This window comes from Roseibium sp. (assembly GCF_048260565.1).
In the GTDB taxonomy this organism is placed as follows: Bacteria; Pseudomonadota; Alphaproteobacteria; order Rhizobiales; family Stappiaceae; genus Roseibium.
Genome location: NZ_JBLXGP010000015.1, coordinates 114,003 through 170,198 on the forward strand (window position 1 = coordinate 114,003; position 56,196 = coordinate 170,198).

The 56,196-nt window shown below is 63.3% G+C and carries 55 protein-coding genes (2 of these 55 running past the window's edge); 32 read left to right on the forward strand and 23 right to left on the reverse strand.

Annotation, left to right across the window (positions count from 1 at the left end; all coding sequences use genetic code 11):
* Both ACN0SO_RS23695 and ACN0SO_RS23700 read left to right on the forward strand, forming a co-directional pair.
* Window positions 1-229 carry the 3' end of an alpha/beta fold hydrolase gene (locus tag ACN0SO_RS23695; RefSeq protein WP_417681761.1) on the forward strand. 626 nt of this gene lie to the left of the window's left edge, so the window shows 229 of its 855 coding nt (coding positions 627-855); its start codon lies beyond the left edge, outside the window; its stop codon occupies window positions 227-229.
* Window positions 226-1,203: an ornithine cyclodeaminase family protein gene (locus ACN0SO_RS23700; RefSeq protein ID WP_417681763.1), complete on the forward strand. Its 978-nt coding sequence runs from the start codon at window positions 226-228 to the stop codon at window positions 1,201-1,203. Before ACN0SO_RS23695 ends, ACN0SO_RS23700 begins: the two co-directional genes overlap by 4 nt.
* An 84-nt stretch (window positions 1,204-1,287) precedes the next feature.
* Here the strand turns inward: ACN0SO_RS23700 and ACN0SO_RS23705 are convergent, their stop codons facing one another.
* From ACN0SO_RS23705 to ACN0SO_RS23735, 7 genes are all read right to left on the reverse strand, one after another.
* Window positions 1,288-1,920, reverse strand: coding sequence for a hypothetical protein (locus ACN0SO_RS23705; RefSeq protein WP_417681765.1), 633 nt, complete (start codon window positions 1,918-1,920; stop codon window positions 1,288-1,290).
* On the reverse strand, window positions 1,917-3,884 hold the full coding sequence (locus ACN0SO_RS23710) for an ABC transporter ATP-binding protein (RefSeq protein WP_417681767.1): 1,968 nt from the start codon (window positions 3,882-3,884) through the stop codon (window positions 1,917-1,919). Before ACN0SO_RS23710 ends, ACN0SO_RS23705 begins: the two co-directional genes overlap by 4 nt.
* A 360-nt stretch (window positions 3,885-4,244) precedes the next feature.
* The gene (peaD, locus tag ACN0SO_RS23715) at window positions 4,245-5,333 is read right to left on the reverse strand and encodes a quinohemoprotein amine dehydrogenase subunit beta (protein WP_417681769.1); all 1,089 of its coding nucleotides are present in this window, start codon (window positions 5,331-5,333) and stop codon (window positions 4,245-4,247) included.
* Between the two features lie 32 nt (window positions 5,334-5,365).
* The gene (qhpC, locus tag ACN0SO_RS23720) at window positions 5,366-5,698 is read right to left on the reverse strand and encodes a quinohemoprotein amine dehydrogenase subunit gamma (protein ID WP_417681771.1); all 333 of its coding nucleotides are present in this window, start codon (window positions 5,696-5,698) and stop codon (window positions 5,366-5,368) included.
* On the reverse strand, window positions 5,695-7,131 hold the full coding sequence (gene peaB / locus ACN0SO_RS23725) for a quinohemoprotein amine dehydrogenase maturation protein (RefSeq protein ID WP_417681773.1): 1,437 nt from the start codon (window positions 7,129-7,131) through the stop codon (window positions 5,695-5,697). Before peaB ends, qhpC begins: the two co-directional genes overlap by 4 nt.
* 15 nt (window positions 7,132-7,146) lie before the next feature.
* Window positions 7,147-8,709: a quinohemoprotein amine dehydrogenase subunit alpha gene (gene peaA / locus ACN0SO_RS23730; RefSeq protein ID WP_417681775.1), complete on the reverse strand. Its 1,563-nt coding sequence runs from the start codon at window positions 8,707-8,709 to the stop codon at window positions 7,147-7,149.
* The gene (locus ACN0SO_RS23735) at window positions 8,709-10,028 is read right to left on the reverse strand and encodes an NAD(P)/FAD-dependent oxidoreductase (RefSeq protein WP_417681777.1); all 1,320 of its coding nucleotides are present in this window, start codon (window positions 10,026-10,028) and stop codon (window positions 8,709-8,711) included. The genes peaA and ACN0SO_RS23735 overlap by 1 nt, the downstream gene beginning before the upstream one ends.
* A gap of 289 nt (window positions 10,029-10,317) precedes the next feature.
* On the opposite strand from ACN0SO_RS23735, the gene ACN0SO_RS23740 reads away from it, so the two are divergent.
* Window positions 10,318-11,289 carry an AraC family transcriptional regulator gene (locus ACN0SO_RS23740; protein ID WP_417681779.1) on the forward strand — a complete coding sequence of 324 codons (972 nt, stop codon included), beginning with the start codon at window positions 10,318-10,320 and terminating at the stop codon, window positions 11,287-11,289.
* On the opposite strand, the gene ACN0SO_RS23745 is transcribed toward ACN0SO_RS23740, so the two are convergent.
* The gene (locus tag ACN0SO_RS23745; protein WP_417681781.1) at window positions 11,286-12,713 is read right to left on the reverse strand and encodes a PLP-dependent aminotransferase family protein; all 1,428 of its coding nucleotides are present in this window, start codon (window positions 12,711-12,713) and stop codon (window positions 11,286-11,288) included. The genes ACN0SO_RS23740 and ACN0SO_RS23745 overlap by 4 nt on opposite strands.
* A 76-nt stretch (window positions 12,714-12,789) precedes the next feature.
* On the opposite strand from ACN0SO_RS23745, the gene ACN0SO_RS23750 reads away from it, so the two are divergent.
* Window positions 12,790-13,449: a pyridoxamine 5'-phosphate oxidase family protein gene (locus tag ACN0SO_RS23750; protein WP_417681782.1), complete on the forward strand. Its 660-nt coding sequence runs from the start codon at window positions 12,790-12,792 to the stop codon at window positions 13,447-13,449.
* A gap of 31 nt (window positions 13,450-13,480) precedes the next feature.
* Here ACN0SO_RS23750 and ACN0SO_RS23755 read toward each other — a convergent pair whose 3' ends face one another.
* A complete protein-coding gene (locus ACN0SO_RS23755) occupies window positions 13,481-14,191 on the reverse strand; it encodes a TetR/AcrR family transcriptional regulator (RefSeq protein WP_417681784.1) in 711 nt (236 codons plus the stop codon).
* Window positions 14,192-14,275: 84 nt separating this feature from the next.
* Between ACN0SO_RS23755 and ACN0SO_RS23760 the strand changes: the two genes are divergently transcribed.
* From ACN0SO_RS23760 to ACN0SO_RS23845, 18 genes are all read left to right on the forward strand, one after another.
* On the forward strand, window positions 14,276-15,343 hold the full coding sequence (locus ACN0SO_RS23760) for a C4-dicarboxylate TRAP transporter substrate-binding protein (protein WP_417681786.1): 1,068 nt from the start codon (window positions 14,276-14,278) through the stop codon (window positions 15,341-15,343).
* Window positions 15,343-15,897, forward strand: a complete 555-nt coding sequence (locus tag ACN0SO_RS23765; RefSeq protein WP_417681788.1) for a TRAP transporter small permease subunit — start codon at window positions 15,343-15,345, stop codon at window positions 15,895-15,897. Before ACN0SO_RS23760 ends, ACN0SO_RS23765 begins: the two co-directional genes overlap by 1 nt.
* Window positions 15,897-17,204: a TRAP transporter large permease gene (locus tag ACN0SO_RS23770; RefSeq protein WP_417681790.1), complete on the forward strand. Its 1,308-nt coding sequence runs from the start codon at window positions 15,897-15,899 to the stop codon at window positions 17,202-17,204. The genes ACN0SO_RS23765 and ACN0SO_RS23770 overlap by 1 nt, the downstream gene beginning before the upstream one ends.
* A gap of 18 nt (window positions 17,205-17,222) precedes the next feature.
* Window positions 17,223-17,993 (forward strand): cyclase family protein, encoded by a 771-nt coding sequence (locus ACN0SO_RS23775; RefSeq protein ID WP_417681792.1) that lies wholly within the window; start codon window positions 17,223-17,225, stop codon window positions 17,991-17,993.
* Between the two features lie 10 nt (window positions 17,994-18,003).
* On the forward strand, window positions 18,004-18,936 hold the full coding sequence (locus tag ACN0SO_RS23780; protein ID WP_417681794.1) for a fumarylacetoacetate hydrolase family protein: 933 nt from the start codon (window positions 18,004-18,006) through the stop codon (window positions 18,934-18,936).
* 92 nt (window positions 18,937-19,028) lie between these two features.
* Window positions 19,029-19,364, forward strand: coding sequence for an ArsR/SmtB family transcription factor (locus ACN0SO_RS23785; protein WP_417681796.1), 336 nt, complete (start codon window positions 19,029-19,031; stop codon window positions 19,362-19,364).
* Window positions 19,361-19,774, forward strand: a complete 414-nt coding sequence (locus ACN0SO_RS23790; RefSeq protein WP_417681798.1) for an SRPBCC family protein — start codon at window positions 19,361-19,363, stop codon at window positions 19,772-19,774. The genes ACN0SO_RS23785 and ACN0SO_RS23790 overlap by 4 nt, the downstream gene beginning before the upstream one ends.
* A gap of 33 nt (window positions 19,775-19,807) precedes the next feature.
* Window positions 19,808-20,053, forward strand: a complete 246-nt coding sequence (locus tag ACN0SO_RS23795) for a hypothetical protein (RefSeq protein ID WP_417681800.1) — start codon at window positions 19,808-19,810, stop codon at window positions 20,051-20,053.
* 242 nt (window positions 20,054-20,295) lie between these two features.
* Window positions 20,296-20,604, forward strand: a complete 309-nt coding sequence (locus ACN0SO_RS23800) for a helix-turn-helix domain-containing protein (RefSeq protein ID WP_417681802.1) — start codon at window positions 20,296-20,298, stop codon at window positions 20,602-20,604.
* Complete coding sequence (gene hyfB, locus ACN0SO_RS23805) at window positions 20,591-22,612, forward strand: hydrogenase 4 subunit B (RefSeq protein WP_417681804.1); 2,022 nt, start codon at window positions 20,591-20,593, stop codon at window positions 22,610-22,612. Before ACN0SO_RS23800 ends, hyfB begins: the two co-directional genes overlap by 14 nt.
* On the forward strand, window positions 22,603-23,559 hold the full coding sequence (locus tag ACN0SO_RS23810; protein WP_417681806.1) for a respiratory chain complex I subunit 1 family protein: 957 nt from the start codon (window positions 22,603-22,605) through the stop codon (window positions 23,557-23,559). The genes hyfB and ACN0SO_RS23810 overlap by 10 nt, the downstream gene beginning before the upstream one ends.
* A 2-nt stretch (window positions 23,560-23,561) precedes the next feature.
* A complete protein-coding gene (locus ACN0SO_RS23815; protein WP_417681808.1) occupies window positions 23,562-24,224 on the forward strand; it encodes a hydrogenase-4 component E in 663 nt (220 codons plus the stop codon).
* Window positions 24,221-25,672, forward strand: coding sequence for a hydrogenase 4 subunit F (locus ACN0SO_RS23820; protein ID WP_417681810.1), 1,452 nt, complete (start codon window positions 24,221-24,223; stop codon window positions 25,670-25,672). The genes ACN0SO_RS23815 and ACN0SO_RS23820 overlap by 4 nt, the downstream gene beginning before the upstream one ends.
* A 19-nt stretch (window positions 25,673-25,691) precedes the next feature.
* A complete protein-coding gene (locus tag ACN0SO_RS23825) occupies window positions 25,692-27,206 on the forward strand; it encodes a nickel-dependent hydrogenase large subunit (RefSeq protein ID WP_417681812.1) in 1,515 nt (504 codons plus the stop codon).
* A gap of 7 nt (window positions 27,207-27,213) precedes the next feature.
* Window positions 27,214-27,738 carry an NADH-quinone oxidoreductase subunit B family protein gene (locus ACN0SO_RS23830; protein ID WP_417681814.1) on the forward strand — a complete coding sequence of 175 codons (525 nt, stop codon included), beginning with the start codon at window positions 27,214-27,216 and terminating at the stop codon, window positions 27,736-27,738.
* A gap of 209 nt (window positions 27,739-27,947) precedes the next feature.
* On the forward strand, window positions 27,948-29,594 hold the full coding sequence (locus tag ACN0SO_RS23835; protein ID WP_417681816.1) for a long-chain-fatty-acid--CoA ligase: 1,647 nt from the start codon (window positions 27,948-27,950) through the stop codon (window positions 29,592-29,594).
* A 107-nt stretch (window positions 29,595-29,701) separates the two neighbouring features.
* Window positions 29,702-31,321, forward strand: a complete 1,620-nt coding sequence (locus tag ACN0SO_RS23840) for an AMP-binding protein (RefSeq protein ID WP_417681817.1) — start codon at window positions 29,702-29,704, stop codon at window positions 31,319-31,321.
* A gap of 121 nt (window positions 31,322-31,442) precedes the next feature.
* The gene (locus tag ACN0SO_RS23845; RefSeq protein ID WP_417681819.1) at window positions 31,443-32,366 is read left to right on the forward strand and encodes an MBL fold metallo-hydrolase; all 924 of its coding nucleotides are present in this window, start codon (window positions 31,443-31,445) and stop codon (window positions 32,364-32,366) included.
* A gap of 12 nt (window positions 32,367-32,378) precedes the next feature.
* Here the strand turns inward: ACN0SO_RS23845 and ACN0SO_RS23850 are convergent, their stop codons facing one another.
* From ACN0SO_RS23850 to uxaC, 11 genes are all read right to left on the reverse strand, one after another.
* Window positions 32,379-33,314: a DMT family transporter gene (locus ACN0SO_RS23850; RefSeq protein WP_417681821.1), complete on the reverse strand. Its 936-nt coding sequence runs from the start codon at window positions 33,312-33,314 to the stop codon at window positions 32,379-32,381.
* Window positions 33,315-33,916: 602 nt separating this feature from the next.
* The gene (locus tag ACN0SO_RS23855) at window positions 33,917-35,446 is read right to left on the reverse strand and encodes a UxaA family hydrolase (RefSeq protein WP_417681823.1); all 1,530 of its coding nucleotides are present in this window, start codon (window positions 35,444-35,446) and stop codon (window positions 33,917-33,919) included.
* Window positions 35,446-36,627 carry a mannonate dehydratase gene (gene uxuA / locus ACN0SO_RS23860; protein WP_417681825.1) on the reverse strand — a complete coding sequence of 394 codons (1,182 nt, stop codon included), beginning with the start codon at window positions 36,625-36,627 and terminating at the stop codon, window positions 35,446-35,448. The genes ACN0SO_RS23855 and uxuA overlap by 1 nt, the downstream gene beginning before the upstream one ends.
* Window positions 36,624-38,099, reverse strand: a complete 1,476-nt coding sequence (locus ACN0SO_RS23865) for a mannitol dehydrogenase family protein (protein WP_417681827.1) — start codon at window positions 38,097-38,099, stop codon at window positions 36,624-36,626. Before ACN0SO_RS23865 ends, uxuA begins: the two co-directional genes overlap by 4 nt.
* Window positions 38,071-38,799: a 2-dehydro-3-deoxy-D-gluconate 5-dehydrogenase KduD gene (gene kduD, locus ACN0SO_RS23870; RefSeq protein WP_417681829.1), complete on the reverse strand. Its 729-nt coding sequence runs from the start codon at window positions 38,797-38,799 to the stop codon at window positions 38,071-38,073. Before kduD ends, ACN0SO_RS23865 begins: the two co-directional genes overlap by 29 nt.
* Entirely contained in the window at window positions 38,796-39,620 is an 825-nt protein-coding gene (gene kduI, locus ACN0SO_RS23875) for a 5-dehydro-4-deoxy-D-glucuronate isomerase (protein WP_417681831.1), read from the reverse strand. Before kduI ends, kduD begins: the two co-directional genes overlap by 4 nt.
* A gap of 24 nt (window positions 39,621-39,644) precedes the next feature.
* Window positions 39,645-39,974 (reverse strand): cupin domain-containing protein, encoded by a 330-nt coding sequence (locus tag ACN0SO_RS23880; RefSeq protein WP_417681833.1) that lies wholly within the window; start codon window positions 39,972-39,974, stop codon window positions 39,645-39,647.
* 9 nt (window positions 39,975-39,983) lie between these two features.
* Window positions 39,984-41,264, reverse strand: a complete 1,281-nt coding sequence (locus ACN0SO_RS23885; RefSeq protein WP_417681835.1) for a TRAP transporter large permease — start codon at window positions 41,262-41,264, stop codon at window positions 39,984-39,986.
* An 11-nt stretch (window positions 41,265-41,275) separates the two neighbouring features.
* On the reverse strand, window positions 41,276-41,788 hold the full coding sequence (locus tag ACN0SO_RS23890; protein WP_417681874.1) for a TRAP transporter small permease: 513 nt from the start codon (window positions 41,786-41,788) through the stop codon (window positions 41,276-41,278).
* Window positions 41,789-41,872: 84 nt separating this feature from the next.
* The gene (locus ACN0SO_RS23895; protein WP_417681837.1) at window positions 41,873-42,853 is read right to left on the reverse strand and encodes a TRAP transporter substrate-binding protein; all 981 of its coding nucleotides are present in this window, start codon (window positions 42,851-42,853) and stop codon (window positions 41,873-41,875) included.
* A 26-nt stretch (window positions 42,854-42,879) separates the two neighbouring features.
* Window positions 42,880-44,286: a glucuronate isomerase gene (gene uxaC / locus ACN0SO_RS23900; RefSeq protein WP_417681839.1), complete on the reverse strand. Its 1,407-nt coding sequence runs from the start codon at window positions 44,284-44,286 to the stop codon at window positions 42,880-42,882.
* A gap of 118 nt (window positions 44,287-44,404) precedes the next feature.
* On the opposite strand from uxaC, the gene ACN0SO_RS23905 reads away from it, so the two are divergent.
* From ACN0SO_RS23905 to paaZ, 10 genes are all read left to right on the forward strand, one after another.
* The gene (locus ACN0SO_RS23905; RefSeq protein WP_417681841.1) at window positions 44,405-45,115 is read left to right on the forward strand and encodes a GntR family transcriptional regulator; all 711 of its coding nucleotides are present in this window, start codon (window positions 44,405-44,407) and stop codon (window positions 45,113-45,115) included.
* Window positions 45,105-46,013, forward strand: coding sequence for a sugar kinase (locus tag ACN0SO_RS23910; protein ID WP_417681843.1), 909 nt, complete (start codon window positions 45,105-45,107; stop codon window positions 46,011-46,013). The genes ACN0SO_RS23905 and ACN0SO_RS23910 overlap by 11 nt, the downstream gene beginning before the upstream one ends.
* A 281-nt stretch (window positions 46,014-46,294) precedes the next feature.
* On the forward strand, window positions 46,295-47,200 hold the full coding sequence (locus tag ACN0SO_RS23915; RefSeq protein WP_417681845.1) for a PaaX family transcriptional regulator C-terminal domain-containing protein: 906 nt from the start codon (window positions 46,295-46,297) through the stop codon (window positions 47,198-47,200).
* Between the two features lie 193 nt (window positions 47,201-47,393).
* Window positions 47,394-48,398: a 1,2-phenylacetyl-CoA epoxidase subunit PaaA gene (gene paaA / locus ACN0SO_RS23920; RefSeq protein WP_417681847.1), complete on the forward strand. Its 1,005-nt coding sequence runs from the start codon at window positions 47,394-47,396 to the stop codon at window positions 48,396-48,398.
* A gap of 17 nt (window positions 48,399-48,415) precedes the next feature.
* On the forward strand, window positions 48,416-48,721 hold the full coding sequence (paaB, locus tag ACN0SO_RS23925) for a 1,2-phenylacetyl-CoA epoxidase subunit PaaB (RefSeq protein WP_417681849.1): 306 nt from the start codon (window positions 48,416-48,418) through the stop codon (window positions 48,719-48,721).
* Entirely contained in the window at window positions 48,721-49,488 is a 768-nt protein-coding gene (gene paaC, locus ACN0SO_RS23930) for a 1,2-phenylacetyl-CoA epoxidase subunit PaaC (protein ID WP_417681851.1), read from the forward strand. Before paaB ends, paaC begins: the two co-directional genes overlap by 1 nt.
* A 30-nt stretch (window positions 49,489-49,518) precedes the next feature.
* The gene (gene paaD, locus ACN0SO_RS23935) at window positions 49,519-49,980 is read left to right on the forward strand and encodes a 1,2-phenylacetyl-CoA epoxidase subunit PaaD (RefSeq protein WP_417681853.1); all 462 of its coding nucleotides are present in this window, start codon (window positions 49,519-49,521) and stop codon (window positions 49,978-49,980) included.
* Between the two features lie 11 nt (window positions 49,981-49,991).
* Window positions 49,992-51,068, forward strand: a complete 1,077-nt coding sequence (gene paaE / locus ACN0SO_RS23940) for a 1,2-phenylacetyl-CoA epoxidase subunit PaaE (RefSeq protein ID WP_417681855.1) — start codon at window positions 49,992-49,994, stop codon at window positions 51,066-51,068.
* Between the two features lie 37 nt (window positions 51,069-51,105).
* Window positions 51,106-51,849: a Phenylacetic acid catabolic protein gene (locus ACN0SO_RS23945; protein WP_417681876.1), complete on the forward strand. Its 744-nt coding sequence runs from the start codon at window positions 51,106-51,108 to the stop codon at window positions 51,847-51,849.
* 24 nt (window positions 51,850-51,873) lie between these two features.
* The gene (paaZ, locus tag ACN0SO_RS23950) at window positions 51,874-53,943 is read left to right on the forward strand and encodes a phenylacetic acid degradation bifunctional protein PaaZ (protein ID WP_417681857.1); all 2,070 of its coding nucleotides are present in this window, start codon (window positions 51,874-51,876) and stop codon (window positions 53,941-53,943) included.
* A 242-nt stretch (window positions 53,944-54,185) separates the two neighbouring features.
* Here paaZ and ACN0SO_RS23955 read toward each other — a convergent pair whose 3' ends face one another.
* The 3 genes in view from ACN0SO_RS23955 to paaI are tightly spaced (at most 50 nt apart) and all read right to left on the reverse strand, a layout consistent with a single transcriptional unit that may run on beyond the window.
* Window positions 54,186-54,785, reverse strand: a complete 600-nt coding sequence (locus ACN0SO_RS23955; protein WP_417681859.1) for a TetR/AcrR family transcriptional regulator — start codon at window positions 54,783-54,785, stop codon at window positions 54,186-54,188.
* 50 nt (window positions 54,786-54,835) lie between these two features.
* Window positions 54,836-56,146, reverse strand: coding sequence for a phenylacetate--CoA ligase PaaK (gene paaK, locus ACN0SO_RS23960; protein WP_417681861.1), 1,311 nt, complete (start codon window positions 56,144-56,146; stop codon window positions 54,836-54,838).
* 39 nt (window positions 56,147-56,185) lie between these two features.
* Window positions 56,186-56,196, reverse strand: the 3' end of a protein-coding gene (gene paaI, locus ACN0SO_RS23965; RefSeq protein ID WP_417681863.1) for a hydroxyphenylacetyl-CoA thioesterase PaaI. 421 nt of this gene lie beyond the right edge of the window; 11 of the gene's 432 nt are visible here — the last part of the coding sequence; its start codon lies off the right edge, out of view — the gene reads right to left on this strand; it ends in the stop codon at window positions 56,186-56,188.

Genomic DNA, 56,196 nt, shown 5'->3' on the forward strand with positions numbered 1-56,196 from the left:
TACGGACAGGATCGTCACCATCGAGGCCGACGACGATCCGCTGATTCCGCCGGAGATGCGGAGTGCCGTTCGGGACAGGTTAAACCCGGCAGTGGCTTACCGTTTTCTGTCGGGCGGGCATTTCCCCTATGTGGCGCGGCCGTCGGATTACACGGCCCTTCTGGAACAGGTGATGGGCCTGGAAGTGACAGGCCCCGATTGGGGTGAGGAAGCGGAGCGCAGCCGATGATCGTTCTGACACATGAGGACGTGGCCGATCTCCTGCCCATGGCAGAAGCGGTCGAAGTGATCGACCGGGTGATGCTCACCGTTTCGCGGGGCGGGGCGGAATTGCCGCTGCGCCATGTGGTGCCGGTCGGTGGCGGCAACATGATGGGCGTCATGTCCGGCGCCCTCGAGGCGCCGCACTGCTATGGCGTCAAGCTGGTCAGCCTGTTTCCGGGCAATCCGGAAAAGGGCCTGTCGTCGCATCGCGGCGCCGTGGTGCTGTTCGAGGCGGAAACGGGTGGAGCGGTTGCCATGATGGATGCGGGTCTTCTGACCGCGATCCGGACCGCCGCCGCAAGCGCGGTCGCGACCCGGGCTCTGGCGCGGGAAGATGCGGGATCGCTGGCGCTGATCGGCTACGGCGAGCAGGCCGAACATCATCTGGAGGCCATGATGGCGGTCCGCCAGATCACCCGGCTTCACGTTGTCGGACGCTCTGCTGATCGTGCCGAAGCCTTCGCGAAACAAGCCGCGGAACACTACCCGCAGCTGACTGCCGTTCATGGCACGGATGTTCGGGCTGCGGTCGAGGCGGCGGACATCATCTGCACAGTGACAGCATCGTCGACGCCGGTCCTGATGGGAGACTGGCTGCCGGAAGGCGCACATGTGAACATAGTCGGCGCGTCAGTGCCATCGAAACGCGAAGTGGATGACCGGCTGGTAGAGCGGGCGGACATCTGGGTGGACTACACGCCCTCGACCCTGGCCCAGGCCGGCGAAATCGTCGACATGATCAAGGCCGGACGGTTCAGCGAAGACAAGCTGAAAGGCGAAATCGGCGCCGTTCTTGAAGGCTCGGTGGAAGGTCGCACTACTCCCGGCCAGATCACCGCCTACCGCTCCCTCGGCATCACCGCCCAGGACCTTGCGGCAGCCGAGCACGTCTACCAGCGGGCTTCGGCGGCCGGCCGGGGGCAGGTGGTGACCCTGTAACGGCCGGATTTGCCAATCCTGACAGGCGGGCCCTAAATCGACTGTTTGGGGCCCGCTGTTTGTGCTTTTAAGGAGCCGGTATCCTCAACCTGTCCGTCGCTCGCGGCCATGGTAACGGATGGCAGTCTCAAGTGCGGCAAGCGTGTTGTCCGCCGTTCCCCGCCAGTGCTTCGCCAAAAGTCCCGCCATATGGGCGGCGGCGACACTGGCACCGCGGATATCGGGATTACAGGTCGCGGCTGGACAAGCGCCATAAGTAGCCTGGGGCAGATCGAGGCGGGACAGCTCTCCCGGCAGGCAACGCGCGTCGCCCTGGACGGAGACGACCCCGTCGATCGCGGCCGGATAGACCGGCTCGCCGCGGGCCGGCGCGGAGGCGACGATCAGGCTGCGTGCCTGCAGGAGCGCATGCGTCTTTGCGGTGAGTTCGACAGACGGTAGAGCCATGCCGAAGGAGCAGAGCACGATTTCCGGCGGATTTTCGACAAGCCAGTCGAGCGCGGCGCAAACGGTCGCAACCGAGGTCGCCAGACGCCCCGGAAACACCACCGCATTGACGAAGTGAACCTCGCCGGCCTGCGCCCGGATCGTATCAGCCATGGCTCCGGCGTGGTTTTCGGCGGCCGGGGAGCCGTCGGCTTCGCAAAGCCGTATTTGATCAAACAGATCCGCGCGTGCGTCCGGCAGAGCGCCGTCGATGAGGCCGATCCGGATCAAGACTTCTGTCCTCCAAAGGTCGCAAGGTCGATTTCTTCGTCAAAGGCTCCGTAGCGCTCGGTTTCGCCATGCGTAACGACGATCCTTGTGCGGTCGGCAAAGCGGGTGTCGATAGCTTTCATGATCCGGCTGATACGGTTGGCGTCGATTTCTGACAGGCTTTCGTCGAGGATCAGCACCCTGAACGGCTGCAACAGGGCGCGGGCCAGACACAGGCGCTGACGCTCGCCGCCGGAGAGATTCAGGCCGCCTTCGCCCAGCCAGGTATCGAGACCGGAGTCGGGTTCCTCGTGGCTGTATGAATGCGGGACCGGTGCCGCTTGCTCCCGTCTCCCCCCTTGAGGGGGAGATGTCGGCGCAGCCGACAGAGGGGGGGATGCGGTGCCTGCCCGGGGGTGTGGCCCACCCCCCTCTGTCACCTTTGGTGACATCTCCCCCTCAAGGGGGGAGACGGGTGTTTGCGGAGCTGCTGCGACGTTATATATCGGCGATCCGGTGTGGATACCGAGCCGCTCGTCCAGTTCGACGAGGCGCAGGATGTCCAGCATCTGTTTTTCATTCGCTTCGGGTGACCCGAGGCGCAGGTTGTCGGAAAGAGTGCCCGAAAAGACATGGCCCTTCTGCGGGACCAGAGCGACGGCGGTGCGGATATCGCTCAGGCTCAGACGGCGCAGATCGATGCCGTTGAGCAGGATTGCACCGGCGCCCGGATCGTCATGGCGTTGCAGCAGGCTCAGGAGGGACGACTTGCCGATCCCGGAAGGTCCGGACAGGCGGAGCTTGCTGCCGGCGGGGATGGTGAGGCTGACGTCCTCAAAAAGCGTTTCCTTGCCGGCAGGCGCATAGGAGACACCGGTCAATACCAATTCTCCGCCACCATCCGGCAGAGGCAGGGGCGAGGGCGGATCGCAGACGTCCGGATTGGCGCTCATGATCTCGTCGAGCCGGTCGAGGGCGGCCTTCATGCGTGCCTGGCCGTGCCAGAGTGAGATCAGCGATTGCATCGGCCCGATAAGAAAGCCGAGATAGGCTGTGAAGGCGATCAGCGAGCCGAGCTCCATGGTGCCGTCGATGACCGCAAGGCCGCCGACCAGAAACACCGTGCCGCGCAGGACCGCGGTCAGGACCATGGGAACGGCGCGGGTGACCTCGTTCCACACCTGTGCCGACAGGAGGGCCGCAATCAGTCCCTGTTGGCGCTGCTCGATCTTATCCGAAGCAACCTGCGTTGCGTTGAGGGCCCGCAGCGCGCCCAGGCCGGTGATGGTCTCCGCCAGACCTGAAGCAAGTTCGCCGCGGGCCTTGCGCACGTCGCGGGCCTTTTCGTGGGTGACCGGACGGGCCTTGGCGAAGAAGATCAGTTCCACCGGTGCCAGCACCAGGGCCAGAACGGCAAGCTTCGGTGCCAGAACGAACAGCATCACCAGTCCCCCGATCAGCCTCAGCAGGCTGCCGCCGCCGTTGACCAGAGCGGCGAAGGTGAATTGCTGCACCTCGCCGGCATCGCCGTCGAGCCGGCTCATAAGCTCGCCGATCTTCTGCCGTGCCTGCCAGCGCGGCGATTGCGCCAGGATGCGGGCCACAGCCGCCCGGCGCAGATCGGCCAGAAGCCTTGCGGAAAAGCGCAGGTGAAGCAGGGAATTGACGGCGCCGAGCGCCAGGGCCGCAAGCCCGACCACGAACAGGGCAATGGCAAAGGTGATCAGCGCCTGTTTATCGTGAGCCATCAGGCCCTGGTCGATGACGAGTTTGGTCAGCCACGGCGGGATCAGTGCAGTTCCGGCGGTAACCAGGGACAGGCCGAAGAGCGCTGCAAGTGGTCCGCGATAGGGCTGGACAAGCGGCGCAAGCCACAGAGCCTCGCGCACGCCGAACAGGCGTTCCAGCACGACATGCAGAAGCGGATGTGGGGGCGATGCTTTGGCTTTCGTTTCCGCAGGAGCTGCTGTCGCGGCTTGCCTCATTCAGTCTCCTTTTGTCTCCGGCAGGTGTGCTAGCGAATGCCGCTGCTTAAGCGACCTTCTCTCTTTGAGACGGTAACGGAACCTTGCGGCACAATTCCAAGTACCTCTCCCATGGGGAGAGGTCGGAGCGAAGCTCCGGGTGAGGGGGCGCAAACTTTCCGTATCCGAACCTCCTTCGTTCGGGATAAGTCTGACCTGTTACCCATCCTCCCGGATAGAACTGTTACCAATCATACCGGTTCGTACCTCACCCTAACCCTCTCCCCATGGGAGAGGGAACTCTTGGGCAGTGCCCGAACTCCGCCTGCTGTCCCTGACCTCACTTGCGTTGGCCGGAACAGCAGGCGGGGCAGTTACGCTTCAACTCCCCGTGCTGATCACGTGCATCGTGCCTGCGGCCATGTCGCCGCCCGACGGCAGGAGGATTTCGCCGATGCGTTCCAGCGTATCGGCATCGTAGACTCCGATGTCGTCGTTGGTGCCGCCCACATAAAGCTCCTTCCCGTCGGACGAGATGTTGATGCAGTAGTAGGTGTGCGGCAGGTCGACCCGCTTGACCAGTTCCTTGGTGGCAAGGTCATGCTTGGAAAGCTGGGTGTAGACCCCGTAGAGGTTGTTCTTGTCGTTGGGATCGCGAACGGCGGAGAACATGATCACCTCGAAGCTGGCGAAGTCCTCGATCTTGCTTTCGCCTGTGGTCAGGTCGACGGTCTCGTAGCCCCAGACGAAATCGGCCAGTTCGTTCTGGGTTTCGTCGGTGAATTTCGCCGCCGAATAGAGAAGCAGGAATTCGTCGGCCTGGGAGCCGATCGGCCAGAAGGCGAGCACGTCCGGCGGAGAATAGGTCGGGCGGTCCCACGAGGCATTGGGGATCTTGACCGTGGTTTCGCCGGTCTTCGGGTCGATGGCGTAAATCTCGTGACCGGCGGCATAGAGCGTACCTTTGCGGTCGGTCGCCATCACCGTCATCCGGCGCGGGACCGGGAAGGTGCGCGCCGGCTTGGCGTCCATGCCGGCGGAGGTGTCATAGACCGCCAGTTCCGGCTCCATGATCTCGTAGCGGTCCGCGAGGATTTTCACCGGGTTACGCACTGTGTAAAGTTCCTTGCCGTCCTTTGAGACGGCGAGCGAGGCAACGGTCTTGCGGCGGATGTCGCCTTCGGACTGATGGGCCGCGAACACCGTCTTACAGCTGGCAAGCTCGATGCCGTAGACGTTTTCCCAACGGTCGGCGAGCACATAAGCGATCGTGTTGTCCGGCGACATGACGATGACGCCGGGGATCAGGTTGAAATCGAGCTTGCAGTCGGTCTGGATCGACCGGGCCTTGGCGTCGATGACATAAAGCCGGTCGGGCTTGGCGACCGTGACGATGAGGTCCTTGGCGAGTGCGGGCAGGGCCGTCAGGCCCAGGCAAAGCGCCGCCGTGGTTGCGATCAGGTTTCGCATCAGAGTTCTCCGAAAATTCAGGCTCGCGCCAATCAGGTTTCGCTGTCGGACGGGAAGACCGTGCCGAGGTTGCGCCAGTCCTTGCCGGCGTTGTCGGCATCCGCGTTCCAGTCCTTGTAGGAGTTGATCGTGTCCGGCACCTGGGCCGGCCACCAGCACGGGTCGGAGCAGCCGTAAAGATCGGCCTCCATCGGCTGGCACAGGGCGGCGACGCCGCCGAACGGGTCGACCTCCCAGCCCGGATCGAGGGTCGAGGCGCAACCGGCAACGATGGTCTGCATCGCCCGGACCTCGTCCATGTTGTCGGTTTCGGCCGCCTTGACGACGCGTTCGGCTTTCTGGTTCAGGGGCTTCAAGTTCTTCATTTGCCGTATGCCCTCCGCGGCATGATATGATCTGTGAAATAGGCCGGCGCGCCGGCGATCAGGTCGCCGTAGACGCCGATGCCGAAGTCGACCCAGTCGCGCATCAAATCGCAGTAGTGGTAGGTCGGTTTCAGCGGATCGGAAAAGTGGGCGTAGCTCTCGTGGTAGCAGCCGCCCGCGCAGATGTTGCGGATGCGGCAGGTGGAGCAGCCCTTGTCGGTGCGGTCTGCCCGATCCTCGATGAAACGAGCGAGCTTCTGCTTTTCGATGCCGTCATCCACGGTGCCGTAGGTGTCCATGTCGGAGCCCGTGAAACGGTGGCAGAGATTGAGGCTGCCTTCGTGGTCGACGGCCAGCATGCCCACTCCCGCCCCGCAGGGCAGGGCCTTCGACCGGCCCTCGTAAAGGTCGGTCATGAGCTGGTGCATGTTGGAAAAGCCGATGTTGCGGCCCTTCAGTGCTTCGTCACGGTAATGCCGGCCGAGTTGTTTCATCTCGTCGAACACGGTCACCAGTTCGTCGCCGGTCAGGTTGAACGGCGCGACCGGACCCGAGGTCACCGGCGAGAAGCCGACTTCATGGAAGCCGATCTCGTTTTTCAGGTGATCCCAGATCTCGTAGACCTGCGTGACGCCACGGGTCAGCGTTACCCGTCCACCCACGGGGCGGGAGGTGTAGCGTTCCAGAAGCATCCTTGTCTTGGCAGCGACCACCTCATAGGTGCCCTTGCCGCCGACGGTCTTGCGGTTGAGATCGTGCAACGCCTTCGGGCCGTCCATGGAGACCGTGAGGCCGAAACGGTGCGCGTTCAGCCAGTCGACGATTTCCTCGGTGAGCAGCGTCGCGTTGGTGGTCAGCGTGAAGTCGACCCGCTTGCCAAGCGCGCCGAAACGCTCCTCGGCATAGGCGACCACATCGCGGATCAGCGCGATATTGCTCAACGGCTCGCCGCCGAAGAACACCACGTTGTAGCTGTCCCGGTCGGGGCTTTCGGTCAGCAGAAGCTCGATGGAGCGTTTCGCCGTCTCCAACCCCATGCGCCGGCCCTTGGACGGCGTGTCCAGATCCTCCTTGTAGCAGTAGGTGCAGGACAGGTTGCAGCCCGTGTTGACGTTCAAAACGATCGTCGTCAGCGGGAAGTTTTCGATGTGGACCGGCGGCCGTTCCGCCCGGGGCGGGCGGCCGTCGGTGACGATGTCGAGGTCGAGCAGGGAACGGATGCGCTCCGTCACGAGATCCGGATCGGCCCGGCCCTCGAAACGTTCGCGCACATCCGCCTCGCTCACCCTTGTGCGGTCGGCGAAGAGGTCGATCACATCATTGTCGAGACGGTCGATCTCGAACAGCGAGGTGGTCGGAATGTGGAACAGCAGGTGCCGTCCGTCGACCTCGACACGGTGCGCGTTCTGCGGCTGGTAGAAAAGATAACCCATGGTGCAGTCCCTCCCTTATCGGATCGGCGGATCGTTCCAGCGCTGGACCGTGACGATGAGCTGTCCTTCGCCGGACGCCTCACCGCTCTTGGCCAGAACCTTCAGATTGCCGGCGTTGTTGGTGGAGAAGGGACGTTTCGGATTGGGACCGGCGACGGCCGGCATGAAGATGCCGAGGCTTTCGTCCATCTCTCCCGCGAATTCCACGTCCTTCAGGGTTTCGGCTTCCTCGTTGAAAGGAGCGACCGACCAGGAGGCGGGAACCACGCCGATGCGCACGTCGTCGTCCGTGCCCGGCTGGCCGTCCGCACCGTTCCAGTAGCCGACGGCATCGAAACGGGCCGGAACCTTGCCGGCGGAGCCGCCGCCACCGCCGACACGGGCAAGCGCGAAGGCCGGTTCGACCTTGAGGCTGTCGATGTGGCTGTAGACGGCAAGGGCATCGTCCGCCTTGGCGTCGCCGGAGGCAACGGACACCGCGCCGTCGGTGCCCGCTGCCGGGCTTACGTCGATGGCGGCGCCATAGGCATTGGTCGTGCCGCCGGAGGCATCGAGCGCGCCGGAAAGGGCTACGCCGTCGAGCCCGGTGCCGACCACCTGGACCGTACCGCTACCGCCTGCCGGAAGCGTGGAGGGGACCACGCCGGCAATTGCCGGTTTGCCGCCGGCCTTCACCGCCTTGAAGGTGCCGCCCAGGCTGTCTTCAGCATGCAGGAACTGGCGGCCGGAGAGGCTCGCACCGTCTTCGGACATCGCGAGTACCTGACGGTAGGCGGTGTCGCCGATTGTCAGATTGGCACGCCATTCGTAGCCGGTATAGACGTTGAGCTTGCCGGAAACGGACAGTTCCTCGCCGCTTGCGGTCATCAGTGTGCCGGAGACCGAATAGGGCTGGGCGTCGCCGGAAACCTCTAGCGTGCCATAGGCCTCGCCCTTGGCGGGCAGGCGCGTTGTGAAAACCCAGGAACCGGTCGCGGACGGCTTGTCCGCCTTTTCCCAGGCGGTCCAGGCATCCGTTTCAAACGGATATTTTTCCGCCAGCAAGGGCACGACTTCCTCGCGGGCGATCTTCAGCCATTCGCGGTCGCGGGCAAGCGCCTGGTATTCCAGTGTCGGCCACTGGCCGACATGGAAGTCGATGTGCATGTCCCATTCGTCTTTCGTGCGCCGCTGCAGGCCGACGCGGGCGGCCGAATGGCAGCGGGCGCACATTTCGGCGAGCGGTGCTTCGGTCACTTCCACAGCATTCGGCTGACGCTCGAGTATATAGCGGAAGTCCTCTGCCTCGGACGGAGCGAGGCCTTGGGTGTCGGCGAGATAATGGACCAGCTCGCTCTGCACTTGCGGATCGATTTCCATGCCATGGAACAGCCGCATGCGCACAATGGTCATCAGCCAGCCTTCCGGCGTCTTGCGCTGGCCGTCGATGCGGCTCAGGGCCCCGCTGTCGTCGGCCGCGTGGCAGCCGCTGCAATTTTCCTCCAGCAGTTTGGCGCCGTCCTGCGCCTGTGCCGGGACCGACATCAGAAGCAGCACCCCGGCCAGGCCGGCGAGATGCCCCTTTCGCAGTCGTTTCATCATGCTGTTTCCCTCATTCTGGTTTGGTTTTCAGTTGCTTTTTGTGGTTGGTCCGGCAGGCCGGACGGAAGACCGCGGCTTTCAAGCCAGCGAAGGGCCTCGGCCGGGGCTGACCCGGTCCGCGAAAGGTCGAGAAGGTCGGAAACGGGCAGGCCGCAGACGAAGGCGACGCCTTCCGGATCCTGCGGCGTGATCAGCACCTCGCGTTCCCGTAGACGGTTGCCGTCCACGATCACGCGCTGCACCAGGCGTATGTCGCCGGCTGTTGCGTGGGCGGGTTCGTTGTCAGGCCATGCGGCGCGGGCGGCCCAGAAGGGATGGACGGCGAGATCCGTCTCCAGCCGGTAGAAGTCCCGGCCGATTCTCGCCTGACGCCAGAACGTGCCGACCACCCGGTGACGGTAGAACCGGGTGGCGAGATCCGGATCTCCACCCTCGAGAAGCGTCGTTACGCTGGGAACGGCGGCAAGCGCGGAGGAGATCGCCCAGAACAGGCCGTGCCCGGAAAGCGGATCGATGGCAACGGCGGCGTCGCCGATGGGAAGGACGGGCAGGGGCAGTTCGGGCGCCGACAGGACAAGACCGGCGGGACGGGCGAGCAGGTCCCCTTCGAAACCACAGGCGTCAAAGCGGTTGTCGAACTGCGTTTGGGCAAGGAAAGCCCGCATGCGTTCTGCAAGGGCGGCCTGACCGGCGCCGGACAGATCGTCAGCGTCGATGCAGATCTGCAGCCAGGGACCGAAATCCGGTTCAGCCGCAGACCAGGTCCACCCTTGCGGTGTTGCTTCCACATGGGTTCCGGAATGCGGCACGGGTCCGGACAGGCGACCGGCGATGGCAAGTGTTTTCGGGCCTTTTTGACGATTAGCCGAAGGAGCCTGCCGGCCGCGCGCATCGATCAACAGCCGGGCGGTGATCGTCTCGCCGTCGGCAAGGCTCAGGGCGACGCCGGTTTCAAGATCGGCTTGCTCAATCCGGCGCAGGCGCGTCGTGCGGACTGCTACGCCTGCTTCAAGTGCCGCCTTGCGCAGGGCTGCGTCGAAGTCGTGGCGGCGCACCAGGCGTTCGCCGTTGGCCGTTTCGTTCAGCCCCGCCCATCGGACAGACCGGCGCATGGGCGCGCTCGCGGCCTGCAAGGCGTCTTCAAGTTCTTTTTGTCTCAGGATATGGGCGACCCGTTCGCCCAGGCCCTCAAGGCGCGGACGGGTGGTGGCCGGATCGATCAGGATGGTCCTGATCCCGGCACGCGCCAGTTCACGCGCTGCGAACGCGCCGGCAGGTCCTCCGCCGGCAACTGCCACATCGAAGCAGGCTGCCAAATTTTTCCCCTCGTCCAGGTGCCCGCGTTTTCACGGTGTCATCCCGGATCTCTCTGCCCTGTCATTAAGAGGGGGTGTTTCGGACCGTTCTCGACAATTTCGGCCAAATTTCAGTGTCACCCCCAAATGAAGGCTTGGCCGATTGCGCGCATCAAGAAGATTTGATCTACTTAATCTTTAGGCATGAACTTTTCTTCGGCAGGCCGGAGAAGTCGGGATTTCGGAGTGGACGAAAGCCTTGTCTACGGATGCGACCATTATATCAGGAGCCCTCCGTGGGCTTCAGAACATGCTGGTGGAAAAAGGGCTGGAACCGGCCGTTTTAGGCCACCAGTACGGCGTTCCGGCGGGTGCCTGGAAGAGCCCCCAGGTTGAAATTCCGCTCACAGCCTTCGTCCGGATTTATGAACAGGGCGCTTCGGCGCTGGGCGTGCCCGGCATCGGCTGGCAGTCCGGGCCGCTTCTGGATCTGACGGATCTGGGCGAACTGGGCAATGCGCTCCTGTCGGCGCCGACGGTCGGAAGCGCCCTGCGTACTTTCGAACGGTTCCTGAGGGTGATCCAAAGCGAGACCGACTTGCGTCTGACGGTTGAAGACGGGGTCGTGACGCTGACCTACCGCATCCTCAATCCTGATATCTGGCCGCGCCGCCAGGACGCGGAATTCACCCTGTCGGTGCTGACCCAGCTTATCCGCAGGGGCGCGGGAGAGGACTGGAGCCCGGACCTGATCTGCTTCGAGCATGAGCCCGCGCGCAGCCTGTCCAGTTGGGGCGAGGTGACGGGGAGTGCCTGCCAGTTCGATTGCGAAACCAATGCGCTGAGTTTTCCGGAAGCCGTCCTGAACCTGCCGATGCCGCGTGACGACGCCTCGCGTCACAGGCGGGCGCTGGATACCCTGACCCGGTGGCTGGCGGAAGCCTATCGGTCCAATTCCCTGGTCGACCGGACCCGGACCGCCATTTACACAGGACTGGAAACCGGCATCGTCGATCAGGAAGCGATTGCCCGGGATCTCGGCCTGTCCCGGCGCAGCCTGCACCGGCATTTGAGCGAGGAAGGCGTGCGTTTCTCTGCCCTCCTGGACGATTGTCGTTTTCGGGTCGCGCGCCACGCACTCGCCGACACGTCGCATCCGCTGGCCCAGATCGCTTTTGAGCTCAGCTACTCCGACCAGACCGCCTTCGAGCGCGCCTTCAAACGCCGCACCGGCATGACGCCGAGGCAATACCGGCAGGCGTTTCAGGTGAGGGGACGTTAGCCCATCGCCTCGTCAAGCACCTCGGCGAAGCGGGCGATGCGGTCCGGGGTGGCATCCGCGAAGCCGACAATCAGACCATTGAGCGGTTCGCCAAGGCAATAGGCGGACAGGCGGGCCGGGCGGAAACCGGCTTCGGCAAGCGCGGTGAGGGCCAAGACCTCGTCACGGTCGTCGTGGAACCGGACCGTCAGCTGCACGCCGCCGTCAGGCGGATGGACCTCAATCCCTTCAATCGGACCGAGCGTGGCGGCAAGCGCGTTGCCCCGAGCCTCGTAGGCGCGAGCGATGCGGCGCAAATGGGCGCGGTAACGGCCGGAGCGCATCATCTCCGAAAGGGCGATCTGGGCATGGAGATTGGCCATCAGACCGAGATTGCGTTGAGCGGCGCGCATGGGCCCGATCAGGGCCTCCGGCACCACCATCCATCCGATTCTGAGGGCGGGCATCAGCACCTTGGCCGCCGTGCCCAGATAGACGACCCCGCCACCCTCGCTGTGGGCGGCAAGAGCCGCGATCTCCCGGCCGCGCCACAGGAACTCGCTGTCATAGTCATCCTCGATCACCAGCGCATCCTGTGCCTGCGCGTGCTCCAGAAGCTCCAGCCGCCGGGGCAGGGACAGACGGTAGCCGAGCGGATACTGGTTGGACGGGGTGACGTAGATCAGGCGCGCATCGGTCGGCACATGTCCGGGTTGGAGACCGTGTTCGTCCAAGGGAACCGGGGCGATCTCAAGTCCGGCGCCGAGGAAGGCGGCGCGCGCGCCCATGAAGCCGGGGTCTTCCATGGCGACCGTCTCGCCCGGATCGGTCATCACCTGGGCGACCAGCGCCAGCGATGCTTGCGTGCCGGTGGTGATCAGGATCTGGTCCGGATCGATCCACAGCCCGCGGTCGGTTGCCAGCCGCTCGGCCAGAACCTGCCGCAAAGCGGGCAGGCCGAAGGGGGCGTTGTAATTGGCAAGGTCGCCATGGCGCTGCCGGGCGGCACGGCGCAAGGCCTGTGCCCATTCGTCGGCAGGAAACAGGCTTTCCGCCGGGGCTCCGGGATGCATCACGCCACGCTCGGCGATGTAGCTCGCTGCACGCGGGTCGGTGGACAGGTTCCGGCCGCGTTCCGACAGGGCCGGCGGAGCTGCCTGTTTCGGACGGGCGCTGAGCACCTGCGGAGCGATCACCTCCGGGGCGGCACCCGGTCGGATCGTGAGTACGCCTTCGGATCGCAACAGGTCGTAGGCCGTGTTCACTGTGGCGCGCGATACTCCAAGGCCTTGCGCAGCAATCCGGCTCGACGGCAGGCGCACGCCCTCCGGCAGCCGCCCGTCGCGGATCGCGGCGAGCAGGTCGCGGTGGATCTGCACCGGCATGGGATCGGGCTTGGCCGGATCGGGAGAGGTGAGGGCGGCGAGCGTAACTGGTCTGGTCATTTTTTGATAAACTGGATATCGGAGCGGACCAGTAAGCCGGTTATCAGGGGCGAAAGTCAACCCGATGGAGTTCTCCGTGCCGCCTGAAACCGAGACCAGGACATTACCCGCCTACGTCCGCGCCCGACAGCCGAAACGCGCCCGCTACGATGAGGAGACGATCCACGGCATCCTCGATACCGGGCTTGTCGGCCATGTGGGTTTTGTCGCCGACGGCCGTCCCATGGTGATTCCGATGGCCTATGCAAGGGTGGGCCGCACGCTCTACCTGCACGGCGCATCCAAGACCCGGGTCGCGCGGCTCGACGCGGTGCCGATGTGTATGACCGTCACGCAACTGACCGGCATTGTCGCGGCGCGGTCCGGGATGCATCATTCGGTCAACTACCGTTCCGCCGTGGTCCATGGCACCGCGCGTCATGTGGAAGGGGAGGAATACGATGCGGCACTGGAGGCGATCACCGACCACCTGCTGCCGGGCCGTACCGCCGAAATCCGCCCGATGAACGCTCAGGAACGCAAGGCGACCGGGGTCGTGGCGCTCGATATCGACCATGCCAGTGCGAAGGTGCGTACAGGCCCGCCGGTGGATGACGAAGAAGACCACGCGCTTGGCCTGTGGGCCGGGGTCGTGCCGGTCACGACGGCGCTCGGTACCGGCGTCCAGGACGCCTACACACCGGAAAGCGCTGCGGAACCCGCATCGATTGCCGCCGCACGCCGGAAATTTGCCTGACCGGGGACAGCGATTTATTCGGTGAAGCGGTTTATCCGCCGGCCAACGCCCGCTCGATCCCGCCGGCGCAGAAATCGACCAGCACGGTACGGTAATCGAGCGGCGTCGACGGGATCGCTTCGTGGGAGAGGCCGCTGATGCGTTCGCGGCTGGCGACGATGGAGAGCAGACTGGAGACGGTCAGGGTCAGGAGTGTCGCCAGGTCTTTCTTTGCGGCGTTCGGGTAGAGCGTTTCGAAGGCTTCCATGTATTCCAGGGCGACCGGATCGTAGAGGTCGCGCACCTCCCGGTAGTAGCGGTCGTCGGAGACAATGCGAGCAATCAGCGCCGCATAGGCGCGCCATTGCGGATCGCCGCCGGAGGCATATTCCAGGTAGGGGGTGAGGTAGGCGTCCACCAGGCCATGGACGGTCAGGCCTTCTTTGGATGCCATCAGGGCGGCGAGCCGTTCGCGCCGGGCGATGTTCAATGGCTCCACCCGGCGTGCCAGCACCGTTCGGAACAATTCCCGCTTCGATTTGCTGTGGAAACCGACGACGCCAAGGGTCACTTCCGCCTCGGCCGCAATCTGGCGGATGGAGACCGCATCGAAACCGTCGGCGGCGAAACAGCGCTCGGCGGCGTCCAGCACCCGGTCGCGCGTTGCCTCTCCGCGCAGGATGCGCTTGTCCGTGACGGCGCGGTCCGTTCCATCGCTTTCGATGGGGGGCGCTGAATTTGACGGAGGCGGCACTCTTGACATTTTATACGAACGTCCAAATAGTTTCCTTGTGGCTTGGAGGAGCCTGCCGGAAGTTTGCCTTCCGCGCAATGGAGGAGTTTAAAAATGAATTTGAAAACCATGCTGCGCGGCGGTCTTGCCGCGCTGGTCCTGTCCGCATTGCCGCTCAGCGCACGCGCCGAGACCATCGACGTAACTGCCGTGGCCGGCCACCCGCCGGTATTCCTGTGGGTGAAGACCCTGTCGGAAAGCTATATTCCGGCGGTCAACAAGGCGCTGGAAGGCACCGATTACAAGATCGACTGGACGGAAGCCTATGGCGGCACGCTCGCCAAGGTGGGCGGAGAGGCGGAAGCCCTCGAGGACGGCCTTGCCCAGATCGGCATCGTGGCAAGCCTGTTCGAGCCGTCGTTGCTTTCGCTGCAGAACATCACCTATGTCACGCCCTTCGGGTCGGACAATGTGGATCTTGTGCTCACCACGGTCGACCGGATGCACGAGGACATCCCGGCGATGCGCAAGCTCTGGGAGGATCTGGATCTTGAATATCTCGGCGGAGGCTTCGGTCTGGAAGATTATCTGCTGATGACCACGTTCCCGGTCAACAGCCTCGCCGATCTGAAGGGCCGCAAGATCAATGCACCCGGACCGGCCGTGAACTGGCTGGAAAACACCGGTGCCGTCGGTGTCGCCGGTAACCTGACCACTTATTACAACGACATTCAGACCGGCGTTGCCGAAGGGGTGATCGTGTTCCCGACGGCTGCGGCTGCGGCCAAGCTGCAGGAAGTGGCGCCCTATGTCACCCGCACCCATTTCGGGGCGCAATATGCCGGAGGCCTGGTGGCGAAGAAGAGCTGGTTCGAAGACCAGCCTAGGCAAGTCCAGGACGCGCTGAAGGCAGGCGTGCAGGCTTTTGCCACCGCCTATCGCAGCGGTCTGGAACAGCGTGTCGCGGGCGCCTTCAAGAAGATGGAAGAGGGCGGGGCGAAAATATCCGAACTGCCGGAAGCCGAACGGGATGCCTGGGCCAAGGCGCTGCCGCCGATCGCGGCAAACTGGGCAAAGGATCTGGACGCCAAAGGCCTTCCGGGCACCGAGGTGGTCAAGACCTACATGACCCGGCTGCATGAGGCCGGCGTGAAGCTGCCGCGCGACTGGGCCGCCGAGTAATGGCCGGAAGGGTCCCAATTGAAGATACGGCCGGGCGGGACAAGCCCGGCCGGCTGACCCGGCTTGCGGACGGGGTGATGGCGGCGGCGAATGTCACCGCCACCGCCTGGATCCTCGTGATCATGGTGCTGATCCTTGGCGATGTGCTCGGCCGTAACCTGTTCCTGCACCCGATTGCCGGTGTGCCCGAGATGGTGAAATTTTCCATCGTCGGCATCGTCTTTCTGCAGATTTCCCATACCCATCGGCGCGGCGAGATGATCCGTTCCGACGGCATTCTCGGCCTGGTCTCCGAACGCCGCCCGCGTCTCGGGGCGGCCATGGACCTCGGTGCCCAGCTGTGCGGCGTCGCCATGAGCCTGGCGCTGGCCTGGGCGGTCTGGCCGAAGGCCACCCGCGCATTCCGGCGCGATGAAATGGAAGGCATTGCCGGGCATTTCCAGATGCCGGTCTGGCCCTTCCTGGTGATTGTCACCTTCGGGTCGCTGCTGCTGGCGCTTTCCTTCGCGCTGGAAGCGGCAAGAGCCGCGAAACGCATGCAGCGGGGGCAATGATGGATCCGATCTATGTCGGGCTTTTGTCTCTGGTCGGGATTGCCGTCACCATCTACAGCGGCGTTCATGTCGCCATCGCCCTTGCCGGGATTTCGCTGCTCGGTGTCTGGGCGATTACCGGCAAGCTGGTGCTCGCCTTCAATTTCGTGGCGCTCGCCGCCACCGACAGCATCGCCGATTACACGTTCGGTGTCGTGCCGCTGTTCGTGCTGATGGGGCTGGCCGTCGCCGAGGCAGGCCTTGGACGGGACACGTTCACCATCGTGGCGCGCGGGCTTCGCCGCTGGCGGGGCGGGCTGGGTGTCGCCACGGTGATCTCCAACGCGATCTTTGCCGCGATCACCGGGATTTCGATTGCATCGGCCGCCGTCTTCAGCCGGGTGGCGGTGCCCGAAATGGTGCGGGCCGGAACCAACCGGTCCGTGGCCGTCGGTGTCGTCGCCGGGTCGTCGGTGCTCGGCATGCTGATCCCGCCATCGCTGCTTCTGATCCTGTTCGCCATCCTGACCGACAGTTCCGTCGGCGATCTGTTCCTCGGTGGCATCGGTCCGGGCCTGCTTCTGACGCTTGTCTATATCGTCTATCTGTCGGTTCTCGGCTGGATTCGCCCGGATCTGTTCGGTTCGCAGCAGGTGGAGGAGAACCGGGAAGAGAAACACACGCCCACCTGGCTGATCCTTCCGGTGGCAGCGCTCGCCTTCGTCGTTCTGGCCGGCATCTACATGGGCGTGTTCACGCCCACCGAGGCTGGCGCTGTCGGGGCTGCCGCAGCCCTCGTCATCGGCATGGGCATGCGCCGGATCGGGGTGAGGTCCGGGTGGAAGATTGCTCAGCAGACGGGCCATGTGACGGCCGCCGTCTGCTTCCTCATCATCGGCGCCTCGATCTACGGGCGCATGCTCGGCTTTTCCGGTCTGCCGGCGGCCATCACCAACTGGGCGGTTTCCACCGGTGTCGGCCCGACCGGCTTCCTGTTCGCCTTCGCCGTGCTGCTGACGGCCATGGGAACGGTGCTCGACAGCTCGTCGATCATGCTGATCACCGTGCCGCTCGCCTATCCGATCACCCAGCAGCTCGGCATCGACCCGGTGCATTTCGGTCTGGTCACCGTGATCTCGGTGGAGATCGGGCTCCTGACCCCGCCGCTCGGCCTGTCGGTCTTCGTCGTGCAATCCACCCTGAGGGACACCGGCGTCACCTTGGCCGAAGTCTTCAAGGGGGCAGCCCCCTTCGCCGCCATCATGGCCACGGTCCTGACCCTGGTGATCCTGTTTCCCGAAATCGTGCTGGCCATTGTTGGCCGTTAATCTGAGAGGTTTAAAAAAATGCGGTTGATTGATCTCGCCCGTCCGCTTGAAAACACCACCTACGCCGACCCGCCGGGCCTGGCGCCGAGCATCGAATATTTCGGCCACAAGGATACGGCCGAGGAGATGCTGAAGTTCTTTCCCGGCGTGACGCCGGACCGGCTGCCGGGCGGCGAGGGCTGGGCCGTGGAGCGGGTCACCATCAGCACCCACAACGGCACCCACCTGGACGCGCCTTATCACTATCATTCCACCATGGACGGAGGAAAACGGGCGATCACCATCGACGAGGTGCCGCTGGAATGGTGCATGGGACCGGGGGTGAAGCTCGATTTCCGGAACCGGCCCGACGGCCATGTGGTCAGTGCCGAGGAAGTGGCTACCGAACTCGACCGGATCGGCCACGAATTGAAGCCCGGAGATATCGTCCTGGTCAATACGGCGGCGTCTGCTGTCTACGGCACGCCGGAGTATGTGCCGAGCGGCTGCGGCATGGGCCGGGAGGCGACGCTTTATCTGACCGAGCGTGGCGTGAGGGTGACCGGGACCGATGCCTGGAGCTGGGACGCGCCGTTCGTCTACACCGCCCAGAAGGTCGCCGAGACCGGCGATGCGGACCTCATCTGGGAAGGTCACCGGGCGGGCATGGTGCGCGGCTACTGCCATATCGAGAAGCTCGCCAACCTGGAGCAGCTTCCCGGAACCGGCTTCGAGGTCATGTGCTTTCCGGTGAAGATCAAGGCCGCGTCCGCAGGCTGGTGCCGCCCCGTGGCGCTTATTCGCGATTGAGGACATTGAGATGAAACTTGCGACATTCGACGCCGGCAACGGCCCGCGTCTTGGTGCGGTGACGCCTGGCTGCATGGTCGATCTCGCCGCCACCGGCGATCCGAGACTGGCCTCCATGCAGGCGCTGATCGAGGCGGGGGAGGCGGGGCTCGAAGCGGCCCGCGCCGCGGAACGGGCAGCGGCGGCGATGGCGCCGGATTCTGCGCGACTGCTGGCACCCCTGCCGTGCCCGGCACAGATCCGGGACGCCTCGACCTTTCCGCGCCATATCGCCAATGCTCCGAACGGTATGCAGCGCCTTTTGGCCGAACTGGCGGGTGAGCCCGATCCGGGGCAGGCGGAAGGGGAGGTCGCGGAGATCTACCGCAAACAGCCGATCTTCTACATCACCAACCGGTTCTCGGTTGCGGGTCCGGAGGACGAGGTCCTGTGGCCGCGCTATTCCCGTTACATGGACTATGAGCTCGAAGTCGCTGCCGTCATCGGCAAGGGTGGCAAGAACATTGCGCGCGAAAACGCTTTCGACCACGTCTTCGGCTACACGATCTTCAACGACTTTTCTGCCCGGGACGCGCAGATCCGGGAAATGGCCGGCTGGCTCGGCCCGGCCAAGGGCAAGAGCTTCGATGCGGGCAATGCCTTCGGCCCGGTCATCGTCACCCGCGACGAGATCCCCGATCCGAGGAGCCTGAAAACCGTGGCGCGGATCAACGGCCGGGTGGTGACCGACACCACCATGGCGCCAATGCTCCACGGCTTCGACGACATGATCGCCTTCATTTCCCAAGACGAAACTCTCCATCCGGGCGAAATCATCGGTTCCGGCACGGTCAACGACGGCTGCGGTCTGGAGCGGTTCGAATTCCTGAAGGACGGCGACGTGATCGAACTGGAAGTCGGGGGCATCGGCGTGCTGCGCAACCGGGTCCGGGTTCAAGGCTGACGCGCCCGAATTGAAATTTTAGGTTCCTGCTTGACATATTCATAACTCAATGGTTATCAATTTGATTGATAGCCGGAGAGTTATGAATAATCATGTCCCAGTCCCAAACCCAGCCTCACGATATTCTTTTCAGATCGCTTGCCGATCCCACGCGGCGGGCGATTTTCGAACGCTTGTGCCGCGACGGTGAACAGACGGTCGGGGCACTGACGGCCGGGGCTGGGGTCTCGCAGCCGGCGGTCTCGAAACATCTCGGCGTACTCAAGCAGGCCGGACTGGTGCATGACCGCCACGAAGGGCGCCAAACGCATTACACCGCACGTCCCGACGCCCTGACGCCTCTGATCGACTGGACCAGCCGGATGACCGACTTCTGGCAGAACCGGTTCGACGATCTGGAAGATCTGCTCAAAAGGATGGACCAATGACCGAAGTGTCGAGCGAAGCCCGTTCCGTCGTCGTCGAACGGGAAATGCCGTATCCGCCGGAAAAGATCTGGCGGGCGCTGACCCAACCGCACCTGATCGAGGAGTGGCTCATGAAGAACCGGTTCAAACCCGTCGTCGGGCATCGTTTCGATCTGAGTGCGGACTGGGGAACGATCGACTGCGAAGTGCGATCGGTCGAGCCGAACAGGACGCTGTCCTACACCTGGGACGCCGGAGACCTCAAGAGTGTCGTCACGTGGAGCCTGACACCGACGGCCTCCGGAACCCTATTGCGTATGGAACAGGTCGGTTTCCAGCCGGATCTGCAGCCGCGTTACTTCCACGGCGCCAACGCCGGGTGGCCGCGATTCCTTGACGCGCTTGAGCAGGTTTTGTCACGGATTGATTGACACCTGCCGGTATCATTTCAAAAGGAGGACCGAATGAACTGGAATTCACGGGTTCGGCAAATTCACCGGTGGCTGTCACTTGCTTTTACGGTGGCGGTGATTTTCAACATTGCGGCCATGTCAGGGCTGGTTTCCGTCGGGAACTGGGTCGGTTTCCTGGCGCTTGTTCCGCTCATACCTCTGCTTGCGACCGGACTTTACATGTTTGTTCAAACCTATGTAGCGGGTTGGCAAAAACGCCGTCAGGTTTCACGACAGAGACCTTTGCCGCATAGCTGATCGAGCGACTGAACCTCTGGAACAGGCATTGTCTATCTGTCTTGAGAGGTTCCTTACGTCAGGCACATATTTCAAACAGGCGCGGACGATCCAATGGGGTCGTCCGCGTTTTCATATTCTTCTGCCAAGTCAGCTTGAACATTAAAAATGATGTTTGAAACATCACTTATTGACGAATATCCTTTTGAAGATATATTGATAGCCTTAATAGTCAGGTTTCATACTCGATCAGAGGCATACGAGTGATCACGGCTTCTCAATTGCGCGCCGCACGTGCGCTTCTCGGCATTGATCAGCGGACGCTCGCTGAATTGTCCAATCTGTCGGTGCCGACCATTCAGCGCATGGAAGCAAGCGAATCTGTCATTCGCGGCAACGTGGATTCGCTGATGAAGCTGATTGCGGGTCTCGAAAAGGCCGGTGTCGAGCTGATCGGGGAGGGGACTGTCAGCGACAAGGGCGGTCGCGGCGTCCGTCTGAAGCCGGATTTCGATCCGGCGACGGCTTCGGCGACCGGGAACGGTTCGGGAGAAGGGCATGGCGACGATTGACGTCTCCTTCTTTCTGTGGGGCGTTGCGGGCCTCCTGATCGTGGCAGTCGCAGCCGTTGCGCTGGGCCGCTCGGCGGCCGCGAGCAATCTGGTCTATACGGCGACGCTGATTGTCTCTGCCGGCATGCTGGTGATGCTGGCGCTTCATCTGATTTCGGCACCAGGAAACGTCCTGAAAACAACCCTGCCGATCGGGCTTCCGTGGATCGGTGCCAGTTTCAAGCTCGACGCCCTGTCGGCTCTTTTTCTCCTGGTCGTCAATTTCGGTGGCGCCATGGCCAGCCTCTACGCCCTTGGTTATGGCCGCCACGAAGAGGCTCCGCATCGTGTGCTGCCATTCTTCGCCGCCTTTCTCGCCGGCATGAACCTGGTCGTCCTGGCCGATGACGCCTTTGCCTTCCTGCTTTCCTGGGAGTTCATGTCGCTCGCCTCCTGGGCGCTGGTCGTGTCGCACCACCGGTCGGAAGCCAGCCTGCGCGCCGGTTTCATCTATCTGGTCATGGCAAGCTTCGGCACCCTGTCGCTGCTGCTTGCCTTCGGCCTGCTGGCGGGACCTGCCGGCGGCTACGGGTTCGACACCATCCGCGCCATGCCGCACGGACCGCTGGTGGTCGCCATTGTCTTCGTCCTGATGCTGCTGGGCGCCGGGTCCAAGGCGGGGCTGGTGCCGCTGCATGTCTGGCTGCCGCTCGCCCATCCGGCAGCACCCAGCCACGTCTCGGCGCTGATGAGCGGCGTTATGACCAAGGTGGCGATCTACGGCTTTATCCGCGTGGTGTTCGATCTTATGGGTGAACCCGCCTGGTGGTCGAGCGCGGTGCTGATCATGCTCGGCGGGATCACGGCGACCCTCGGCATCCTCTACGCGCTGATGGAAACGGACCTGAAGCGGCTGCTTGCCTGTTCGACCATCGAGAATATCGGCGTGATCTTCGTCAGCCTCGGGCTGGCGCTTGCCTTCCGCTCCGGCGGAATGGGCCTGGCGGCGGCACTTGCCTTCACCGCGGCCCTGTTCCACATCCTCAACCATTCGATCTTCAAGAGCCTGCTGTTCTTCGGGGCAGGGGCGGTGATCAACGCCACCGGCGAGCGGGACATGGAAAAGCTCGGCGGGCTGATCCACCGCATGCCCTATACGAGCTTCGCCTTCCTGGTCGGCTGCGTGGCGATTTCCGCCCTGCCGCCCTTGAACGGCTTCGTGTCGGAATGGCTGACCTTCCAGGCAATCCTGCAAAGCCCGGAACTGCCCCAATGGGGGCTCAAGATCATTGTGCCCGCCGTCGGCGGACTGCTCGCCCTGTCGGCGGCGCTCGCAGCGGCCTGTTTCGTCCGGGCCTTCGGCATTAGCTTCCTGGGCCGGGCCCGTTCCGACGCCGCAGGCCGGGCCCATGAGGTCGACCGGTTCTCCTTGTCGGCGATGTTCGTGCTCGCGGCCCTGTGCCTTGCCGTCGGCGTCCTGCCCGGTTTCGTCATCGACGCGCTGTCGCCGGTCGCGCGAGCGTTCGTGGGCAGCAGTCTTCCCTCGCAGGCGCATCTGCCCTGGCTGACGATCGCACCGATCGCGGAAGCTCGCAGTTCCTATAACGGCCTGCTAGTCTTCCTCTTCATCGCCATCGCGGGCTGGGGCGCGGCCTTCACTGTCCATAATCTCGCTTCCCGCAGAATCCGGCGCAGTGCCGTATGGGACTGCGGGTTCCCCGATCCCCGGCCGCAGACGCAGTATTCGGCGAGCAGCTTCGCCCAGCCGGTCCGCCGCGTGTTCGGCACGCTGGTGTTCCGGGCGCGGGAAACCGTGGACATGCCGCAGCCGGGCGATCTGCGTGCCGCGCGGCTGACCGTGGAAGTACGCGATCTCGCCTGGGACTGGATCTACACGCCAATTTCGGGCGGGATCGCCTTTGCTGCCGTGCGGCTCAACCGTCTGCAGTTCCTCACCATCCGGCAATACCTGAGCCTCGTCTTCCTCGCCCTGGTCTCCCTCCTTCTGGTGCTTGCCCTATGGACCTGATCCGCGCGCTCCTCATTCAGGGTCTCCAGATGGCCGTGGTGCTGCTGCTGGCGCCGCTGCTGACGGGCTTCGTGCGCAAGATCAAGGCGCGGCTCACCCGTCGCCAGGGTGCGTCCGTCATCCAGCCCTACCGCGATCTGATCCGGCTATTGCGCAAGGAGGCCGTGCTTGCGGAAAACGCCTCGTGGCTGTTCCGCGTCGTGCCCTATCTGGTCTTTGCCTCGACCTGGGTCGCGGCGGCGCTTGTGCCGACCTTCGGCGGCGGTCTGCTGTTCAGCTGGACCGCCGATCTCATCGCCATCATCGCGCTGCTCGGTTTCGGCCGGTTCTTTCTCGCGCTTGCCGGCATGGATATCGGCACCAGCTTCGGCGGCATCGGTTCCAGCCGGGAGATGATGATTGCTTCGCTTGCCGAGCCGGCCATGCTGCTGACGGTCTTCTCCCTGGCGCTCGTTGCCGGTTCGACCCAGCTTTCCACCGTTGCCGCGATGATGAGTTCGCCGGAGGTCGGCCTGCGCGTTTCGCTCGGCATGGCCCTGGTCGCGCTGATCATGGTGGCGATTGCCGAAAACGCCCGCATCCCGGTCGACAACCCGGCGACCCACCTGGAACTGACCATGGTGCACGAAGCGATGGTGCTGGAATATTCCGGGCGTCATCTGGCGATGATTGAGTTCGCGTCCTCGCTGAAACTGGTGCTCTACCTGTCGCTGATCGGCTGCATTTTCATCCCCTTGGGCATTGCCGCGCCCGGCGCGGGCGTTGCGGACTATCTGATCGGCGCCGTCGCCTATGTCGCCAAAATCGGCATCGGCGCGGTTCTGCTCGCCGTGTTCGAAACCAGCATCGCGAAGATGCGCGTCTTCCGCGTGCCGGATTTCCTTGGTGCTGCGCTCATGCTCGGCCTTCTGGGCACGCTGCTGCTGTTCGTTTCGAGGAGCCTCTAGCGATGACCAGTTTAAGTTTCGATATCGCGCATCTCCTGGCCGGCGGGCTGGTTCTCGTCAGTTTCATGATGCTCTATCAGGACCGGCTCTCCGCCCTGATCAACGTCTATGCGCTGCACGCCCTGGTCCTGACACTGTCGGTCGCCTGGCAGGCACAGGTCCAGCATGCGCCGCATCTCTATGTCACCGCCGCGATCGCGCTCGGCTTCAAGGCGATCGTCATTCCGCTGGTGCTGCACCGGATCGTGCGCCGGCTGGGTATTCATCGCGACATCGAGACCGTCGTCGGCATCGGCCCGACCATGCTGGCCGGCATGGGCCTGGTGGCGCTGTCCATGGTGGTGATCCTGCGCATCACGCCGGAGGCCGACCCTTTGGCGCGCGAGGATCTCGCCTTTGCCCTGTCGGTGCTGCTGCTCGGCCTGCTGGTCATGGTCACGCGCCGCAATGCGGTCAGTCAGGTGATCGGTTTCATGTCCCTTGAAAACGGCCTGATCCTGGCGGCGACCGGTGCGCGCGGCATGCCGCTGGTGGTCGAGATCAGCGTCGCCTTTTCCATCGTCATCGCCTTCATCGTCATTGGCATCTTCCTGTTCCGCATCCGCGAGCGGTTCGACACGGTGGATGTCGGCGCGCTGGACAGTTTCAGGGGAGAGCGCCGATGATCTCCCTTCCGTTCCAGCCCGAGATTGCCGTTCTCGTCATTCCGGTCGCCGCCGCTGTGGTCCTCGCCGCGCTGCCGGGCTACCGGATCGCGGCGCGGCTCAACGTACTTGCCAGCCTGCTGACGCTGCTCGCGGCTCTGGCGCTGTTCGTCACGAAGCGGCCGGAAACCGGATCCTATCTGTTCGTCGACGATCTCAACATCGTCTTCATCGTGCTGAACACATTCGTCGGCTTCACCGCCAGCCTGTTCAGCGCCAGCTATATCGCCCACGAACTGGAGACCGGGCGGCTGACGACGGCCAACCTGCGCTTCTACCACGCCATGTACCAAGTCATGATGTTCGGCATGAACCTGGCATTCGTGGCCAACAACATCGGCCTGATGTGGGTGGCGGTGGAGCTGGCCACGCTGACCACGGTGATGATGGTCGGCATCTACCGCACCCATGAGGCGCTGGAAGCAGCGTGGAAATATTTCCTGCTCGGCAGCGTCGGCATCGCCTTTGCCCTGTTCGGCACGATCCTCGTCTATTTGGCCGCGCGCCCTCATATCGGCGAGGGCGAAGACGCTATGATCTGGACCCTGCTGGTGGAACACGCCGCCGTCTTCGATCCGGCCCTGCTCAATCTTGCCTTTATCTTCCTGATGCTGGGCTACGGCACCAAGGTCGGCCTCGCGCCGCTCCATGCCTGGTTGCCCGACGCGCACGCCGAAGGGCCGACGCCGATCTCCGCGGTGCTGTCCGGCCTGCTCCTGAACGTGGCGCTCTATGCGGTGCTTCGGTTCAAGATCCTGCTGGCGGCCAATCCGGACGCCATCAGTCCCGGTCCGCTGATGATGACGATGGGACTGCTGTCACTGATCTTTGCCGCCTTCATGCTCTACCGGCGGCAGGACATCAAACGGCTGTTCGCCTATTCCTCCATCGAACACATGGGCATCATCGTCTTCGCCTTCGGTCTCGGCGGGCCGCTCGCCAATTTCGCCGGGCTCCTGCACATGGTGATGCACAGCCTGACAAAGTCGGCGATCTTCTATGCGGTCGGCCATGTGGCCCAGATCAAGGGCACGCAGCGGATTTCCGAGCTTCGCGGCCTGACCGAAACCCATCCGGCGCTCGGCTGGGGCCTACTGGTCGGGGTGGTGGCCATCGCGGGTCTGCCGCCGATGGGCATCTTCATGAGCGAATTCCTGATCGTGAGCTCGACCTTCGCGGTCCAGCCGCTCCTGGCCATTCCGCTGGTCTTCGGGCTGCTGGTGGCCTTCGGTGCGCTGCTTCTGCGTATCACCGGCATTGCCTTCGGTGAACCCACGGGCAGCACGGCACCGGCCCAGGCCTCCTACGTGCCGCTCTTTGCCCATCTGGCGCTCGTGCTGGTCGCGGGCCTCTATCTGCCACCGGCACTGGTGGGCTGGTTCCAGCACATTGCCGGCATACTTGGGTGAGGGAGGGGGACAGCCGATCATGACAGCCTTCTGGACCTCGATCCTCAAAACCGGTGAAGCGGGTGCCGGTGATATCTGGCGGAGCCATAAGGCCAGCGAGGCCGAATGGACGCAGGTGGCCGAGGCACTTGGCGGTGAGACGGCCGTCCTGCTCGGCCTGTGGGGCGACATGGACAAGATCCGCATGGCAGTGCTCGACGAGGCAACGCGCGAGATCGCCGTCCTCGCGCTTGCCTGTCCGAACGGCAGCTATCCTTCCGTCGGCCAATACCACGCGGCCGCGCAAAGGCCGGAGCGGGCCGCACGGGACCTGTTCGGCCTTGTGCCGCGCGATTGCCCGGATGCACGCCACTGGCTCGACCATGGCCGCTGGGGTGTGCGTCAGCCGCTTGGAAAGGCGGTGCCGGACGCGGGCGAGGGCGACGTTTACGGTTTCCTTCCCGTCGAAGGCGAGGGACTGCATCAGGTTCCGGTTGGGCCGGTCCACGCCGGCATCATCGAGCCTGGCCATTTCCGCTTCACCGGCAACGGCGAGGCGGTGGTCCGCCTGGAGGAACGGCTCGGCTACGTGCACAAGGGGATCGAGGGGCTGATGGCCGGCAAGAGCCCTGCCGAGGCCGCCAGCCTCGCTGCACGAACCTCCGGCGACAGTACGGTCGCCTATGGGCTTGCCTTCGCGCGCGCTGTCGAAGACGCGCTGAATATGAATGTGCCGGAGCGCGCGGTCTGGCTGCGGGCGCTGATGGCGGAACTGGAACGGCTGGCCAATCATCTGGGCGATATTGGTGCGATCTGCAACGACGCCGCCTTCGCGCTGATGCTCGCCCATTGCGGCGTGCTCCGCGAACGGGTCCTGCGCGCATCCGATGTCGCCTTCGGCCACCGGCTGATGCGCGACCTGATTGTTCCGGGCGGTGTCATCGCCGACCTGGATAACGATGGGATCGCTGCGATCCGGGCGGCACTTGCCGAAATCCGCCAGCGTTTTCCGGCTCTGGTCAACCTCTACGACAACACGGCCTCCCTGCAGGACCGGACGGTTTCCACCGGGCGGCTGGATCCGGCTCTTGCCAAACGCTTTGGCGCCGGCGGCTTCGTCGGCCGAGCATCCAGCCGCCGTTTCGATACAAGGCGCGCGCTGACCTATCCGCCCTATGACCGGCTTTCCTTTGAAGTTCCGGTTCTGGATGCGGGTGATGTGGATGCCCGTGTCTGGATCCGCATCCGGGAGGTGGAGCAGAGCCTGTCGCTGCTTGAGCAGATTCTGAGAGAAATGCCGGAAGGGTCTGTTTTCGCAGAGTCAGTAGCGGTTTCCGTTCCCCACGAAGGGCTTGCGCTCGTGGAAGGCTTCCGGGGCGATATTCTGGTCTGGCTCAGGATCGGCGGCAACGGCCTGATCGAGCGTTGCCATATGCGCGATCCGTCCTGGTTCCAGTGGCCTCTGCTGGAAGCGGTGATCGAGGGCAATATCATTGCCGACTTCCCGCTGTGCAACAAATCGTTCAACTGCTCCTATTCCGGTCACGATCTGTAGGTCCGTTATGCGCAAGCTCCTGCTCGAAAGCCTGATCAAGCCGACCCTCACCGAAGCGCCGCCGACGGCGGACGAGGCGGCGATGATCGAACTGGCCGAGACACTCGGGAAACAGGCGCGCCAGAGCCTCGGGCGCAGCCTGTCGATCCGCGAGGTCGATGCGGGCTCCTGCAACGGCTGCGAGCTGGAAATCCATGCGCTCAACAACGCCTTTTACGACATCGAGCGTTTCGGTCTGCGCTTCGTCGCCTCGCCGCGCCACGCGGATGTGCTGATGGTGACCGGGCCGGTGACAAAGAACATGCGCGAGGCGCTGAAGCGGACCTATGACGCCACGCCCGCGCCCAAATGGGTCGTTGCCGTCGGCGACTGCGCCCTTGATGGCGGTTGCTTTGCCGGCAGCTACGCCGTGGTCGGTGGCGTCTCCGAGGTCATTCCGGTCGACCTGCACGTTCCTGGCTGCCCCCCGCCGCCGGTGAAGATCCTGTCGGGCATGCTGGCCCTGCTGCAGGGTGGCAAGGTCGCGTCCTGACGGGCTAATTCCTGGCTGTTTCCAATTTCTCCCCCGCCATCGAAACTTTAGCTGCGACAAGTGCTTGCAGGAAGGTGCGAAGCGTTGGCACTATGCAATTGCCGTCCTGGAGGAAAGACAGGCTCCCAAGAGAGCTGAGGGCGGCACGAACGAGGAGGAACAGCCGCCGGAGGACGCTCAGGTGTCTCAAACTGTGCGGGCGGCAGGGAGTGAGACATAACATGCATGGCATGATGATGAACCGTCCGCTCAGGATCGCCGATATCCTGACTTTTGCGGAAGATGTGCACGGCAGCGCGGAAATCGTTTCAGCCACGGTCGAAGGCGGTATTCATCGCTACACCTACAAGGATGCGGCCCTTCGCGCCCGCAAGCTGGCGCAGGCGCTGTTGCGCCTCGGCGTAACGCCGGGACAGCGCATTGCGACACTTGGCTGGAACGGCTATCGCCATTTCGAGCTTTACTATGCGATTTCCGGCATCGGTGCGGTCTGCCACACGATCAATCCGCGGCTTTCTGTAGAGCAGATGAGCTACATCGTCTCCCACGCGGAAGACAGGATCCTCTGCCTGGACCTGACCTTCGTACCGCTGGTCGAGGCGATCCTGGATCATCTGCCCAAGGACCTGCGCTTCATCATCATGACCGACCGGGCGCATATGCCCGAGACGAAACTGCCCGGCGCACTCTGCTACGAGGAACTGGTAGAGCCGGAGACCGGCGATTACGAGTGGCCGGAGTTTTCCGAGGAGACCGCGTCGAGCCTATGTTATACCTCCGGCACGACGGGCCATCCCAAGGGCGCGCTTTACACCCACCGCTCCACGGTGATGCATGCGCTGATGGCGGGCGTGTCGTTCCTCGATTGCCTGCGCCCGGGCCGGCGGATCCTGCCTGTCGTGCCCCTGTTCCATGTCAATGCCTGGGGGTTGCCTTACTCGGCACCGCTCACCGGGGCGTCGATCGTTTTTCCCGGCCCCAGTCTGGACGGGGCCAGCCTCTATAAGCTGATGGACGAGCAGAAGGTGTTTTCCGCCTGGGGCGTGCCGACGGTGTGGCTCGGCCTGCTCGGCGAGATCCGCAAGCACGGCCGTATTCCCGAAGGCTTCGGTGAGGTGATCATCGGCGGATCGGCGGCACCGCGCAGCATGATCGAGGCATTCGAGGACCTGAACGTTTCCGTCTGCCATGCCTGGGGTATGACCGAGATGAGCCCGATCGGCACGCAAGGCTCTCTGGCGCCGCCGCTGACCGATCTGCCGAAGGAAAAGCAGATCGATCTGAAGTCGACGCAGGGGCGGCGCACCTTCGGCGTCGACCTGAAGATCGTGGATGCCAACGGCGAGCGCCAGCCCCATGACGGGGTCGCGACCGGCGAATTGTTCGTGCGCGGCAATACGGTCGTCTCCGGCTATTTCAACAACCAGGAAGCCTCGGAGGCCGCCTTCGATGCGGAGGGTTGGTTCCGAACCGGAGATGTTGCATCCATCAGCCCGGACGGGTTCCTGACCATCACCGACCGGGCCAAGGACCTGATCAAGTCGGGCGGGGAGTGGATCAGTTCCATCGATCTGGAAAACATGGCGATCGCCCATCCGGATGTGGCCAATTGTGCGGTGATCGCCGTGCCCCATCCGAAATGGGACGAGCGGCCGCTGCTGATCGTCGTTCCCGCCGAAGGGGCCACTCCGGACAAGGAAAAGATCCTGGCCCATCTGGCCAAGGGGCTCGCCAAATGGCAGGTCCCCGACGACGTGATCTTCGTCGACACGCTGCCGCTGACGGCAACCGGCAAGGTCTCGAAACTGACGCTCAGGCAGATCTACGCCGACCATTCATTGCCTGAGGCAGGTTGATCGAAGCGGCTCGGCTTCCTACCCTGTAGAGGTGCTTCGGCCGGCCTTCGGGCCGGTCGTTTGCCGATATGCTCGTTCAGTTTTTTGTCCCAAACAGGAGTTTTCTCATGCGTTTACCGTCCACAGTCGAGCCGAATGCGGCCAATGGCGTGCCGCTGTCGCCGCTGTCACTGCTGGACCGGTCGATCATTGTCTATGCGGACAAACTCGCCGTGGCCCATGGCGAGCGTCGCTGGACCTATCGGGAATTCGGCGATCTCGTCCGGCGCATCGCGGGCGCCCTGGACGAGCGCGGTATCGGGCCGGGCGATACGGTCTCGATCGTGTCCGCAAACCGTCCGGAAATGCTTGCCGCCCATTTCGCCGTGCCCATGCTGGGCGCGGTGCTCAACACGATCAACACCCGCCTCGATGTGGAGACGATCCGTTACATTCTCGACCATTGCAGCGCGCAGGCGGTCATCGCCGACAAGGCTTGTGTGGAGCAGGTCGCAGAAGCCTGCGGCGACGTCCCGCTCTATTGTCTGCGTCCGGAAAACGAGGAGGGGCCGGGTGAGCCTCTCGATTTGCTGGACGGGAAGGGGACGACCGCTGACTGGCCGTTCATGGACCGGGTGAAGAGCGAGTGGCAGCCGATTGCCATCAACTACACGTCGGGCACCACCGGCTCGCCCAAGGGCGTGATCTATCATCACCGCGGCGCCTACATCAACGCGCTCAACAACACCCTGGCGCTCGGGTTCGATCGCTCGGTGACCTATCTCTGGACCCTGCCGATGTTTCACTGCAACGGCTGGTCCCACACCTGGGCGGTGACGGCAGCGGGCGGCACCCATGTCTGCCTGGAAGGGGTCGATCCGGCTGAGATCGTGGCGGCCCTCAAGGAATTCAACGTGACCAACATGGCCTGTGCCCCGGTCGTGCTTTACATGATGCTGGAACGGCTTGAGAAGCAGGGCGATTTCCGCCCGGAACACCCGGTGCATGTCGCCACGGGCGGGGCGGCGCCGACATCGGCGCTGATCGAACGCATGGATGCGCTCGGCTTCAGCCTCGTTCATCTTTACGGCCTGACGGAAAGCTATGGTCCGGCGACCGGCATGCTGCCCGATCCTGTGATCGAACAGGAATCGGCGGCCGTCCGGGCGGCTTTTTCCGCGCGCCAGGGGCACGGTCTGCCGTCAGGCATCCGTGTCGAGGTCCGGCGCTCAGATGGCACGCCGGTGACCCAGGACGGGATCGACATGGGCGAGATCATGCTGTCCGGACCGTCGATCATGGGCGGCTATCACGCCGATCCGGTGGCGACCTCGATCGCCTTCGAGGGCGGCATGTTCCACACGGGCGACCTGGCTGTCGTTCATCCGGACGGGGCCATGGAGATCCGCGACCGGGCCAAGGATATCATCATCACCGGGGGCGAAAACGTCTCCAGCCTGGAGGTGGAAAGCGTCCTGCACAGGCATCCGCGGGTATTGCTTGCAGCCGTCGTTGCGGCTCCCCATCCCAAATGGGGCGAGACTCCCTGGGCCTTCATCCAGTTGAACGACGCGGAGGGCGACGATCCCACCGAGGAGGACATCATCGCCTTCTGCCGGGACCATCTGGCCGGTTTCAAGCTGCCGCGCAGGATCATCTTCCGGGAACTGCCGCGCACGGCCACCGGCAAGGTACAGAAATTCGCCCTGCGCCAACAGGCTTTGGAAATGCAGAAAGAGGACGCTTGACGGGCGGGTCGGGCGAGGTCCGGGATTACCCCTATGCGGCCGATTGTCTGCCCCGATTGACCGCGCGGCCTCCAGAGACGACTTTCACGTTCATGAAAGTTGGGAGGAGGAAAGTCCGCAAATGAAGGTATCCCCGTTGTTTCGCGCCGTTGTCGGGGCGGTGTTTCTCGTTGTTTCAGGCCCGGCTCTGGCCGGGCTGAAGACGGTCAAGGTGACCGATACGGTCTATGCACTGGTCGGAGACAAAGGCCAGCGCTCGCCAGAGAATTACGCCAACAATGCTACCTTCGGCGTGGTCGTGACCGAGGACGGTGTCGTGCTCGTGGATGCCGGCGGCAGCTACAAGGGCGCGGAGGAAATTGAGGCGGCGATCAAAGCTATCACCGATCAGCCGGTCAAGGTGGTGATCGATAGCGGCGGTCAGGATCACCGTTGGCTCGGAAACAGCTACTGGGCCGCCCGCGGCGCACGGCTGATCGCCTCCGAAGCAGCTGTTGAGGACCAGAAGGCCCGCGCCTCCATGGAACAGACCATGCTGTCGCAACTGATCGGCGACAGCCTCAAAGGAACCGAGCCGGTCTATGCTCAGGAGACGTTCGCTGAAGACCTGACCCTCTTCGTCGGCGGACGGGAGATCCGGATCGTCCATGCCGGTCCGGCGCATACGCCGGGCGACAGCTTCGTCTGGCTGCCGGACGACAAGGTCGTCTTTGCCGGAGATGTCGTCTTCACAGAACGGTTGCTTGGGGTCCTGGAGGTGTCGAATTCGGCCGGCTGGATGGCCTCGTTCGAAGCCATCGAGGCGTTGGATCCGGTGCATGTGGTACCCGGTCACGGCGACCCGACGACGCTCGCGAAGGCAAAAGCCGACACCTATGACTATCTCGCCAACCTGCGTGACAAGATCCGTGCCCACATCGACGATGGCGGCGACATCATCGGCTCGGTCGATGTCGACCAGTCGGCCTTTTCCCACCTGGAGAATTTCGACACCCTCGCCAAGCGCAACGCCCAGAAGGTGTTCACCGAAATGGAATGGGAGTAGGTGCCCGATGCTCTAGCCCGCAAATCTGGTCTTAAGACGGCGCAGGAGATCGACCGGCGCCGTCGCCAGGATCAGGCCGCCCATGACCAGCACGAAGCCGGCGAAATGATAGGGCTGCAGGTCTTCGCCCAGAAAGACCACGGCCATGAGCACGCCGTAGGGCGGCAGCAGGTACATGAACAGGCCGGTCACCGACGGTCCGACGGTCTTGATGCCATACTGGAACAGGGAGAAGGCTGCCAGTGAGGCGAAGATCACGATGCCTGCGATCGAGCGCCAGGCCTCGAAGCTCGTCGGAAAGGTCTCTTGGGCTTTGACTTCCCAGACCATGAAGGGAAACAGCGTGAGGGCACCGGCACCTGCTACGACGGCAAACAGGGTAAGGGTCGGCACTTGCGCAAAGACGCTGCGCTTTAGAAGCACCGAGTAGCCTGCCCAGCTCAGGGCGCAAAAGCCGATGATCAGGTCGCCCACGTTGAAGGAAAGCCCTAGGAGAACCGAGAGGCTGCCCTTAACGATGATCAGCACCACGCCGGCCATTGCAAAACAAACCCCGATACTTTCGCGGAGTCCCATGCGCCGGCCGCGGAAGATCCATTCCATCAGCAGGATCAGGATCGGCGACGACGTATAGATCAGCGTCGCGTTGGTCGCCGTGGTGAAGTGCAGGGCGTAATAGACCAGCGCGCCGCAGATCCACATGCCGAGGAGCCCGAGAAGGGTCACGGTCTTCCATTGCGCCTTGAGCAGCTTCGCATGGCGCAGGATGTCCATGCCGGTGAATGGCAGAAGCAGGAGGAAGGCGAAGGTCCAGCGCAGGAAGGCCAGTGTCCAGGGCTCAACTGCGGAGGTCGCCGCCCGGCCGAAGATCAGGTTGGACGTAAAGAACAGCGGCATGAAAAGCAGGGCGACATAGGGCTTCCAGTCGGCGGAGGTCTTGCCGTTCATTCCGTCTCTGTCTCCGGATATCCGTCTACCGCTGCTGCAATGAGGGCGGGACGGGAAAAGGGGTGCCTGGGAGGCGTTTCGTCTCCTTATCGGGGAACTGGAAGCTTGTACAGGCGAGGAACGTCCCAAACGGTACGGTTGGCGCTGAAAGGTCTCGACGCACTTTGCCCAACCTCAGCCCGTCGTCCTCGGACTTGACCCGAGGATCCATGCCGTTGCCGTGTCCCAAGGCAAAGCGGGTCCGTATCGTGAGGGAACGGCATGGATGCCATGGTCGAGCCCATTGCTGTCCAGCTTAATATTGGACTTCTCATATATCTTATTTGAAAGATTGAAGAATTTCAGATCGTTCGGCTTAGAGACACGCGATGGTCTCCCCATTTGTCATCCCGGTTTGGCGCGGTAGCGGCAAGACCGGGATCCGGTACTCAGTGTGGTCTGCGAGTGGAAAAGATAGCAGATTCAATAGAATACTGGATCCCAGCCTTCGCTGGGATAACAACAAACTCTCAGATCAAGCGGATTGCCATATTCAGTCAAACTTAAACCGGACATCAGTGGGTCGAGCCGTGGCATGACGGAGAAGGGCAAGGATCCTGAGATCACATAACAGCGCCGACCTGCCAGGGGACGAATTCGTGGTCGCCGAGGCCGAGCAGTTCCGACTTGCTCTTCTCGCCCGAGGCAAGCGCCAGGAGCCGGTCGAGGATTTCGGCACCCTTGTCGGCAACGGGTACGCCCTTGCTCAGGACATCGCCACAGTTGAGGTCCATATCGTCGGGCATGGCGTTGAACAGGGCATCGTTGGTGGCGAGCTTGAGGGTCGGGGCGGGTTTTGAGCCGAAAGCGGAGCCGCGGCCGGTGGTGAAGACCGTGACCTGCGCCCCGCCGGCGATCTGGCCGGTGACGGAGACCGGGTCGTATCCCGGCGTGTCCATGAAGACGAAACCGGGTGCACTCACCTGTTCGGCATAGTCGTAGACGGCGGCAAGCGGCGTTGCGCCGCCCTTGGCAGCCGCCCCCAGCGATTTTTCCAGGATCGTGGTCAGCCCGCCGGCCTTGTTGCCGGGGCTCGGGTTGTTGTCCATGCTGCCGTCGTTCATTTCCGTGTAGCGTTCCCACCAGCGGATCTGGCCGATCAGCTTCTGCGCGACGTCGTTGTTGACGGCCCGGCGCAGGAGCAGCTGTTCCGCGCCGTAGATCTCCGGCGTTTCTGCGAGAATGGCCGTGCCGCCAAGAGCGACCAGCAAATCCGAAGCGGCGCCGAGCGCCGGATTGGCGGTGATGCCGGAATAGCCGTCCGAGCCGCCGCATTGCAGGGCGACCTTGAGATCGGAGGCCGGGCAGGGGGTGCGGGTGATCCGGTTCACCTCGGGCAGCAACTCCAGAACCATGGCCTTGATCGCCTCGATGGTGGCGCGGGTGCCGCCGGTGTCCTGAATGGTCAGACCGTGGAAGCGGTCGGCCCGGTCGTCGCCATAAACCGCCTTCATGCGGGCAACCTGCATGGTCTCGCAGCCGAGACCGACGAAGACCGCAGCGCCCACATTCGGATGGGTGGCATGGCCCCAGAGCACGCGCTGAAGCATCTCGAAACCGCGGCCGCTTGCCGCCATGCCGCAGCCGGTGCCATGGGCGAAGGCGACGACGCCATCGACGTTGTCATAAGGCTCGAGCGCGCCGGAATTCTCCAGCTCGAAGGCGGCCCGGCGGATGACGGTCGCCGAGCAGTTCACCGTGGCGCAGAGCGCGATGTAGTTGCGGGTACCGATCTGGCCGTTGTCCCGCCGGTAGCCCATGAAGGTTCGCGGCGCGGCTTGAGGTATCGCGGCGCGGGCGGCGTCCAGATCCACGCCTATCTGATAATCCTGGTCGTGGGCGGAAAACGCGCAGTTGTGTGTATGGACATGATCGCCGGGCGCGATGGCCTGCGTTGCCGTGCCGATGATCTGGCCGTATTTGACGATGCTGTCGCCGACCTGATGGGTCGCACGGGCGATCTTGTGGCCGCCGGCCACGGCAACGGGCAGCGGGTTGCCGGTGGCAAGCGGATCGCTGCCCTTCGCCACCTTCGACGGCAGGATGGCGACGGTATCGGAAGGGTGAAGCGTAATCGGCTGGGCTTCGTTCATCAGGCAACTCGTTTGTAGGTCAGGCCCGCGATCACGCCGCGCAGTTCGGCCAGTCCGCGCATGCGGCCGATCAGGGGGTAACCGGGATGGGTTCCGCGTTCGTCATCTCCCAGAAGTTCGTGGCCGTGGTCCGGGCGGAAGGGGATTTCCCGGTCGGGGCGTCCCGCTTCTCGGCGGCGGCCTTCCTCCTCCAGAAGGGCTGCGACAAGATCCACCATATCCGTATCGCCGGCAAGGTGGGCGGCTTCTTCAAACGACCCGTCCGCGTCTTTCTTCACATTTCGGAGGTGCGCGAAATGGATGCGGTCGGCGAACCGGCGGGCGATGGCGGGAACGTCGTTTGCCGGATTGGCGCCCAGCGATCCCGCGCAGAGCGTCAGGCCGTTCGCCGGGCTGTCATGCGCCGCCAGGATCCAGCCGATGTCGTCGGCGTCGGAGACAATGCGCGGCAGGCCGAGAATGTCGCGCGGCGGGTCGTCGGGGTGAATGCAGAACCGCATGCCGAGATCTTCCGCAGCGGGAATGACCTCGTCCAGGAAACGCTTCAGATGGCTGCGCAGAACCGCACTGTCGGCACCGTCATAGAGTTTCAAAGCGGTTTTCAGGCCTTGCACATCGTAGCGGTCGTAAGCGCCGGGAAGACCCGACATGACCGCATGCATCAGCTTGGCCCGGTCCGCTTCCGAGGAGGCGTCGAACCAGCGCTTCGCTTCGTGGAGGACGCAGTCGGGATAGTCTTTCGCCGCTTCTTCGCGCTCGACCATGAACAACTCTAGTGCTGCCATCTTCGGTGCAGAAAAGCGCAGGCAGGTGCCGCCTCGGGCAAGGGGGGCCGCAAGGTCCGTGCGGGTCCAGTCGAGCAGCGGCATGAAGTTGTAGCAGATGGTGGTGATGCCTTCGGCGGCCAGATTGGCCATCGACTGGCGGTAATTGGCGAATAACCCCGACAGGTCACCGTCATTGCGCTTGATGCGTTCGTGGATCGGCAGGCTTTCCACCACGGTCCAGTCGAACCCGGCCTGCGTGACTGCCGCCTTGCGGGATGCGATCGCTTCCCGTGTCCAGACCTCGCCATAGGGGATTTCATGCAGGGCGGTGACAATGCCGCCCGCTCCGGTCTGGGCGATTTCGCTAAGGTCAATCCTGTCCAGGGGACCGTACCAGCGCCAGCTTTCCTTCATGCCAGTGTCTCCAGCGCCTTGCGGGTTCCAAGCGCCAGCAGGGCGCGATACGCCCGGGTCAACGGGCCGACAAGGTGTTCGGCCAGTTCGGCGTCAAAGATTTCGCGGACCGAGAGCAGGGCCGCCACCTTTGCTTCAGGCGTCTCTCCGCCGTCGGACAGCGCGCGCAGCCGATCTGCCAGCGGATCCCGGACTTCGATTGCCTGGCCCTTCTCGTCGACGCCGCCGACATAGCGCATCCAGGCGGCAACGGCGAGGATCAGGCCGGGGCAGGGACGTGCCGATCTTAGATCGTCGGCAATGGTTCCCAGGATGCGTTGCGGTAGCTTCTGGCTTCCGTCCATGGCGATCTGCCAGGTGCGGTGGCGGATCGCCGGATTGGCGTAGCGGTCGAACAGCGCTTTCGCGTAGTCGCCGAGATCGATGCCCGCCGGAGGGGCGACGGATGGTATGATTTCCTCGCGCCACAGCCGGTTGACGAAGATGGCAAAGACCGGATCGGCGACCGTCTCGGCGATGGTCTCATGGCCGGCCATATAGCCCAGATAGGCAAGCGAGGAATGGGTGCCGTTCAGCATCCTGAGCTTCATGTGCTCGTAGGGCGTGACGTCCTCGACCATCTCCACGCCGGATGACGCCAGATCGGGACGGGCGTCTTTGCCGTAGCCGCGCACGAAGTCGTCTTCCACGACCCATTGGCGGAAGGGTTCGTGAAGGACCGGTGCCTCGTCGAGGACACCGGTCGTCTCCGCCAACCGGTCGATATCCTCCGGCTTGGTCGCGGGCGTGATCCGGTCGACCATGGTGGAAGGAAACCGTGCCTCCGCCTTGATCCAGTCGGCGAGCGCCGGATCGAGCCTTCTGGCGAAGTCGAGCACGATGCCGCGGACCAGCATGCCGTTCCCAGGGAGGTTGTCGCATGTCAGGACCGTAAACGGGAACTGGCCCGCGGCGCGCCGCCGCTGAAGAGCCCGGACCAGAAACCCGGGAGCGGAGACAGGAAGGGGATTTTCCAGATCGTGAACGATGTCGGGATGGTTGGGATTAAGCCGGCCGGTCGCCGGATCGTGGCAATAGCCCTTTTCGGTGACGGTGAGGCTGACGATCCGGATCGCCGGGTCGGCCATCCGGTCAAGAACCGCTTGCGGATCCTCCTGAGCAACCAGAACCTCACGGACGATTTCCACCTGGCGCAGCTTTTCGCCGTCCGGTGCGAGTTCGACGGAGGTGTAGGCCCAGTCCTGGGGCGCGAGCCGGTCGCGGGTGTCCGGGCTTCGCAGGCTGACGCCGACAATGCCCCAGTCGCCTCCGGAGGCGTTCACAGCGTCCTCGATATAGATGGCGCCGAAGGCACGGAAGAAGGCGCCGAGCCCCAGATGCACGATGCCGGGCTCCGGCTTCGGTGCGGAAGAGCGGTGAAGTCTGGGCAGGACCTGTTGCAGTTCAGCGGGCAAGCCAGCCTCCGTCCACATTGAGAATGGTGCCGTGGATGTATTTCGCGGCCGGGGATGCAAGGAAGACGGCGGCTTCGCCGATATCGTCCGGCTCGCCCCAGCGGCCCGCCGGAATCCGGTCGAGGATCGCCTGGTTGCGGTCGGGATCGTTGCGCAGGGCCTCGGTGTTGTTGGTGGCGATATAGCCGGGGGCGATGGCGTTCACGTTGATGCCCTTTGCCGCCCATTCATTGGCGAGCAGCTTGGTCAGGCCGGCAAGCCCGTGCTTGGCGGCTGTGTAGGAGGGCACGCGGATGCCGCCCTGGAAGGACAGCACCGAGGCGATGTTGACGATCTTGCCCGTAGCCTTCCGGTCCAGGACGGCCTTGCCGAAGGCCTGGCAGTTGAAGAACGCCGCTTTCAGGTTGACGTCCATGACCGCGTCCCAGTCTGCTTCGGTGAAGTCAACCGCATCCGCCCGGCGGATGATGCCGGCGTTGTTGACCAGAATGTCGACCGGTTCCGCGGAAAAGACGTCCTTCGCCGCCATCGGGTCCGACAGGTCGAGGATGAGTTCCTTCGCCGTAGGTATCTGGCTTACGGTTTCGGCGCAGGACCGGCGCCCGGCACAGATGACCGCGGCTCCTGCCCGTCCGAGTGCCACGGCGATCGCCTGACCGATGCCGGTATTCGCTCCCGTGACGAGCGCGGTCTTGCCTTCCAAAGAAAACGGGTTCAACGCAGATCCTCCATCGCAACCATATCCATGTCCCGGTAGTCGATATTGTCGCCGGCCATGGCCCAGATGAAGGTATAGCTGCCGGTTCCCGCGCCGCAATGGATCGACCATGGCGGGGAGACCACAGCTTCCTCGTTTTTCATGACGATGTGGCGGGTCTCATCCGGCTTGCCCATGAAGTGGAAGACCCGGGTGTCGGGCGCCATGTCGAAATAGCAATAGGCTTCCATGCGCCGGTCGTGGACATGGGCGGGCATGGTGTTCCAGACCGAGCCGCCGTGAAACTGCGTGTAGCCGAGCACGAGTTGGCAGGACTCCATGACTTCCGGATGGACGAACTGGTTGATGGTGCGGTCGTTCGCCGTTTCCGGCGCGCCGAGGCGCATCTTTTTGGCATCTTCCAGCCGGATAAGACGGGCGGGAAAGGCCCGGTGCGCCGGCGCCGAGGCAATGTAGTAGCGGCCCTTGCCGGAGAAGGTGACCGGGCCGGAGCCCATCGGCAGATAGAGCACGTCGCCGTGGCCGAGGCTGTAGGTCTCGCCGCCCGCGCTGACGGCGCCGTCCTCTCCGATATTGACGATGGCCATCTCGCGCCGGTCGAGGATCGTTTTCGTGCCGCATTCCTTCACCTCGTCGAGGACCAGGTCCGAGCCATCCGGAACGGCGGCGCCAACGATCATGCGGTCGTAGTGGGTGTAGGCCAGGCGGATTTCGCCGGACTTGAACATGCCGTCGACGAGGAAGTGCGAGCGTAATCCATCGGTATCGAGCGCCTTCGCGCTGTTCGGGTCGATGGCGTGACGGGTTTCGACGGTCAGCATGTTCGAGCCTCTTTTCAAGTTCGGTTACAGGAAATCGTCCCGCCGGGGCGTGAACGTATCGATCAGGGTGCCCGGTTCCAGGCAGCGGCAGCCATGCATCGCGTTCGACGGGATCACGAAACTGTCACCCGGGCCGACCTCGATATCCTCGCCGGCGACGGTGAAGGCGAAGCGGCCCGACTGCACGTAGGTCGATTGCACATGAGGGTGGTTGTGCAGCTTGCCTTCGGCGCCTTCCTCGAAGCGGAAGGAAACGACCATCAGCTCCGGGCTTTCGCTCAGGACCTGGCGGAGGACGCCCGGATCGGCGGCGACTTGCGGATAGGTTTTCAGGCGGCTGGCATTTGTCTTCATCGGAAAACCTCAGTGGAACAGGGACGGCAGCCACAGGGACAGGAACGGCACGTAGGTCACCAGCAGCAGCGTGAAGACGGCCGCGCCGTAGAACGGCCAGATCGTCCGGATCGCCTGCCAGACGGAGATCCTGCCGACCGCGCAGCCAACGAAGAGAACCGTGCCGACTGGTGGCGTGCACAGGCCGATGCCGAGGTTCAGCACCAGGATTACGCCGAAATGGATCGGATCGACGCCGAAGGCGGTGGCGACGGGCAGGAAGATCGGCGTGGTGATTACGATCAGCGGCGACATGTCCATGAATGTGCCGAGCAAAAGAAGGACCACGTTGAGCATGAACAGGATGACCAGGGGATTGTCCGACACCTGCTTCAGGAAGGAGACCAGTTCGGCGGGGATGCGCAGGAACGCCAGCAGCCAGCCGAAGGAGGCCGCGCAGCCGATCACCAGCAGCACCATGGCCGTGGTCCTGACGGCCGCCTTGGTCGCCTCCACGAAGCCGTGCCAGTTCATGGTGCGGTAGGCGATGGCGGTGACGGCCAGTGCGTAGACGGCAGCGATACAGGAGCTTTCCGACGCTGTGAAGACGCCCGAGCGGACACCACCGAAGATGATCGCGATCAAAAGGATGCCGGGAATGGCGTTGATGAACATGGCGCCGACCATGCCCCACCCCGGAAACGTCTCGGTCGGATAGCCCGCTCTTTTGGCAACGAACCAGGCGGTCGTCATCAGGGAAATCGCCAGAATGAACCCGGGCAGAATGCCGGCGGTGAACAGGTCGGCGATGGAGAGCCGGCCACCGGCCGAGATCGAATAGATGATCATATTGTGGGACGGCGGGATCATCAGCGCGATGATCGCCGAAGTCACGGTGATGTTGACGCCGTATTCGACGCTGTAGCCCTTCTTTTCCATCTGCGGGATCATCAGCCCGCCAATGGCGGTCGCATCCGCTGCGGCAGAGCCGGAAATGCCGCCGAAGAGCAGGGAAGCTGCGATATTCACCTGACCGAGGCCGCCGCGCATGTTGCCGACCAGGGCGCCGGCAAGCGCCACGAGGCGGCGGGCAATGTCACCGCGCACCATCAGTTCTCCAGCGAAGATGAAGAACGGAATTGCCATCAGCGCGAAGACCGAGACTCCGGAATTCAGGCGCTGGAAAACGACCACAGGCGGCAGGCCAATGTAGAGAACCGTGGCGAAGGAGGCGACGCCCAGGCAGAAGGCGACGGGCGTACCGATCAGGAGCAGGAAGACGAAGGTTCCGAACAGGACGAAGGTTTCCATGGGTATCCCTGTCACTCCTCGACAAGATCGGTTTCGCCGAAGCGGGCGGTGGGCAGGCCGGCCAGACGACGGGCCAGGCGTTCAAGGGAAAACAGCACGACCAGAACCCCGCCGCCCACGAGGGGCAGGAAGTCGATCGCGCCGGAAACGCCTAAGGAAGGCAACTTGACGTTCCATGCCGACAAGGCGAGCTCCGAACCGAACCAGACCATGCCGGCACCGAAGGCGACCACCACAAGGTCGGAAATGCTGTAGAGCCAGAGCTTCACGTTCTCGGGCAGGAAATAGAGCAGAACATCGAAGCTGAGATGGTAGCCTTCGCGGATGCCGACGGCGGCACCGAGAAAGATGAACCAGCCCATCAGGATGACGGCGGCCGGCTCGCTCCAGACAAGAGAGTCATTGACAACATAACGGAAGAAGACCTGGGCCGAGATGAAGGCGGTCATCAGGATCAGGCCCGCTCCAGCCAGCCACAAGGCGAGCCGCGCGATCCGGCCGGTGAGCCGCGCTATGAATTTCATACTGTCCTGCACGATAGTCTCCGCAAGTGAGCTCCCCAAGGTATCCCATGGCGGACAGGCCGCCATGGGAGGGAGAGCTGGCTGTCAGTCGGTCGCGCGGATGCGGGCGACCAGGTCCTTCAGCTTGTCGGAGGTGACGTGCTTTTCGTAGACCGTGTCCATGGCTGCCATGAACGGCTCCTTGTCGATCTCTGTGACGATTTCGACACCGGCCGCGCGGACCTTTTCCTCGGAGGCCTTCTCACGGGCGACCCACATCTTGCGCATTTCCGGCACGGAGTCCCTTGCGGCCTGACGGACGATCGCCTGGTCTTCCGGGGAGAGCTTGTCCCAGGAGATCTTGGACATGACCAGTACTTCCGGAACGATCAGGTGTTCGTCGAGCGTGTAGTAGCCCGCGACTTCGTAGTGACCGGAGGACTCGAACGACGGCCAGTTGTTTTCCGCGCCGTCGATGACGCCGGTCTGGATGGATGAGTAGACCTCGCCATAAGGCATCGGCGTGGCGTTGGCGCCGAGTGCGGACATCATGTCGACGAAAATGTCGGACTGCATGACGCGGACCTTCATGCCCTTCAGGTCATCGATCGACTTGATCGGCTTGACCTTGTTGTAGAAGCTGCGCGATCCGCCGTCATAGAAGGCAAGGCCCACATAGCCGTGCGGCTCGAAGGCCGCCAGGATGTCGTCGCCGATCGGTCCGTCCATCACATTGTGCATGTGGTCGACCGACTTGAAGATATAGGGCAGGGAGACGACCTTGGTTTCCTCCACCAGGTTGTTGAACGGCCCCATGGAGACGCGGTTCAGGTCGATGACGCCGAACTTGGTCTGTTCGATTGTGTCCTTTTCCTCGCCGAGCTGTGCGGAATGGAACACCTCGACGCACACGCGTCCATCGGTGCGCTCCTCCACGAGCTTGCCCATGTACTTGACGGCTTCGACCGTCGGATAACCGTCCGGATGGGTATCCGAAGACTTCAGGGTGACTTCGCAGGCCATCGCTGTCGTTGCAAAGGCCACGCTCGCCAGGAGCGCTGCGGCCAGGGTTTTTACCGGTTTCATGACTTTCCTCCCATGAAATTGGCTCATCAGAGCCGGTAGGCTTGCTTGGCAAGCCGGTAAGCGAGGTCAATTGCGACCTCATATGCCTCGTCTTCCGCAAGTCGCCCCGTGGCGACCAGGGTTGCGAGATAGGCGCTGTCCACCCGGCGAGCCACATCGTGGCGGGCAGGGATGGAGCAGAAGGCGCGGGTGTCGTCGTTGAAGCCGACGGTGTTGTAGAATCCGGCCGTTTCGGTCGTCATTTCCCGGAACCGGCGCATGCCTTCCGGGCTGTCGTAGAACCACCACGCCGGACCGAGCTTCAGGGCCGGATAGACGCCGGCCAGCGGCGCCAGCTCACGGGCGTAGCTGGTCTCGTCCAGGGTGAAGAGAATGATCGTCAGGTCCCGTTCCAGCCCGACCGCGTCCAGGAGCGGCTTTAGCGCGCGGACATAATCGGTGCGGGTTGGGATATCGAAGCCCTTGTCGCGGCCGAAGGCGGCCGCCATCGGACCGGAATGATTGCGGTAGCTGCCCGGATGGATCTGCAGGACAAGCCCGTCCTCCAGGCTCATACGGGCCATTTCAGTGAGCATTTGGCCGCGGAAGGCGTCGGCCTCATCCGGCGTACAGGTGCCTTTGAGCGCCTTGTCGAACAGGGCAGCGGCTTCTGCCAGGGGCAGGTTTTCGGTGCGCGCGGTGGCGTGGCCATGGTCGGAAGAGGTCGCTCCGAATTCCTTGAAATAGGCGCGGCGGATGCGGTGGGCCTGAAGGTAGCCGGTCCATGTGATCGTGTTCTCGCCGGTGAGGACGCCGAGCTGTTCGACGTTTTCGGTAAAGCCGGCAAATTCCGGATCAACGACCGGATCAGGCCGGTAGGCGGTGATCACCCGCCCGTCCCAGCCGCTGTCGCGGATCAACCTGTGCCATCGCAGATCATCGAGAGGGCTTTCCGTGGTCGCGATTGCCTCGATATTAAATCGATTGAATAATGCGCGAGGGGTAAATTCTGGTCGAGTCAGGCAGTCGGCAAGGTGATCGTAGGTTTCGTCCGCCGTCGCCGCGGAAACGGGGGTGGTCATTCCGAACACTTCCTGGAAGGCATGATCCAGCCACATGCGCGAGGGGGTGGCGCGGAAAAGGTAATAATTCTCGGCGAAAATGCGCCAGATCTTGCGGCCGTCGGTCTCCGTCCATCCGCCGTCGGCACGCGGGACGCCGAGGCTTTCAAGGCTGATGCCCTGGGAAAACAGCATGCGGAAGACGTAGTGGTCGGGTGTAATGAACAATTGGGCGGGATCGGCAAAAGGCCTGTTTTCCGCAAACCAGCGCGGATCCGTGTGGCCGTGCGGGCTGATAATCGGCTTGTCCGCGACCGACTGGTAAAGAGCGCGGGCGATCTCGCGGGTCTGCGGATCTGCCGGAAACAGCCTGTCTGGAGGCAACAATGCCACGATAATCCTCCCAATCGCCGTGACCCGCTGCTGGTTTTCAGCAATTTTCCCAAGGGTCTTTCAATCGGCGTAGTTTAGTAATATGCTAGTATTCAAATAGAGTCAACGGAGCGAACGTATGACCGGAACGAGCCCTTTGCGGGTCCTGGAACCACTGAACCGACCGTCGGTCGCCGACACCGTTTTCGACGAATTGCACCGGCAGATCCTCTCTCTGGAACTGCCGCCGGGAACCAAGATGTCGGAAGTGGAAGTCGCCAAGGCGCTGGGCGTGTCGCGGCAGCCGGTGAGGGACGCCTTCTACCGCCTTTCCAAGCTCGGCTTTCTGTCGATTCGGCCGCAGCGGGCGACGACCGTGTCGCAGATATCCGAGAAGGCCGTATTTCAGGCACGCTTCGTCCGCAGCGCCATTGAGGCGGAAACAGTGCGGACCGCCTGCGAGCGGCTGACCGACGACGATATCAAGACGCTCGACGCTATCCTGGACGGGCAGCGGCGGGCGATCGAGGCAAAGGACGCGGAGGCCTTCCACGAGCTGGACGACCAGTTCCACCGCGAAATCTGCGAGCGTTCCGGTCTCGGTTTCGCCTGGGATCTCATCCGCGAGAACAAGGCGCATATGGACAGGGTTCGGTTCCTGTCGCTCTCCTTCGGCTCGCAGCATGCGTATGACGATCATGTGGAGGTTATGGAGGCCATCCGCAGTCGTGACATCCAGAAAGCCGTCGCGCTGATGCGCAAGCATCTGTCCCGGATCCTGGAGCAGCTCCCCAGGATCCGAAGCGAACATTCCGAATTTTTCGCCGGAGACCCGGACCTTGACGCGTAATTTTCTCGCCATCGGCGAATGCATGGTCGAAATGGCGCCAACGGGCGAGGGAACCTACCGGCTGGGCTTTGCCGGCGACACCCTGAATACGGCCTGGTACGCGCGCCGGATGCTGCCTGAGGCTTGGGATGTCTCCTACCTGACCGGGGTCGGACGGGATTCCGTTTCGGAAGAGATGCTGGCGTTCTTCGAAGATGCCGGTATCGGAACGGACCTGATCCAGCGTTTCGATGATCGCACCGTCGGTCTCTACATTATTCAGCTTAACGACGGCGAGCGCAGCTTCTCCTACTGGCGTTCCGACTCCGCCGCCCGGCAGCTTGCCCGCGACCGGACAAGGCTCGATGCGGCTCTGGCGGCTTCGGATGTGATCTATTTTTCCGGTATCACGCTTGCCATTCTGCCGACGGAGCATCGCGGCGGCTTCCTGGAAGCCGTCAAAGCCGCCCGCAAGAGAGGAGCGACAATCGCCTTCGATCCGAACCTTCGCCTGCGTCTGTGGGAAAGCGTCGAGTCCATGTGCGCTTCGGTCATGGAGGCCGCTGCCGTCAGCGATATCGTCCTGCCGTCTTTCGAGGACGAGGCAACGTTTTTCGGCGACGTGGGTCCGGTCGATACAGCAAACCGTTATTCGGAAGCCGGGGTGCCGCTGGTGATTGTGAAGAACGGGCCGGGCGAAGTCCTGTGGCAGGCCGACGGAGTGCCCTGGACTTTCCAGGTGCCGCCGGTGCCCGAGGTCGTCGACACCACGGCCGCCGGTGACAGTTTCAACGCGGCCTTCCTCGCCAGCCACCTTCAGGGTGCGGACCTTGAGGTATCGATCGCAGCCGGCGCCCGCCTTGCCGCCCAGGTCATCGGCCGGCGCGGTGCGCTGGTGGAGCAGCCGGAGGCGGTCTGAGGCGTTTTGGGAACGACTTCCCGCTTGTTGAGTGTCATCACCCGGCGAAGCCCGGGTGATCCAATCCACTTCGCCGATGGTTCCTGATCGAGACGCAAGGCTTGGCGCAAGCAGTTCCTATTGCGCCGGAATTTCAGCACTCTGGAAATGAGTAGATTACCCGGACTGCGCCGGGTAATGACACCGAATGTGGGGGCGGTTCCGCTCCTTGCTCTTGCAACCGGCGTTGCAAAAGGGTCTTTTGGGGCCTTTCCGTCACACCGCTCCAGGAGACGCAGCGATTGAGGAATAAGGAACGGCCCGCCGCGGAGACAGTGCCGGCGGTCCTGAAGCAGCTTTGGTTCGAGCCGCCGCGGGCGGCCGCTTTCATCGTCACCATTTATGGTGACATCGTCGAACCGCGCGGCGGGGTGCTTTGGATGGGCAACCTGATCGAGGTCTGCGGAACGATCGGAATCAGCGAAAGCCTGGTCCGGACGGCGGTATCCCGTCTCGTCTCGGCCGGCCAGCTTTCCGGCGAACGTGACGGCCGGCGCAGTTTCTATCGGCTGACGGACCGGGCGCGGGTGGAGTTCCTTCAGGCTGCGAGAATCCTGTTCGATCCGGACCCGGCTCCGGAGGGATTTCTCATTGCACCGCGTCCTCCGGCGGAACAGGAATCCGGCTTCCTGCGTCAGGGCTTTGCCGTCGCCGGCGCCTTTCTGATCGGGCCGGACCGGTCCCCGAGAGCGGTTCCCGCGCAGAGCGGGCTGCCGGGACCGGTGTTCCGCGCGGAAACCGTTGCCGGGGACGAAGAGCTTCCGGCCTTCGCCGCCAGATACTGGGAGCTGGACCCGCTGGCCGATGCTTACGGCACGTTCCTGGATCGTTACCGGCGACTATCGGACTATCTGGCCACCGGTGAGCCGCTTCGTGGAGCCGATGCAATGGCGGCCCGGCTGATACTTGTCCATGATTACCGCCTGGTGCTCCTGCGCGATCCGCGTCTTCCGGTTCGGGCTCTTCCTCAGGACTGGCCGGGACGTGAGGCCCGGTCCCTGTTTGCCGACCTCTATCGGCGGCTGTCGCCGGAGACGGACCGGCATACGGGCATGCATCTTCAAAGCGTTTCCGGTATACTGCCCGCCAGTACCGAGGCGACCGACAAGCGGTTGCGGACGATCGCCGGAAATACCATCGAGATCTGACCTGTTTTCAAGAGGTTTCCGCCGCTTTCGGACGGTTCGGATTGGAAGCATCACAGAAATGAAAAGAAATCACTTTTTATGTGATGCTTTGTGCGTTATATATTCATGACCGATCGGTCGACGAATGGGTTTTTGCCCGCTGAGTAGCTCGTCTCTGGCCGGTCGCACGGATGCGAATTGAGGAGGAGGGCGCATGTACGCGCAAATGGTCAAGACCGCTTCGGACGGCATCAAATCCCGCGAGGACATGAGCCCCGAAGAAGCCGCCTTTCAGGCAAAGATCGACGCGGACATCAAGATCGAGCCGCGGGACTGGATGCCTGAGGACTACCGCCGCACGCTGATCCGCCAGATCGGCCAGCACGCCCATTCCGAAGTTGTCGGCCAGCTGCCGGAAGGCAACTGGATCACGCGCGCGCCGACGCTTGAACGCAAGATGATCCTGCTGGCCAAGGTGCAGGACGAAGCCGGCCATGGCCTCTATCTTTATTCCGCCGCCGAGACGCTCGGCGTGAGCCGCGACGAGATGGTCGAGATGCTCCACGCGGGCAGGATGAAATATTCCTCCATCTTCAACTATCCGACGCTGAACTGGGCCGATATCGGCGCGGTCGGCTGGCTGGTCGACGGGGCTGCCATCATCAACCAGGTCGCCCTGCAGCGCACGTCCTACGGGCCCTACAGCCGCGCCATGATCCGTATCTGCAAGGAAGAAAGCTTCCATGCCCGCCAGGGCTACAGCGCGATCATGAAGATGGCCTTCGGGACGCCGGAGCAAAAGCGCATGGCCCAGCACGCGGTCAATCGCCTGTGGTTCCCGGCACTGATGATGTTCGGCCCGTCCGACAAGGATTCCGTCCATTCCGAACAGTCCATGGCCTGGAAGATCAAGATCAAGACCAACGACGAGCTGCGCCAGCAGTTCGTGGACCAGACCGTGCCGCAGATCCTCTATCTCGGCCTGGAGCTGCCGGACCCGAACATCAAGTGGAACGAGGAACGCGGCCACTACGATTTCAGCGATCCGGACTGGAGCGAGTTCTTCAACGTTCTCAAAGGCAACGGCCCGTGCAACACGGACCGAATGAAGGACCGCGTCGGTGCCTGGGAAGACGGCGAATGGGTTCGCGACGGCCTGATGGCCCATGCCCGCAAGAAACAGGCCCGCAAGGAAGCGGCCAAGATCGCCGCAGAATAAGTCAGGAGGAGGCACCAATGAGCAACGAAACGAAACAGAGCCGCTCCGAATGGCCCCTGTGGGAAGTCTTCATTCGCGGCCAGCACGGCATGAGCCACCGTCACGTGGGTTCCCTGCATGCTCCCGACGCCGAGATGGCGATCAAGAACGCCCGTGACGTCTATACGCGCCGCAATGAGGGCGTCTCTATCTGGGTGGTGGAAGCCAAGCACATCGCGGCCACCGCTCCCGGCGAGAAGGGTCCGTTCTTCGAACCGTCGGAAAGCAAGGTTTACCGTCACCCGACCTTCTTCGATATTCCCGATGAAGTGGGGCACATGTAATGGCTGACGTCGACAACAAGGCTCTCTTCGAATTCCTGGTGCGGATGGGCGACAACACGCTGATCCTCGGGCACCGGGTTTCGGAATGGTGCGGTCATTCGCCGATCCTGGAAGAGGACATCGCGCTCGCCAACACCGCGCTCGACATGCTCGGCCAGACCAAGATGTGGCTGGACTACGCCGGCAAGGTGCAGGGCGAGGGCAAGTCGGCCGATGACCTGGCCTTCCTGCGCGATGCCTGGGACCTGCGCAACGTGCTGCTCGTCGAACTGCCGAACGGCGATTTCGGCCAGACGCTGATGCGCCAGTTCCTGTTCGACGCCTGGCATTCGATCATCCTCGGCCATCTCCTGAAGTCGAGCGATGACGAAGTCCGCGCGATCGCACAGAAGGCTTCGAAGGAAGTGGCCTATCACCTGGAACGCTCGGCCGACACGGTGGTGGGTCTGGGCGACGGCACGCCGGAAAGCCACAAGCGCATGCAGGCGGCGCTCGACTATCTGTGGCCCTATGTGGGCGAGATGTTCGAGACCGACGACATCGACCGGGCGATGGCCGCGGCTGGTGTCGCGCCTGAGCCTTCTGGTCTGAGGGCCGATTTCGACGCACTGGTGGGCCGGGTGCTCGCCGATGCGACGCTGACCATTCCGGAGGGCAAATTTGCCCACAAGGGTGGCCGGAACGGTTACATGCACACAGAGCACCTGGGGCATATCCTGTGCGAGATGCAGTGGCTGCAGCGGGCCTATCCAGGCTGCGAGTGGTAAGTTTCTGAAAGGTCAGAAAAGGCCAAGACGATGGCACATCCTTCGACCGAACAGGTCTGGGAATGGCTGGAGGCTGTTCCCGACCCCGAGATTCCTGTCCTGACGCTGGCGGATCTCGGCATCATCCGGAACGTGGACTGGGAGGACGACACCTGCGTGGTGACCGTGACCCCGACGTATTCCGGCTGCCCGGCGACCAGCATCATCAATCTCGATATTGAGACCGCTCTGCGGGACAAGGGGCTGACGAAGATCGAGCTGCGCAATCAGCTCGATCCGGCCTGGACCACCGACTGGATGTCGGAAAAGGGGCGGGAAAAGCTTGAAAAATATGGGATTGCACCGCCCCAGCCGGCGGGCGGTCCCGAGCGTTGCCCCCACTGCGGCAGTCCCAACGTGGAAAAACTGAGCCAGTTCGGTTCCACCCCGTGCAAGGCGCAATGGCGCTGCACGGACTGCCTGGAACCGTTTGAATATTTCAAGTGCATCTGAGGGAGGAACCCATGGCGCGCTTTCACGATCTTGAAGTCGTCGATGTCCGCAAAACCATCCGCGATGCGGTGGTCGTCACGCTGCAGCCGGTCAACGGTGCGGCGGCGGAATTCGACTTCACGCAAGGCCAGTACCTGACCTTCCGCCGGGATTTCGACGGCGAGGAGTTGCGCCGGTCCTACTCGATCTGTTCGGGCAAGGATGAAGGTGTGCTCCAGGTCGGCATCAAGCGGGTGGACGGCGGCGCCTTTTCCACATGGGCCAACGAGGATCTCAAGGTCGGCGATACGATCCAGGCGATGCCGCCCATGGGGGCGTTCCACACCGAGATCGAACCTTCCGCTGCAAAACATTATCTCGGGTTTGCCGGCGGCTCGGGCATCACGCCGGTGCTGTCGATCCTGAAGACCACGCTGGCACGCGAACCGAAGTCGGTTTTCACGCTGGTTTACGCCAACAAGGCGGTGAACACGATCATGTTCCGCGAGGAATTGGAAGACCTCAAGAACATGTATCTCGGCCGGTTCAACGTCATCCACGTTCTGGAAGCGGACGCGCAGGATATCGACCTCTTCACCGGACTGGTGACGGAAGAAAAATGCGCCGAGCTGTTCAAGACCGGCTGGGTCGATATCGAAAGCGTCGACACGGCCTTCATCTGTGGCCCGGAACCGATGATGCTTGGCATCGCCTCGGCGTTGCGCAAGGCAGGGCTCGACGACAGCCAGATCAAGTTCGAACTGTTCGCCTCCGCCCAGCCCGGGCGGGCGAAGCGCAAGGTTGTTTCCAAAGAGGGCGCCAACGCGGACCACGAGACCACAACCGCGATCACCCTGGACGGCTCGACCCAGACGATCAGGATGTCCAAGGACACCTCGATCCTGGACGCGGCGCTGCAGAACAACCTGGATGCGCCCTACGCCTGCAAGGCCGGTGTCTGCTCCACCTGCCGCTGCAAGGTGCTGGAGGGCGAGGTGGAGATGACCGCCAACCATGCGCTTGAGGACTACGAGGTGGAGAAGGGCTATGTGCTTTCCTGCCAGTCCTACCCGGTGACGGACAAGGTCGTCGTCGACTACGATCAGTAAAGGCCAGGGGCCAAGGGAGGACACGGCGATGGAAGACATGAGCATCGAGAGCTATCTCGAACAGGGCGGGGTTCTGACGAGCCCGTCCAACGCTCCGGCCCGATATCGCGGCGAACTGATGCGCCTGATGGCCTCGTTCGTCGACAGCGAACTGGCCGGCTCCGCCGGCTTTGCCGATGTGATCAACACCGCACCCGGGATCAAGCAGCGCATTGCCGCCGCGCGGATCGTGCTGGAAAAGGCCGATCACGCCGAGCGTGTCCTGAACATCATGGGCGAATTCGGCGCTGACATGGGGCGTTATGCGGTCCACCAGCCCTGGGCGGAACGGCTTGACCGGAACGCGGACCTGGGGGCTGCCCGCCACGGCGGCGACATGCGCCTGTCGGTATTCCATTATCCGTTTACGGGCTGGACCGATGCGGTGGTGATGAACGTGCTGATGGGGCTTGCCACCGGCGTCCAGCTGGAAGAACTCGTCAAGGTGTCCTACGGACCACTGGCCACCGCCTTCCGCGAGATCGCGCCGCGGGAAAACCGTCATGCCGAATTGGGTCTTGAAGGCCTGGAGCGGATCGCAGCCGACCCGGCGGAGAAGGAAGTGGCCAAGGCGTCGATCGCCTACTGGCGGCCGCGGGTTGCGGTTACCTTCGGCGTTGCCGGGTCCACCCGGTTCGATACGCTGAAGCGCTTCGGGCTCCGCCACACAACGAATGAAGACTTGCTCGCCAGGTGGACGGACAAGGTCGACAGCAAGCTGTCGGCCATGGGTCTTGGCTGAGCGAAATCAAACGAGGGGACTTTCATGACTGCACATGCAGGAACGCCGCGCCGCCTGGAGAGCTATGTCTGCGGGGGGTGGGCCCCGGGCGCCGGCGAGGGCAAACCGCTGTTGAACGCGGCGACCGGGGAACCGGTCGCCTTCATCGATTCAAGCGGTATCGATTTCGCCGAGATGCTGGCCTTCGGCCGGGAGAAGGCGGGCGCGAGCCTGCGCGCCATGTCGTTCCACGAGCGCGCGCTGATGCTGAAGGCCATCGGCCTGATGTTGATGGAAAAGAAGGAAGAGTTCTACGCCGAAAGCCTTGCGACCGGTGCGACCCGTGCCGACGGCTGGGTCGACATCGAGGGCGGCATCGTCACCCTGATGAACTATGCCTCCAAGGGCCGCCGGGAACTGCCGAACACCAAGGTTCTGGTCGACGGGCCGGTGGAACCGCTGTCGAAGGATTCCAGCTTTTCCGCCCAGCATATCCTGACCCCGCTCCATGGCGTCGCCGTCCACATCAACGCCTTCAACTTCCCCTGCTGGGGCATGCTGGAAAAGATCGCGCCGACGCTGCTCGCCGGCATGCCGGCCATCGTCAAGCCGGCCAGCCAGACCGCCTATCTGACCGAGCTGATGGTCCGCCGGATCGTGGAGACCGGCATCCTGCCGGAAGGCGCGCTGCAGCTCATCTGCGGCTCGACGGGCGATCTGCTCGATCACGTCACCTGTCAGGATGTGGTCACCTTCACCGGATCTGCCTCCACCGGGCGCATGCTCAAGGCGCAGCCGGCGATCATCGAGAATTCGGTCCGCTTCACCATGGAGGCCGACAGCCTGAACGCGGCGATCCTGGGCACCGATGCCGGTCCCGGCACGGAGGAGTTCGACCTCTTCGTTAAGGAAGTCGCCAGGGAAATGACGGTCAAGGCCGGGCAGAAATGCACCGCCATCCGCCGGGTGATCGCGCCGCGCGCCCATGTGGACGCGCTGGTTGCCGCTCTGACGGAACGCCTCGGCAAGACGGTCGTCGGCGATCCGGCCAACGAGGCGACCCGCATGGGCGCGCTTGCAAGTCTCGACCAGCGCGACGAGGTGCGCGACCGGATCAAGGACCTGTCTCAGGACGCGGAAATTGTCGCTGGCGCTCCCGATGCCGTCCAGGTCGCCTCGGGCGATGCGGACAAGGGGGCGTTCCTCAATCCGGTGCTGCTTTACTGTGCCAAGCCGTTCGAGGCCAAGGCCGTGCACGATGTGGAGGCCTTCGGCCCGGTGTCGACCGTCATGCCCTATGACACGATCGAGGAAGCCGTAGACCTCACCCACAAGGGCAAGGGCTCGCTGGTCGCCTCCGTCTTCACCAACGACCCCAAGGTCGCCGAAGACGTGGTGCTCGGCATGGCGCCGTTCCATGGCCGCGTCATGATCGGCAACCGCGCCAGCGCCAAAAGCTCCACCGGTCACGGCTCGCCGCTGCCGATGCTGGTTCATGGCGGACCGGGCCGGGCAGGGGGCGGCGAGGAACTCGGCGGCATGCGCGGCGTCAAGCACTACATGCAGCGCACCGCCGTCCAGGGTGTGCCGCGTCTCTTGTCGGCGGTCACCGGCCGCTGGATGGATGGCGCCGACGTCAACAAGGACGGCGTCCATCCGTTCCGCAAGTCTCTGGCGGAACTCAGGATCGGCGACCAGCTCGTTACCGCGAGCCGCGAGGTCACGCTGGAGGACATCGAGCATTTCGCAGAGTTCACCGGCGACACCTTCTATGCCCATATGGACGAGGCGGCGGCCAAGGCGAACCCGTTCTTCGAAGGCCGGGTGGCCCACGGCTACCTGATCGTCTCCTTCGCCGCAGGTCTCTTCGTCGACCCGGCGCCGGGCCCTGTGCTTGCCAACTACGGCGTCGACAACCTGCGCTTCCTGACCCCGGTCAATCCGGGCGACACCTTCCAGGTTCAGCTCACGTGCAAGGAGATCAACCCGCGCGTCAACGCCGACTACGGCGAAGTGCGCTGGGACTGCCAGGTGACCAACCAGAACGGCGACGCCGTCGCCCTCTACGACGTGCTCACCATGGTGGCCAAGACCTGGCCGCTGGTGGAGAGTTGAGGCGAGGGCAGAGGGGCTATCCTCTCTTGCCACACTAACGATAGTCATCCCGGACGAAGCCTTGCGGCTTTTCCGGGATGACTGCGGTTAGGGGAGTGGCGCCGTACCATGCCGCACCCAATGGGAAGAGAAATATCGGCGTCCGCATTCTCCCCATCTACGAGCCCCCACAAAAAAATGACCGGGCAGAGCCCGGTCATGAGGTCGTGTGGGAGTTTATGGTTATTATCAGCAAGTGACGGTCACCGGACCGCCTTGATGCCTTCCAGCACCAGCGTTGTGGCAATGTCGGCGTAGTCGTCGCGGGTGATTGGGCCGCCTTCGCGGAACCACATGTAGGCCCAGTTCATCATGCCGAAGAGGGACATGGTGACCGGCATCAGGAGCGGGCGTTCCGCATTGTCGAGGGACGGATTGATCTCCCGCAGAATAGCGGAAAAGCGGCGGACGATGCGCCGTTCGATGGCGCGGATTGCGTCGCGCTGGTCGTCGTTGAGCGCCTCGGAGGCGTTGAGCTGGACCTTGTGCTCGTTGTCCGCGTCCCGGTAGTTCTCCAGCGTGATCCGCACCAGCGCATGCAGCCGGTCTTCCGGCGAAGCCTTCGGATCGTCGGCCGCCTCGACCGCGGCGTCCAGATCCTCCAGATGACTCTGGATGATGGCGAAGATCAGCGCATCCTTGGCCGGGTAGTAGTGATAGAGCAGGGACTTGGACACGCCGGCGGAATTGGCGACCAGGGACATGGAGGCCTTCTCCATGCCCTGTTCGGCAAAGACGGCAGCCGCACTCTCCAGAATGCTGCGCTGCTTGTCTTCAAAATCGCTGGCGCGGGTGCGGGCCATGCCTTTGGTTCACCTGTCGTCTCGGGTTTGAAGGAGGGGGAGGCCCCTCCTTATTCCTTGGGCCGGTTGTCGACGACCCGCTTGGCCTTGCCCTGGGAGCGTTCCACGCCGCCCGGCTCGGTCACGTCGATGCGTGTGGAAACGCCGATCACGCTCTTGATGTGATGGGCGAGTTCCTTCGCCGATGCGCCGCGGGCGTCCGCGCTGGCGGCACTCTCGGTCGATTCCACGTGGACGGTCATGTTGTCCATGCGGCCCTCGCGGTTGAGCTCGATCTGGAAATGGGGCGCAAGGCCGGCGCATTTCAGGATCTGTTCCTCGATCTGGGTCGGGAAGACGTTGACGCCGCGCAGGATGATCATGTCGTCCGACCGGCCGGTGATCTTTTCCATCCGCCGCATGGAGCGGGCGGTGCCCGGCAGCAGGCGGGTCAGATCGCGGGTGCGATAGCGGATGATCGGCAGGGCTTCCTTGGAAAGCGAGGTGAACACCAGTTCGCCTTCCTCGCCGTCGGGCAGGACTTCGCCGGTCGCCGGATCGATCACTTCCGGATAGAAGTGGTCTTCCCAGATGTGCAGGCCGTCCTTGGTTTCCACGCACTCGTTGGCAACGCCCGGGCCCATGACCTCGGAGAGGCCGTAGATGTCGACTGCGTGCATGTCGAAGGCCTGCTCGATTTCCTGGCGCATGGCGTTGGTCCAGGGCTCGGCGCCGAAAATGCCGACGGCGAGCGAGCTTTCGCGGGGGTCGAGGCCCTGCCGGCGGAACTCGTCGAGGACCGACAGCATGTAGGACGGCGTCACCATGATGATACGTGGCTTGAAGTCGTCGATCAGGGTCACCTGGCGTTCGGTCATGCCGCCGGACATGGGCACCACGGTGCAGCCGAGCTTCTCGGCGCCGTAATGGGCGCCAAGACCACCGGTGAACAGGCCGTAACCATAGGCGACATGGACAATGTCGCCGGGACGACCGCCAGAGGCACGGATGGAGCGGGCGACCATGGACGCCCAGGTGTCGATGTCCTTTGCGGTATAACCGACCACGGTCGGCTTGCCGGTGGTGCCGGAGGAGGCGTGGATACGGACCACATCCGACTGCGGCACGGCAAACATACCGAAAGGATAGTTGTCGCGCAGGTCCGTCTTGACGGTGAAGGGGAACTTGGCGAGGTCGCCCAAGGTCTTCAGGTCGTCCGGATGGACGCCGTGGGCGTCGAATTTCTGCTTGTAGAACGGCGAATTGTTGTAGGCGTGGGTCAGAGACCACTTCATGCGCTCAAGCTGCAGGGCCGAGATCTCGTCGCGCGAGGCGGTTTCGATCGGCTCCAGATCGCCGGGGCGTGGTGACAGATCCTCCATGGGGTCCTCCTGCTTCGGATAATGACGGTCTTGAGCCGTTTACTCCGGTA

Bases quoted from the DNA above. Each gene is read 5' to 3' on its own strand.
- uxuA (WP_417681825.1), bottom strand. From the start codon at position 36,627: ATGAAGGAAAGCTGGCGCTGGTACGGTCCCCTGGACAGGATTGACCTT.
- ACN0SO_RS23885 (WP_417681835.1), bottom strand. From the start codon at position 41,264: ATGGAAACCTTCGTCCTGTTCGGAACCTTCGTCTTCCTGCTCCTGATC.
- ACN0SO_RS23850 (WP_417681821.1), bottom strand. From the start codon at position 33,314: ATGAACGGCAAGACCTCCGCCGACTGGAAGCCCTATGTCGCCCTGCTT.
- ACN0SO_RS23845 (WP_417681819.1), top strand. From the start codon at position 31,443: ATGAAGGTATCCCCGTTGTTTCGCGCCGTTGTCGGGGCGGTGTTTCTC.
- ACN0SO_RS23755 (WP_417681784.1), bottom strand. From the start codon at position 14,191: ATGTCAAGAGTGCCGCCTCCGTCAAATTCAGCGCCCCCCATCGAAAGC.
- ACN0SO_RS23765 (WP_417681788.1), top strand. From the start codon at position 15,343: ATGGCCGGAAGGGTCCCAATTGAAGATACGGCCGGGCGGGACAAGCCC.
- ACN0SO_RS23880 (WP_417681833.1), bottom strand. From the start codon at position 39,974: ATGAAGACAAATGCCAGCCGCCTGAAAACCTATCCGCAAGTCGCCGCC.
- qhpC (WP_417681771.1), bottom strand. From the start codon at position 5,698: ATGAAGAACTTGAAGCCCCTGAACCAGAAAGCCGAACGCGTCGTCAAG.
- ACN0SO_RS23840 (WP_417681817.1), top strand. From the start codon at position 29,702: ATGCGTTTACCGTCCACAGTCGAGCCGAATGCGGCCAATGGCGTGCCG.
- paaZ (WP_417681857.1), top strand. From the start codon at position 51,874: ATGACTGCACATGCAGGAACGCCGCGCCGCCTGGAGAGCTATGTCTGC.
- kduI (WP_417681831.1), bottom strand. From the start codon at position 39,620: ATGCTGACCGTCGAAACCCGTCACGCCATCGACCCGAACAGCGCGAAG.
- ACN0SO_RS23865 (WP_417681827.1), bottom strand. From the start codon at position 38,099: ATGTGGACGGAGGCTGGCTTGCCCGCTGAACTGCAACAGGTCCTGCCC.
- peaD (WP_417681769.1), bottom strand. From the start codon at position 5,333: ATGCGAAACCTGATCGCAACCACGGCGGCGCTTTGCCTGGGCCTGACG.
- ACN0SO_RS23830 (WP_417681814.1), top strand. From the start codon at position 27,214: ATGCGCAAGCTCCTGCTCGAAAGCCTGATCAAGCCGACCCTCACCGAA.
- paaA (WP_417681847.1), top strand. From the start codon at position 47,394: ATGTACGCGCAAATGGTCAAGACCGCTTCGGACGGCATCAAATCCCGC.
- ACN0SO_RS23710 (WP_417681767.1), bottom strand. From the start codon at position 3,884: ATGAGGCAAGCCGCGACAGCAGCTCCTGCGGAAACGAAAGCCAAAGCA.
- ACN0SO_RS23700 (WP_417681763.1), top strand. From the start codon at position 226: ATGATCGTTCTGACACATGAGGACGTGGCCGATCTCCTGCCCATGGCA.
- ACN0SO_RS23760 (WP_417681786.1), top strand. From the start codon at position 14,276: ATGAATTTGAAAACCATGCTGCGCGGCGGTCTTGCCGCGCTGGTCCTG.
- ACN0SO_RS23790 (WP_417681798.1), top strand. From the start codon at position 19,361: ATGACCGAAGTGTCGAGCGAAGCCCGTTCCGTCGTCGTCGAACGGGAA.
- ACN0SO_RS23795 (WP_417681800.1), top strand. From the start codon at position 19,808: ATGAACTGGAATTCACGGGTTCGGCAAATTCACCGGTGGCTGTCACTT.
- paaB (WP_417681849.1), top strand. From the start codon at position 48,416: ATGAGCAACGAAACGAAACAGAGCCGCTCCGAATGGCCCCTGTGGGAA.
- paaK (WP_417681861.1), bottom strand. From the start codon at position 56,146: ATGGAGGATCTGTCACCACGCCCCGGCGATCTGGAGCCGATCGAAACC.
- paaE (WP_417681855.1), top strand. From the start codon at position 49,992: ATGGCGCGCTTTCACGATCTTGAAGTCGTCGATGTCCGCAAAACCATC.
- ACN0SO_RS23820 (WP_417681810.1), top strand. From the start codon at position 24,221: ATGATCTCCCTTCCGTTCCAGCCCGAGATTGCCGTTCTCGTCATTCCG.
- ACN0SO_RS23775 (WP_417681792.1), top strand. From the start codon at position 17,223: ATGCGGTTGATTGATCTCGCCCGTCCGCTTGAAAACACCACCTACGCC.
- ACN0SO_RS23770 (WP_417681790.1), top strand. From the start codon at position 15,897: ATGGATCCGATCTATGTCGGGCTTTTGTCTCTGGTCGGGATTGCCGTC.
- ACN0SO_RS23815 (WP_417681808.1), top strand. From the start codon at position 23,562: ATGACCAGTTTAAGTTTCGATATCGCGCATCTCCTGGCCGGCGGGCTG.
- ACN0SO_RS23745 (WP_417681781.1), bottom strand. From the start codon at position 12,713: ATGACCAGACCAGTTACGCTCGCCGCCCTCACCTCTCCCGATCCGGCC.
- hyfB (WP_417681804.1), top strand. From the start codon at position 20,591: ATGGCGACGATTGACGTCTCCTTCTTTCTGTGGGGCGTTGCGGGCCTC.
- ACN0SO_RS23825 (WP_417681812.1), top strand. From the start codon at position 25,692: ATGACAGCCTTCTGGACCTCGATCCTCAAAACCGGTGAAGCGGGTGCC.
- ACN0SO_RS23810 (WP_417681806.1), top strand. From the start codon at position 22,603: ATGGACCTGATCCGCGCGCTCCTCATTCAGGGTCTCCAGATGGCCGTG.
- peaA (WP_417681775.1), bottom strand. From the start codon at position 8,709: ATGAAACGACTGCGAAAGGGGCATCTCGCCGGCCTGGCCGGGGTGCTG.
- ACN0SO_RS23780 (WP_417681794.1), top strand. From the start codon at position 18,004: ATGAAACTTGCGACATTCGACGCCGGCAACGGCCCGCGTCTTGGTGCG.
- ACN0SO_RS23740 (WP_417681779.1), top strand. From the start codon at position 10,318: ATGCTGGTGGAAAAAGGGCTGGAACCGGCCGTTTTAGGCCACCAGTAC.
- ACN0SO_RS23855 (WP_417681823.1), bottom strand. From the start codon at position 35,446: ATGAACGAAGCCCAGCCGATTACGCTTCACCCTTCCGATACCGTCGCC.
- ACN0SO_RS23905 (WP_417681841.1), top strand. From the start codon at position 44,405: ATGACCGGAACGAGCCCTTTGCGGGTCCTGGAACCACTGAACCGACCG.
- peaB (WP_417681773.1), bottom strand. From the start codon at position 7,131: ATGGGTTATCTTTTCTACCAGCCGCAGAACGCGCACCGTGTCGAGGTC.
- ACN0SO_RS23890 (WP_417681874.1), bottom strand. From the start codon at position 41,788: ATGAAATTCATAGCGCGGCTCACCGGCCGGATCGCGCGGCTCGCCTTG.
- paaC (WP_417681851.1), top strand. From the start codon at position 48,721: ATGGCTGACGTCGACAACAAGGCTCTCTTCGAATTCCTGGTGCGGATG.
- paaD (WP_417681853.1), top strand. From the start codon at position 49,519: ATGGCACATCCTTCGACCGAACAGGTCTGGGAATGGCTGGAGGCTGTT.
- ACN0SO_RS23945 (WP_417681876.1), top strand. From the start codon at position 51,106: ATGAGCATCGAGAGCTATCTCGAACAGGGCGGGGTTCTGACGAGCCCG.
- ACN0SO_RS23785 (WP_417681796.1), top strand. From the start codon at position 19,029: ATGTCCCAGTCCCAAACCCAGCCTCACGATATTCTTTTCAGATCGCTT.
- ACN0SO_RS23895 (WP_417681837.1), bottom strand. From the start codon at position 42,853: ATGAAACCGGTAAAAACCCTGGCCGCAGCGCTCCTGGCGAGCGTGGCC.
- ACN0SO_RS23955 (WP_417681859.1), bottom strand. From the start codon at position 54,785: ATGGCCCGCACCCGCGCCAGCGATTTTGAAGACAAGCAGCGCAGCATT.